This is a genomic window from Nocardioides furvisabuli (assembly GCF_021083185.1).
GTDB classification, from domain to species: domain Bacteria; phylum Actinomycetota; class Actinomycetes; order Propionibacteriales; family Nocardioidaceae; genus Nocardioides; species Nocardioides furvisabuli.
Genome location: NZ_JAIGQB010000001.1, coordinates 394,565 through 451,710, shown reverse-complemented (window position 1 = coordinate 451,710; position 57,146 = coordinate 394,565). Strand labels below are relative to the sequence as shown.

Annotated in this window: 50 protein-coding genes and 4 tRNA genes (2 of these 54 running past the window's edge); 11 read left to right on the top strand and 43 right to left on the bottom strand. The window is 71.3% G+C overall.

The window, feature by feature from the left end:
• The 15 genes from K4G59_RS02125 to rplJ form a co-directional block, all read right to left on the bottom strand.
• On the bottom strand, positions 1-1,946 hold the 5' portion of the coding sequence (locus K4G59_RS02125; protein WP_231248923.1) for a DNA-directed RNA polymerase subunit beta'. It extends 1,900 nt beyond the left edge of the window; only the first 1,946 of its 3,846 coding nucleotides appear in the window; it begins with the start codon at positions 1,944-1,946; its stop codon lies off the left edge, out of view.
• Between the two features lie 88 nt (positions 1,947-2,034).
• The gene (gene rpoB, locus K4G59_RS02120; RefSeq protein WP_231248921.1) at positions 2,035-5,616 is read right to left on the bottom strand and encodes a DNA-directed RNA polymerase subunit beta; all 3,582 of its coding nucleotides are present in this window, start codon (positions 5,614-5,616) and stop codon (positions 2,035-2,037) included.
• Between the two features lie 232 nt (positions 5,617-5,848).
• Positions 5,849-6,634 (bottom strand): J domain-containing protein, encoded by a 786-nt coding sequence (locus tag K4G59_RS02115; protein ID WP_231248918.1) that lies wholly within the window; start codon positions 6,632-6,634, stop codon positions 5,849-5,851.
• Positions 6,631-7,329 carry a hypothetical protein gene (locus K4G59_RS02110; protein WP_231248917.1) on the bottom strand — a complete coding sequence of 233 codons (699 nt, stop codon included), beginning with the start codon at positions 7,327-7,329 and terminating at the stop codon, positions 6,631-6,633. Before K4G59_RS02110 ends, K4G59_RS02115 begins: the two co-directional genes overlap by 4 nt.
• Positions 7,330-7,380: 51 nt before the next feature.
• Positions 7,381-8,694 carry an MCE family protein gene (locus tag K4G59_RS02105; protein ID WP_231248916.1) on the bottom strand — a complete coding sequence of 438 codons (1,314 nt, stop codon included), beginning with the start codon at positions 8,692-8,694 and terminating at the stop codon, positions 7,381-7,383.
• A complete protein-coding gene (locus K4G59_RS02100; protein ID WP_231248915.1) occupies positions 8,691-10,130 on the bottom strand; it encodes an MCE family protein in 1,440 nt (479 codons plus the stop codon). Before K4G59_RS02100 ends, K4G59_RS02105 begins: the two co-directional genes overlap by 4 nt.
• Positions 10,127-11,272, bottom strand: a complete 1,146-nt coding sequence (locus K4G59_RS02095) for an MCE family protein (RefSeq protein ID WP_231248914.1) — start codon at positions 11,270-11,272, stop codon at positions 10,127-10,129. Before K4G59_RS02095 ends, K4G59_RS02100 begins: the two co-directional genes overlap by 4 nt.
• Positions 11,273-11,275: 3 nt before the next feature.
• Positions 11,276-12,238 carry an MCE family protein gene (locus K4G59_RS02090; RefSeq protein WP_231248913.1) on the bottom strand — a complete coding sequence of 321 codons (963 nt, stop codon included), beginning with the start codon at positions 12,236-12,238 and terminating at the stop codon, positions 11,276-11,278.
• Entirely contained in the window at positions 12,235-13,272 is a 1,038-nt protein-coding gene (locus K4G59_RS02085) for an MCE family protein (protein WP_231248912.1), read from the bottom strand. Before K4G59_RS02085 ends, K4G59_RS02090 begins: the two co-directional genes overlap by 4 nt.
• On the bottom strand, positions 13,269-14,543 hold the full coding sequence (locus K4G59_RS02080; protein WP_231248911.1) for an MCE family protein: 1,275 nt from the start codon (positions 14,541-14,543) through the stop codon (positions 13,269-13,271). Before K4G59_RS02080 ends, K4G59_RS02085 begins: the two co-directional genes overlap by 4 nt.
• A gap of 5 nt (positions 14,544-14,548) precedes the next feature.
• A complete protein-coding gene (locus tag K4G59_RS02075; protein ID WP_231248909.1) occupies positions 14,549-15,373 on the bottom strand; it encodes an MlaE family ABC transporter permease in 825 nt (274 codons plus the stop codon).
• A gap of 1 nt (position 15,374) precedes the next feature.
• Positions 15,375-16,148 carry an MlaE family ABC transporter permease gene (locus K4G59_RS02070; protein ID WP_231249261.1) on the bottom strand — a complete coding sequence of 258 codons (774 nt, stop codon included), beginning with the start codon at positions 16,146-16,148 and terminating at the stop codon, positions 15,375-15,377.
• Positions 16,149-16,174: 26 nt separating this feature from the next.
• The gene (locus K4G59_RS02065) at positions 16,175-17,131 is read right to left on the bottom strand and encodes an ABC transporter ATP-binding protein (protein WP_231248907.1); all 957 of its coding nucleotides are present in this window, start codon (positions 17,129-17,131) and stop codon (positions 16,175-16,177) included.
• Positions 17,132-17,346: 215 nt separating this feature from the next.
• Positions 17,347-17,733, bottom strand: coding sequence for a 50S ribosomal protein L7/L12 (rplL, locus tag K4G59_RS02060; protein ID WP_231248905.1), 387 nt, complete (start codon positions 17,731-17,733; stop codon positions 17,347-17,349).
• 77 nt (positions 17,734-17,810) lie between these two features.
• Entirely contained in the window at positions 17,811-18,476 is a 666-nt protein-coding gene (gene rplJ / locus K4G59_RS02055; protein ID WP_231248904.1) for a 50S ribosomal protein L10, read from the bottom strand.
• A 288-nt stretch (positions 18,477-18,764) separates the two neighbouring features.
• On the opposite strand from rplJ, the gene K4G59_RS02050 reads away from it, so the two are divergent.
• Positions 18,765-19,754 (top strand): DnaB-like helicase C-terminal domain-containing protein, encoded by a 990-nt coding sequence (locus K4G59_RS02050; RefSeq protein ID WP_231248902.1) that lies wholly within the window; start codon positions 18,765-18,767, stop codon positions 19,752-19,754.
• Positions 19,755-19,776: 22 nt separating this feature from the next.
• Here K4G59_RS02050 and K4G59_RS02045 read toward each other — a convergent pair whose 3' ends face one another.
• The 6 genes from K4G59_RS02045 to K4G59_RS02020 form a co-directional block, all read right to left on the bottom strand.
• On the bottom strand, positions 19,777-20,646 hold the full coding sequence (locus tag K4G59_RS02045) for an SCO4651 family lipoprotein (RefSeq protein ID WP_231248900.1): 870 nt from the start codon (positions 20,644-20,646) through the stop codon (positions 19,777-19,779).
• Between the two features lie 188 nt (positions 20,647-20,834).
• Entirely contained in the window at positions 20,835-21,557 is a 723-nt protein-coding gene (gene rplA, locus K4G59_RS02040) for a 50S ribosomal protein L1 (protein WP_231248898.1), read from the bottom strand.
• Between the two features lie 62 nt (positions 21,558-21,619).
• Positions 21,620-22,048 carry a 50S ribosomal protein L11 gene (gene rplK, locus K4G59_RS02035; RefSeq protein WP_207083919.1) on the bottom strand — a complete coding sequence of 143 codons (429 nt, stop codon included), beginning with the start codon at positions 22,046-22,048 and terminating at the stop codon, positions 21,620-21,622.
• A 117-nt stretch (positions 22,049-22,165) separates the two neighbouring features.
• Positions 22,166-22,996: a transcription termination/antitermination protein NusG gene (gene nusG / locus K4G59_RS02030; protein ID WP_231248896.1), complete on the bottom strand. Its 831-nt coding sequence runs from the start codon at positions 22,994-22,996 to the stop codon at positions 22,166-22,168.
• Between the two features lie 109 nt (positions 22,997-23,105).
• Complete coding sequence (gene secE / locus K4G59_RS02025) at positions 23,106-23,360, bottom strand: preprotein translocase subunit SecE (RefSeq protein ID WP_231248890.1); 255 nt, start codon at positions 23,358-23,360, stop codon at positions 23,106-23,108.
• Between the two features lie 41 nt (positions 23,361-23,401).
• A tRNA-Trp gene (locus K4G59_RS02020) sits at positions 23,402-23,474 on the bottom strand.
• A gap of 126 nt (positions 23,475-23,600) precedes the next feature.
• Here K4G59_RS02020 and K4G59_RS02015 point away from each other — a divergent pair.
• Positions 23,601-24,632 (top strand): adenosine deaminase, encoded by a 1,032-nt coding sequence (locus K4G59_RS02015; RefSeq protein WP_231248888.1) that lies wholly within the window; start codon positions 23,601-23,603, stop codon positions 24,630-24,632.
• Positions 24,633-24,639: 7 nt separating this feature from the next.
• Here the strand turns inward: K4G59_RS02015 and K4G59_RS02010 are convergent, their stop codons facing one another.
• The 10 genes from K4G59_RS02010 to K4G59_RS01965 all read right to left on the bottom strand — a co-directional run bounded on the left by K4G59_RS02010 (position 24,640) and on the right by K4G59_RS01965 (position 32,428).
• Positions 24,640-25,692, bottom strand: a complete 1,053-nt coding sequence (locus K4G59_RS02010; protein ID WP_231248886.1) for a UDP-N-acetylmuramate dehydrogenase — start codon at positions 25,690-25,692, stop codon at positions 24,640-24,642.
• The gene (locus tag K4G59_RS02005) at positions 25,685-26,089 is read right to left on the bottom strand and encodes a MaoC/PaaZ C-terminal domain-containing protein (RefSeq protein ID WP_231248884.1); all 405 of its coding nucleotides are present in this window, start codon (positions 26,087-26,089) and stop codon (positions 25,685-25,687) included. Before K4G59_RS02005 ends, K4G59_RS02010 begins: the two co-directional genes overlap by 8 nt.
• Positions 26,086-26,493: an FAS1-like dehydratase domain-containing protein gene (locus tag K4G59_RS02000; protein ID WP_231248882.1), complete on the bottom strand. Its 408-nt coding sequence runs from the start codon at positions 26,491-26,493 to the stop codon at positions 26,086-26,088. The genes K4G59_RS02005 and K4G59_RS02000 overlap by 4 nt, the downstream gene beginning before the upstream one ends.
• Positions 26,494-26,560: 67 nt before the next feature.
• Complete coding sequence (gene rpmG, locus K4G59_RS01995) at positions 26,561-26,731, bottom strand: 50S ribosomal protein L33 (RefSeq protein WP_056602159.1); 171 nt, start codon at positions 26,729-26,731, stop codon at positions 26,561-26,563.
• Between the two features lie 52 nt (positions 26,732-26,783).
• Positions 26,784-26,860: transfer RNA gene (locus tag K4G59_RS01990), tRNA-Met, on the bottom strand.
• A 36-nt stretch (positions 26,861-26,896) separates the two neighbouring features.
• A tRNA-Thr gene (locus K4G59_RS01985) sits at positions 26,897-26,969 on the bottom strand.
• Between the two features lie 58 nt (positions 26,970-27,027).
• On the bottom strand, positions 27,028-28,434 hold the full coding sequence (locus tag K4G59_RS01980) for an amidase (protein ID WP_231248881.1): 1,407 nt from the start codon (positions 28,432-28,434) through the stop codon (positions 27,028-27,030).
• A 9-nt stretch (positions 28,435-28,443) separates the two neighbouring features.
• A complete protein-coding gene (locus K4G59_RS01975) occupies positions 28,444-29,028 on the bottom strand; it encodes a DNA-3-methyladenine glycosylase I (RefSeq protein ID WP_231248880.1) in 585 nt (194 codons plus the stop codon).
• A gap of 5 nt (positions 29,029-29,033) precedes the next feature.
• Positions 29,034-29,975 (bottom strand): pirin family protein, encoded by a 942-nt coding sequence (locus K4G59_RS01970; protein ID WP_231248878.1) that lies wholly within the window; start codon positions 29,973-29,975, stop codon positions 29,034-29,036.
• Between the two features lie 44 nt (positions 29,976-30,019).
• Positions 30,020-32,428, bottom strand: a complete 2,409-nt coding sequence (locus tag K4G59_RS01965; RefSeq protein ID WP_308189322.1) for an FdhF/YdeP family oxidoreductase — start codon at positions 32,426-32,428, stop codon at positions 30,020-30,022.
• A 96-nt stretch (positions 32,429-32,524) separates the two neighbouring features.
• Here K4G59_RS01965 and nemA point away from each other — a divergent pair, with 96 nt between their 5' ends.
• From nemA to K4G59_RS01950, 3 genes are all read left to right on the top strand, one after another.
• A complete protein-coding gene (nemA, locus tag K4G59_RS01960; RefSeq protein WP_308189321.1) occupies positions 32,525-33,619 on the top strand; it encodes an N-ethylmaleimide reductase in 1,095 nt (364 codons plus the stop codon).
• A gap of 67 nt (positions 33,620-33,686) precedes the next feature.
• Positions 33,687-35,570: an ABC transporter ATP-binding protein gene (locus K4G59_RS01955; RefSeq protein ID WP_231248876.1), complete on the top strand. Its 1,884-nt coding sequence runs from the start codon at positions 33,687-33,689 to the stop codon at positions 35,568-35,570.
• The gene (locus K4G59_RS01950; RefSeq protein ID WP_231248874.1) at positions 35,567-37,492 is read left to right on the top strand and encodes an ABC transporter ATP-binding protein; all 1,926 of its coding nucleotides are present in this window, start codon (positions 35,567-35,569) and stop codon (positions 37,490-37,492) included. Before K4G59_RS01955 ends, K4G59_RS01950 begins: the two co-directional genes overlap by 4 nt.
• Before the next feature lie 140 nt (positions 37,493-37,632).
• Here the strand turns inward: K4G59_RS01950 and K4G59_RS01945 are convergent, their stop codons facing one another.
• Genes K4G59_RS01945 through K4G59_RS01930 form a run of 4 tightly spaced genes read right to left on the bottom strand, consistent with a single transcriptional unit; the run spans position 37,633 to position 43,364 of the window.
• Positions 37,633-38,862 carry a multidrug effflux MFS transporter gene (locus K4G59_RS01945; RefSeq protein ID WP_231248873.1) on the bottom strand — a complete coding sequence of 410 codons (1,230 nt, stop codon included), beginning with the start codon at positions 38,860-38,862 and terminating at the stop codon, positions 37,633-37,635.
• Complete coding sequence (locus K4G59_RS01940) at positions 38,859-40,691, bottom strand: glycoside hydrolase family 15 protein (RefSeq protein ID WP_231248871.1); 1,833 nt, start codon at positions 40,689-40,691, stop codon at positions 38,859-38,861. Before K4G59_RS01940 ends, K4G59_RS01945 begins: the two co-directional genes overlap by 4 nt.
• A complete protein-coding gene (gene zwf / locus K4G59_RS01935) occupies positions 40,681-42,105 on the bottom strand; it encodes a glucose-6-phosphate dehydrogenase (protein ID WP_231248869.1) in 1,425 nt (474 codons plus the stop codon). Before zwf ends, K4G59_RS01940 begins: the two co-directional genes overlap by 11 nt.
• Before the next feature lie 38 nt (positions 42,106-42,143).
• Positions 42,144-43,364, bottom strand: a complete 1,221-nt coding sequence (locus tag K4G59_RS01930) for a homogentisate 1,2-dioxygenase (protein ID WP_231248868.1) — start codon at positions 43,362-43,364, stop codon at positions 42,144-42,146.
• A 66-nt stretch (positions 43,365-43,430) separates the two neighbouring features.
• On the opposite strand from K4G59_RS01930, the gene K4G59_RS01925 reads away from it, so the two are divergent.
• The 5 genes from K4G59_RS01925 (at position 43,431) to K4G59_RS01905 (ending at position 48,431) form a co-directional block, all read left to right on the top strand.
• Positions 43,431-44,300 (top strand): hypothetical protein, encoded by an 870-nt coding sequence (locus K4G59_RS01925; RefSeq protein ID WP_231248861.1) that lies wholly within the window; start codon positions 43,431-43,433, stop codon positions 44,298-44,300.
• Entirely contained in the window at positions 44,297-45,517 is a 1,221-nt protein-coding gene (gene fahA, locus K4G59_RS01920; RefSeq protein WP_231248859.1) for a fumarylacetoacetase, read from the top strand. Before K4G59_RS01925 ends, fahA begins: the two co-directional genes overlap by 4 nt.
• 51 nt (positions 45,518-45,568) lie before the next feature.
• Positions 45,569-46,750 (top strand): glycosyltransferase, encoded by a 1,182-nt coding sequence (locus K4G59_RS01915; protein WP_231248857.1) that lies wholly within the window; start codon positions 45,569-45,571, stop codon positions 46,748-46,750.
• A gap of 83 nt (positions 46,751-46,833) precedes the next feature.
• Entirely contained in the window at positions 46,834-47,742 is a 909-nt protein-coding gene (locus tag K4G59_RS01910) for a metallophosphoesterase (RefSeq protein ID WP_231248856.1), read from the top strand.
• 8 nt (positions 47,743-47,750) lie between these two features.
• On the top strand, positions 47,751-48,431 hold the full coding sequence (locus K4G59_RS01905; protein ID WP_231248854.1) for a histidine phosphatase family protein: 681 nt from the start codon (positions 47,751-47,753) through the stop codon (positions 48,429-48,431).
• On the opposite strand, the gene K4G59_RS01900 is transcribed toward K4G59_RS01905, so the two are convergent.
• The 4 genes from K4G59_RS01900 to K4G59_RS01885 form a co-directional block, all read right to left on the bottom strand.
• Positions 48,428-49,768 carry an MFS transporter gene (locus K4G59_RS01900; RefSeq protein WP_231248852.1) on the bottom strand — a complete coding sequence of 447 codons (1,341 nt, stop codon included), beginning with the start codon at positions 49,766-49,768 and terminating at the stop codon, positions 48,428-48,430. The two genes, K4G59_RS01905 and K4G59_RS01900, sit on opposite strands and share 4 nt — an antisense overlap.
• The gene (locus tag K4G59_RS01895) at positions 49,765-50,721 is read right to left on the bottom strand and encodes a carbohydrate kinase family protein (RefSeq protein ID WP_231248850.1); all 957 of its coding nucleotides are present in this window, start codon (positions 50,719-50,721) and stop codon (positions 49,765-49,767) included. Before K4G59_RS01895 ends, K4G59_RS01900 begins: the two co-directional genes overlap by 4 nt.
• A gap of 7 nt (positions 50,722-50,728) precedes the next feature.
• Positions 50,729-51,958, bottom strand: coding sequence for an AGE family epimerase/isomerase (locus K4G59_RS01890; RefSeq protein ID WP_231248848.1), 1,230 nt, complete (start codon positions 51,956-51,958; stop codon positions 50,729-50,731).
• A 63-nt stretch (positions 51,959-52,021) separates the two neighbouring features.
• A tRNA-Tyr gene (locus K4G59_RS01885) sits at positions 52,022-52,103 on the bottom strand.
• 82 nt (positions 52,104-52,185) lie between these two features.
• Here K4G59_RS01885 and K4G59_RS01880 point away from each other — a divergent pair.
• Positions 52,186-52,677, top strand: coding sequence for a YajQ family cyclic di-GMP-binding protein (locus tag K4G59_RS01880; RefSeq protein WP_207083894.1), 492 nt, complete (start codon positions 52,186-52,188; stop codon positions 52,675-52,677).
• A gap of 67 nt (positions 52,678-52,744) precedes the next feature.
• On the opposite strand, the gene K4G59_RS01875 is transcribed toward K4G59_RS01880, so the two are convergent.
• From K4G59_RS01875 to K4G59_RS01860, 4 genes are all read right to left on the bottom strand, one after another.
• A complete protein-coding gene (locus K4G59_RS01875; protein WP_231248846.1) occupies positions 52,745-54,397 on the bottom strand; it encodes a PhnE/PtxC family ABC transporter permease in 1,653 nt (550 codons plus the stop codon).
• Positions 54,398-54,516: 119 nt separating this feature from the next.
• Complete coding sequence (locus K4G59_RS01870; RefSeq protein ID WP_231248844.1) at positions 54,517-55,260, bottom strand: phosphonate ABC transporter ATP-binding protein; 744 nt, start codon at positions 55,258-55,260, stop codon at positions 54,517-54,519.
• Positions 55,257-56,225: a putative selenate ABC transporter substrate-binding protein gene (locus tag K4G59_RS01865; protein WP_231248837.1), complete on the bottom strand. Its 969-nt coding sequence runs from the start codon at positions 56,223-56,225 to the stop codon at positions 55,257-55,259. The genes K4G59_RS01870 and K4G59_RS01865 overlap by 4 nt, the downstream gene beginning before the upstream one ends.
• Positions 56,222-57,146 carry the 3' portion of an Rv1678 family membrane protein gene (locus tag K4G59_RS01860; RefSeq protein WP_231248835.1) on the bottom strand. Its footprint extends 8 nt past the window's final position, so the window shows 925 of its 933 coding nt (coding positions 9-933); its start codon lies beyond the right edge, outside the window; it ends in the stop codon at positions 56,222-56,224. Before K4G59_RS01860 ends, K4G59_RS01865 begins: the two co-directional genes overlap by 4 nt.

Here is a 57,146-nt window from a genome sequence, read left to right as displayed (position 1 = left end):
AGGATCGCGGTCCGCTCCTCCCAGTCGGCACCCATCTCGAGGTCGAGCGGGGGGACGATGTCGGAGAGGCGGATCTTGATCTTGCTCTGCAGGCCGATCTCGCCACGGTCGTAGGCCATGATCGCCTCGGACGGCGTGGAGAAGATGCGGCCCTCGCCGACCTCTCCGTCGCGGTCCGCGGTGAGCCAGAACAGGCCGATGATCATGTCCTGCGAGGGCATGGTCACCGGACGGCCGTCCGAGGGCTTCAGGATGTTGTTGGTCGACAGCATCAGGATGCGCGCCTCGGCCTGCGCCTCCGCGGACAGCGGCAGGTGCACGGCCATCTGGTCACCGTCGAAGTCGGCGTTGAACGCGCCGCACACGAGCGGGTGGATCTGGATGGCCTTGCCCTCGATCAGCTGCGGCTCGAAGGCCTGGATGCCGAGGCGGTGCAGGGTGGGCGCACGGTTGAGCAGCACGGGGTGCTCGGTGATGACCTCTTCGAGGACGTCCCACACGACCGGGCGCGCACGCTCGACCATCCGCTTGGCGGACTTGATGTTCTGCGCGTGCGACAGGTCGACCAGGCGCTTCATCACGAACGGCTTGAACAGCTCGAGCGCCATCTGCTTGGGCAGGCCGCACTGGTGGAGCTTGAGCTGCGGGCCCGAGACGATGACCGAGCGACCCGAGTAGTCGACGCGCTTGCCGAGCAGGTTCTGACGGAAGCGACCCTGCTTGCCCTTGAGCATGTCGGACAGCGACTTCAGCGGCCGGTTGCCCGGGCCGGTGACGGGACGACCGCGACGGCCGTTGTCGAAGAGGCTGTCGACGGCCTCCTGCAGCATCCGCTTCTCGTTGTTCACGATGATCTCGGGGGCACCGAGGTCGAGGAGACGCTTGAGGCGGTTGTTGCGGTTGATGACGCGGCGGTAGAGGTCGTTCAGGTCGGAGGTGGCGAAGCGGCCACCGTCGAGCTGGACCATCGGACGCAGGTCCGGCGGGATCACCGGGACGGCGTCGAGCACCATGCCGATGGGCTGGTTGCCGGTCTTGCGGAAGGCGTCGACGACCTTGAGGCGCTTGAGCGCGCGGACCTTGCGCTGGCCCTTGCCGTTGGCGATCGTGTCGCGCAGCGACTCGACCTCGGCCTCGATGTCGAAGTCCTGGAGGCGCTTCTGGATCGCCGTGGCGCCCATGTGGCCCTCGAAGTACTTGCCGAACCAGTTCTTCATCTCGCGGTAGAGCAGCTCGTCGCCGAGCAGGTCCTGGACCTTGAGGTTCTTGAACGTGTCCCAGACCTCCTCGAGACGCGCGATCTCACGGTTGGCGCGGTCACGGAGCTGGTTCATCTCGCGGTCGGCACCGTCGCGCACCTTGCGCTTGGCGTCGGCCTTGGCACCCTCGGCCTCGAGGGTGGCGAGGTCCTCCTCGAGCTTCTTGGCACGGTCGTCCACGGAGGTGTCGCGACGCTTCTCGAGGCGCTCGCGCTCGAGCCCGACCTTGTTCTCGAGCGACTCCGAGTCGCGGTGACGCGCCTCCTCGTCGACCGAGGTGATCATGTAGGCGGCGAAGTAGATGACCTTCTCGAGGTCCTTCGGCGCCAGGTCGAGCAGGTAGCCCAGGCGCGACGGGACGCCCTTGAAGTACCAGATGTGGGTCACGGGCGCGGCGAGCTCGATGTGGCCCATCCGCTCGCGGCGGACCTTCGAGCGGGTGACCTCGACGCCACAGCGCTCGCAGATGATGCCCTTGAAGCGCACGCGCTTGTACTTGCCGCAGTAGCACTCCCAGTCCCGGGTGGGACCGAAGATCTTCTCGCAGAAGAGGCCGTCACGCTCGGGCTTGAGCGTGCGGTAGTTGATGGTCTCGGGCTTCTTGACCTCGCCGTGGCTCCACGTGCGGATCTCGTCCGCGGTGGCCAGGCCGATCTGAAGCTGGTCGAAGAAGTTAACGTCAAGCACTTGGCTGTGAGTCCTTCGTTAGTACGTGGAAAAGCTGAGCGGTGGACTGAGGGGCGGTACGCCGGCCGGAGCCGGCGTACCGACGCACTCAGACTTCTTCGACCGAGCTGGGCTCGCGACGCGACAGGTCGATCCCGAGCTCCTCGGCGGCCCGGAAGACGTCTTCCTCGGCATCCTTGAGCTCGATGGTCGAACCGTCGTGCGTGAGCACCTCGACGTTGAGGCAGAGGGACTGCATCTCCTTGACGAGCACCTTGAACGACTCGGGGATGCCCGAGTCGGGGATGTTCTCGCCCTTGACGATTGCCTCGTAGACCTTCACGCGGCCCGGGACGTCGTCGGACTTGATCGTCAGCAGCTCCTGCAGGGCGTAGGCGGCGCCGTACGCCTCCATCGCCCAGACCTCCATCTCGCCGAACCGCTGGCCGCCGAACTGGGCCTTGCCGCCCAGGGGCTGCTGCGTGATCATCGAGTAGGGGCCCGTCGAGCGCGCGTGGATCTTGTCGTCGACGAGGTGGTGGAGCTTGAGGATGTACATGTAGCCCACGGCCACCGGCTCCGGGAACGGCTCACCCGAGCGACCGTCGAAGAGGCTGGCCTTGCCGTCCTCCTTGACCATTCGCTCACCGTCGCGGTTGGGCAGGGTCGCACCGAGCAGGCCGGTGATCTCGTCCTCGCGCGCACCGTCGAACACCGGCGTCGCGACCTTGGTGCCGGGCTCGTTCTTCTCGGCGTGGATCGCGATGAGGCGGTCCTTCCACTCCGAGGATCCCTTGTCGGCGTGCAGGTCGATGTCCCAGCCCTGCTTGGCCAGCCAGCCGAGGTGGAGCTCGAGGATCTGGCCGATGTTCATACGACGCGGCACACCCAGCGGGTTGAGCACGACGTCGACCGGGGTGCCGTCCTCCATGAACGGCATGTCCTCGACCGGCAGGATCTTGGCGATGACGCCCTTGTTGCCGTGACGACCGGCGAGCTTGTCACCGACCGAGATCTTGCGCTTCTGGGCGACGTAGACGCGGACGAGCTGGTTGACGCCCGGAGGCAGGTCGTCGCCGTCCTCGCGGTCGAAGACCCGGACGCCGATGACCGTGCCGGACTCACCGTGGGGCACCTTCATCGAGGTGTCGCGCACCTCGCGCGCCTTCTCACCGAAGATCGCGCGGAGCAGGCGCTCCTCCGGGGTGAGCTCGGTCTCGCCCTTGGGCGTGACCTTGCCGACGAGGATGTCACCGGTGGTGACCTCGGCGCCGATGCGGATGATGCCGCGCTCGTCGAGGTCGGCCAGGCCCTCCTCGGAGACGTTCGGGATGTCCCGGGTGATCTCCTCGGGGCCGAGCTTGGTGTCGCGGGCGTCGACCTCGTGCTCCTCGATGTGGATCGAGGTGAGGACGTCCTCCTGCACCAGGCGCTGGCTGAGGATGATCGCGTCCTCGTAGTTGTGGCCCTGCCACGGCATGAAGGCGACGAGCAGGTTGGTGCCCAGCGCCATCTCGGCGTTGTCGGTGCACGGACCGTCGGCGATCGGCGTGCCGACCTCGAGGCGGTCCCCGGCCTTCACCAGCGGGCGCTGGTTGATGCAGGTGCCCTGGTTGGAGCGCTTGAACTTGGCCATCTTGTAGGTCTGGTAGGTGCCGTCGTCGTTCATCGTCTCGATGGAGTCGGCCGACACCTCCTTGACCACTCCGGCGTTGTCGGCCACGACCACGTCACCTGCGTCGACGGCGGCGCGGTACTCCATGCCGGTGCCGACCAGCGGGCTGTCGCTGACGACCAGCGGGACGGCCTGGCGCTGCATGTTGGCGCCCATCAGGGCACGGTTGGCGTCGTCGTGCTCGAGGAACGGGATCAGGGCCGTCGCGACCGACACCATCTGGCGCGGCGAGACGTCCATGTAGTCGACCTCGTCGGCCAGGATCGCGTCGACCTCACCCTTCTGCTGCCGGACGAGCACGCGCTCCTCGACGAAGCGCATCTTGGAGTCCAGCGGCGCGTTGGCCTGCGCGATGACGTAGCGGTCCTCGTCGTCGGCGGTGAGGTAGTCGATCTGGTCGGTGACCACGCCGCCCTCGACCTTGCGGTAGGGGGTCTCGACGAAGCCGAACGGGTTGATCCGACCGTAGGACGCGAGCGAACCGATCAGGCCGATGTTCGGGCCTTCCGGGGTCTCGATCGGGCACATGCGGCCGTAGTGCGACGGGTGGACGTCACGGACCTCCATGCCGGCACGGTCCCGCGACAGACCACCGGGACCGAGCGCCGAGAGGCGACGCTTGTGCGTCAGGCCGGCGATCGGGTTGGTCTGGTCCATGAACTGGCTGAGCTGCGAGGTGCCGAAGAACTCCTTGAGCGCCGCGACCACGGGACGGATGTTGATGAGGGACTGCGGCGTGATGGCCTCGACGTCCTGCGTCGTCATCCGCTCGCGCACCACGCGCTCCATGCGGGCCAGGCCCGTGCGGAGCTGGTTCTGGATGAGCTCGCCCACGGTGCGCATGCGGCGGTTGCCGAAGTGGTCGATGTCGTCGGCCTGGACCTTGACGGGGGCACCGTCGGGGCCCTCGACCGGGTTGCCCTCGGCGTCGACGAGGTCCGGCGAGTCAGCCTGGATGCCGGCGGCGTGCAGCTGCACGACGTAGCGGATCGCGGCCACGACGTCGTCGATGGTCAGCGTCTGCTGGTCGAACGCCTCGCGGAGACCGAGCTTCTTGTTGATCTTGTAGCGGCCGACCTTCGCCAGGTCGTAGCGCTTGGGGTTGAAGTAGTAGTTGTTGAGCAGCGTCTGCGCGGCCTCGGCCGTGGGCGGCTCGCCGGGGCGGAGCTTGCGGTAGATGTCGAGCAGCGCGAGCCGGGTGACCTCGTCGTTGACCTGCTCGGCGGTGGGGGCCTCGCCCCGCGCCTTCTTCTGCAGCTCCTCGTAGACGACCTCGTAGCGGACGCTGTCCTTCTCGAGGGTCAGCATCATCGACTCGTACTGGCCGAACTCCTCGCGGATCTGCTCGGTCGTCCAGCCCAGGGCCTTGAGCAGCACCGTGACGTTCTGCTTGCGCTTGCGGTCGAGGCGTACGCCGACCAGGTCGCGCTTGTCGATCTCGAACTCCAGCCACGCGCCGCGGCTCGGGATGAGCTTGGCGGTGAAGATGTCCTTGTCAGAGGTCTTGTCCGGGCTCGACTCGAAGTAGACGCCCGGCGAGCGCACGAGCTGCGACACCACGACACGCTCGGTGCCGTTGATGATGAAGGTGCCCTTCTTGGTCATCATGGGGAAGTCACCCATGAAGACCGTCTGGCCCTTGATCTCACCGGTCTCGTGGTTCATGAACTCGGCCGAGACGTAGAGCGGGCGGGAGTAGGTGAAGTCCTTCTCCTTGCACTCCTCCTCGGTGTACTTCTCGTCCAGGAAGACGGGGTTGTCGAAGGAGAGCATCATCGTCTCGGAGAAGTCCTCGATCGGGGAGATCTCCTCGAAGATCTCCTGCAGACCGGTCTTCTCGGAGACGTCCTCACCGGCGGCCCTGCGGGCAGCCACCTCCTCCTCCCAACGCTCTCCGCCGACCAGCCAGTCGAAGCTGCTCGTCTGGAGCGAGATGAGGGGGGGAACCTCGAGAGGTTCGGTGATCTTTGCGAAAGAGGTGCGACGGTGATTACCAGCGGTGCTGCGCGCGGCCAAGAGGTGTCCTCACAAATGATCAAGTGATCTCGGCGCCGGCCGACCACCGCAACAACCGTCCGGAAGGTGTCGGGCATCTGAGGGCAGGCGCAAGGACCCACGATAGCGCACTTGTGGACACGCCTCAAACGCGGGGTCAAGTCCCGAAGGAGAGAGCGCCACGCGTTGGCCACGACTATGAACGCCGAAGCCTCCCGGGTCAAGCAGGGCGCGCCGCGACCACCCGTACGGGTCAGCCCTGGGCGGGCGAGGTGACCAGGTCGTCGACCAGCCAGTCGCCGTCGACGCGCTGCATCGACAGGGTCACCTGGTCCTTGTAGACCACCGGATCGGCGCTCAGCCGGTTGGTGGTCGGACGGTCGACGAAGACCAGCACCTGCACCCGGTCGCCGCTCGCCCGCACGATGCCGGAGGAGACGACCGAGGCGGTCACCGTCGTCTCGGTCTGGGGTGCGTTCTCCTCCAGGACCGCGAAGAGCTTGTCGTACTCCTCGCGGTAGGAGCCGGTCATGAGCGCCTGCGCCTCCTGCTGGTCGGCCTCGAGCGTCTCGTGGTCGTAGGACAGCACCGGCACGACGGCGCGCTCGGCCGCCACCTGGGCGGCACGCGCGGCGGAGTCGTCCCCACCGTCGTCCTGCGCGGTCCACATCCACGCCGTGGTCGCGACCAGACCGGTCGCGACGACGCCGAGGCCCGCCAGCAGCCACGTGGGCACGCCGCGGGCGCGCCCGGTGGTCGAGGGAGGACGAAGTCCTGTCACGAGGCCCGCCTCCGAGTCCCTGGTCTCGTGACGGGCCCCACGGCCCTCCTCGACCAGCGGCTCGTCCGGGTGCTCGGCGTCGTACGCCGCCCGCGCGCCGGGGTCGAGCAGCACCCTGGCCGCACGGTTGAGCGCGTCGAAGCGGCGATCGCCGGGCTCGAGGTCGGCGATCTGGGTCTTCCAGGCGTCCCGCACCTCCTCGGTCGAGGCATCGCGCGGCACGTCGAGGAGGTCGTACCAGGTCGGGGTGTCGCTCACGGGGTGCCCCCCTCTCCCGGTGCCGGCGCCGTGCCGGGCGCCGGTTCCTCGCCACTGCTCACAGGGGAGAAGTCGTCGACGAGCCACTCCCCCTCGATCACCACGAGGTCGACGGTGAAGCGGAAGGGCAGCGGCTCCTGGTCGACGACCTGGGCCTCGTCCCCCTCGCCCTGCCGGTAGCTGTCGGTGAAGGCGCCGGCCACGAGGACGCGCGCCGAGTCGTCGTCGATCGAGGAGACCGCCGTGGCGAACACGTCTGCGTTGCGGGTGATGCCGCCCTGCGCCACGAGCTGCTCGGCGGTGGCGACCTCCTGGTCGAAGTCGGCGGCGAACTTGGGCGTGATGACCTCGCGCACCTGCTCGCGGTAGGCCGGCATCTGCCCGGAGTCGTCGAGCATGTCGGGGCTGTAGGTGCCGAGCCGCTTGACGAACTGGCTGGTCAGGCCCATGACCTGCTCGCGCTCCTCGGGCAGGCTCAGCGCGCCGTCGGCGCCGGAGCTGCGTCCCCCGGAGGACATCCACACCATCAGCGCGACGCAGACCACCGCGACGAGCGCGAGGACGGCGGCGAGCACCGTGCGTCGCTGCTGCGGACGGCGTGCGCCGGCGGCGGGTTCGGCGCCGGGATAGGCACCCGGTGGGACCGGCGCGGTCGCGACGTCGTCGCGACGGGCCGCATCGGGCAGCACGGACATCGGTTCCCTCCCTCGAGAACGGCAGGACCCCCTCCCGGGGTCCTGCTGGGTTCAACGAGCCGCGGTCGGCGAGGTCACGCCCCCGGCCAGCAGCGGCTCGAGGTAGAGCCACTTCCACGAGTCCTCACCGAGGGTCCCGGGCGCCGACGGGCGCCCACCGAGCAGCCGCCTGATCTCGGCCGGGTCGGAGGTCACGGCGCCCGTCTCCGGGTCGTGGGCGAAGTCCGCCTCGCCCCAGCCCGTCGCAGCCCGGGGGGCCTGGATGTTCTGCGCGCCGCGGGCGTTGGACTTCGACGCGGGCTCGGTGCAACGGGCATCCTCGTTCATCGGCGTGTTGCTCCCGTCGAGCGGCGAGCGGCGGTCGGTGCCCTCGTAGCCACCGATGCACACGTGGGGCTCCTCGGTGAGCACCATGCCGAAGTGGGCGTCGTACAGGCCGGTGCCGGGCGACCTGGACACCACGGTGAAGCCGCCCTCGACGACGTAGGGGTAGATCACCAGCAGCTGCTCGATGCCGTCGAGGTGCTTGACGACGATCTCCCCGGTCGTGACCAGGTTGTTGATCAGCTCGCCGAGCTCGACCTCGTTGGCCTCGAGGAAGGTGCGCAGCTCGTTGGCGCCGAGGGAGCCGTCGTCGATCAGCCGGCGCAGGTCCTTGTCGTTGTCGGCGATCGTGGTGGAGAACGCCGACAGGTCACGGGCGAAGCGGCGGAAGGCGCCCTCGGAGTCGATCTGACCGTTGAGCACGGTGTTGCTGTCGCGGATCAGGTCGACGGTGACGTCGAAGTTCTGCTCGGCGGCGGTGATGAACTCGCTGCTGCTGTCGAGGATGGTCTGGAGGTCCTCCCCCGCACCGTTGAAGGCGAGCCCGAACTCCGAGGTGACCGTGCGGAGGTCGTCGGTGTCGACGCTGCGCACCGTCTCGTCGAGGTGGGTGAGCAGCGTGTCGGTCTGGATCGGCGTCGCGGTCCTCCTCTGCGAGATCTCGGAGTCCTCGCGGAGGAAGGGGCCGTCGTCGCTCTGCGGCTGGAGCTCGACGTACTGCTCGCCGACCGCGGAGCGGTTGCCCACCAGGGCGTGGGCGTCGGCCGGGATGTCGTCGAACTCGTCGTCGATGTCCAGCACGATGTCGACCCCGTCATCGGTGAGGACGAGCTCGCTCACCTCGCCGACCCGCACGCCGCGGTAGGAGACCTCCGCGCCCTGGAAGGCGCCGCCGGAGTCGGCGAAGTGCGCGACGACCGTGTAGCTCTGGTCGAGCACGAGGCGGTCGAGCCGGGCGTAGCGGGCGCCGACGAAGCTCACTCCCACCAGCGTGATGAGGGCGAAGACCAGCAGCTGCACCTTGGTCCGACGGGTGATCATCGCTCCACCACCATCCCGGGCACGAGCAGGCTCACGAGTGCCGGGTCGTACATCTGGCTCAGCTGTCCCATCGTGGGTCCGCGCCGAGGGTCGGGAGGGTCGTCGTACGCCGCTGCGCGGGGCAGGCCGGGCAACGTGATCGTCGGCAGGCTCGGGACCGGGAGGGTCGGCGCGGTCGGGGTCGGCAGCGGCAGGGTCGGGGTGCCGGAGCCGCCGCACAGACCCGGGACCGGGGCCTGCTCGCAGACCGCGGCGATCACCGAGCCGGGCAGGCCCAGGCAGGCGGTGACGTCACCGCGGCGCAGGCCCTCGAGGCAGTCGTTGATCGCGTCGAGCGCGTCCTGGCACAGCCGGCTGGTGTCGGGCAGCGGGCCGTCCTGCGGCAGCTGGCTGAGCGGGATGCAGGCCTGGGTCGGCAGCGTCGTCGGGATCGTGGTCGGGATGGAGGTGAGGTCGACGTCGAGGGTGATCGACAGGTTGGTGTAGTCGCCCATGTGCAGGTTGCGCGCGACCTGCGGGTCGCGGCCGACGACCTCGTCGACGAACGGGTAGGTGAGGAAGACGTGGAAGGCGTTGGTGAAGTCGTCGCCGGAGGCCGCGAGCTGGGTGAGCACCGGGTCGAGCCGCTCGAGCGAGGTGATGGTGGCGTCCTTCGACTCCGCGATCACGTCGACCGCGACGTCGGACAGGTCGTTGAGCGCGGCGAGCATCTCGACGAGGTCGTCGCGCTGGCGGTTGATCGAGTCGAGCGCGCTGGGCAGCTCCTCGAGCGCCTCGTCGATCGTGGGCAGCTGCTTCTCCGCCGCGATCGCGAGCCGGTTGAGCGACTCGATCGCGGCGACGATGTCGGCCTTGTTGTCGTCGAGCTGGCCGGTGAAGGTGCGCAGGTTGCGCAGCACCGAGCGGGCGGAGTCCTCGCGGCCCTCGAGGGCGAGGTTGAGCTCCTGGGTGATCGTCTTGAGCTGGGCCACGCCGCCGCCGTTGAGCAGCAGGCTCAGCGCGCCGAGCACCTCCTCGACCTCCGGGTTGCGCCCGGCCCGCTCGATCGGGATGACCTCGCCGTCCTCGAGCCGGTCGGCGACGGCGCCCTCGGCGGGCGCACTGAGCTGGACGAACTTCTCGCCGAGCAGGCTGGTCTGCCGGAGCTCGGCCACGGCGTTGCCGGGCAGGTCGACGTCGCGTCGCAGCACCATCGTCACCAGCGCCTGGTAGCCCTGGAGGTCGATCTCGGTCACCTTGCCCACGCTGACGTCGTTGACCTTGACCGTCGACTGCGGCACCAGGTCGAGCACGTCGGCGAACTCCACCTTGACCGTGATCGGGTCGTCCCCGACGTCGGGCCCGCCGGGCAGCGGCAGGGAGTAGACGCTGCCGTCGCAGGCGGAGAGGAACATCGCCGTCAGGACGCCCAGCACGAGGGTCTTCACGCGGGTCATCGCTCCACCTCCACGAGTCCACCGAGGCTGGGGTCGAACACGTCGCGCGCCGGCAGCACGTCGGGCTCGCCCAAGGCGCCCGGACGGCTGCGCGAGAGCAGCTCGGTGATCGTGTCGCAGGCCCGGCCGGAGCGCTCGACCTGCCCGACGAAGCCGCACAGCAGCGCGGCGGGGTCGGCCTCGAGCTGCTCGATGCTCTGGCCGAAGTTGGCGCGGGTGTCGAGCGTGCCGGCCTGCGGGTTGTAGGTCAGGGCCAGGTTGTTCAGCGCGCCCGGGGCGACCCGGAGGATCTCGTCGAGCGCGGCGCGCTGGCGCACCAGCACCTGGGAGACCCGGTTGAGGCCGCTGATGTTGCGGCTCAACGAGTCCTTGTTCTCCTTCACGAAGCCCTTGACGGAGTTCAGCGCGACCGACAGGTTCCTCGTCGCAGCGACGAGCTCCTCGCGCTCGCCCTCCAGCATGGTCGACACGTCGGCGAGCGACTGGTTGAACTGCCGCACGGTCTGGTCGTTCTCGGCGAGCGTGGCCATGAAGCCGCCGAGGGCCTCCACCGACCCGAACAGCTCGTCGGAGTTGCCTGCGAGCGTCGCGCTGAGCTGCGAGAAGTCCTCGATCGTCCGGCGGAAGGTCGTGCCCTGGCCGCCGAAGTTGTCGGCCGTGACGGAGAGCAGGTCCGACAGCGCGCCGGTCCGGTTCGCCCCCCGCGGGCCGAGGGCCACGTTGAGGCGGTCGAGGCTCTCGTAGATCTGGTCGAGCTCCAGCGGCTCGGAGGTCTGGTCGACGCTCAGCTCGGCCCCGTCGGCCAGCACCTCCCCGGTGCCGGAGTAGGCCGGCGTCAGCTGGACGTAGCGGTCGCCGACCACCGACGGCGCGATGATGACGGCCTTGGCGTCGGCCGGCAGCTTCACCTCCTCGTCGTACGTCATGGTCACCTCGACGTCGGTGCCGGTGGGCTCGACCCGGGTCACCGTGCCGACGGGCACGCCCAGCACGCGGACGTCGCTGCCCTCGTAGACGGAGATGGTGCGCGGGAAGTGGGCGACGACCGTCCGGGCGGTGTCGCCGCCGAGGACGCTGACGGCGGCCGCGACGACGAAGCCGAGCACGACGAGGGGGACGAGGAGGCGCTTCACGAGGTCCATGGGTCAGCCCACCTGCGGGACGGGAGGGAAGTTGGAGATCCACGTGTCGAACCACGGGCCGGTGCCCAGGGTGTTGGCGAAGACGCGGTAGAAGGGCGCCATCAGCCGCAGGCTGCTGTCGAGGTTGTCCTCGTTCTTGTTCAGCACGGCGATGACGTTCTCCAGGTGCGCCAGCGCCGGCTTGAGGTCCTCGCGCGACTGACGGATCAACGTGGTCAGCTCCTTCGACAGCCGGGTGCTGGAGACGAGGAGGTCGTGGACGGCGTCGCGGCGCGCGACCAGCGCGCGGAACAGCACGTCGCTGTCCTCCATCAGCGCGATGATGTCCTCGTCGCGCTCGTCGAGGACCGTGGAGACCCGCTCGAGGTTGACCAGCAGGGTGTTGAGCTGGGTGTCCTTCTCGGCGATGTTGGCCGAGAGGCGGCTGAGGCCGCTGAGCGCGCCGCGGAACTCCTCGGGGGTGTTGCGGGTCAGGTCGGCCAGCGTGGTCAGCGACTCGGCCAGCTGGTCGGTGTCGATCTGCTCCGAGGTCGAGGCCAGTCCCTCGAACGCCTCCACCACGTCGAAGGGCGACGACGTGCGCGCGGCCGGGATCGTCGCGCCCTCGTCGAGCTGGCCACCGCCGGCGGGCTCCAGGGCGAGGAACATCGCTCCCAGGATCGTCTTGACCTTGATGGCGGCGCGGGTCTCGGGCCCGAAGTCGGCGGCGTCGTCGACCTTGAAGCTCACCCGCACCTCGTCACCGGCCAGCGCGATCTCGTCGACCTTGCCCACGCGTACGCCGGCGATCCGGACCTCGTCGTTGACCTTGAGCCCACCCGCCTCGGTGAACATCGCGTGGTAGGTGTCGCCGCCGCCGATGACCGGCAGGTCGTCGGCGCGCAGCGCGGCGACCAGCACCACCGCGAGGACGACGAGGCTGACGGCCCCGACGACGACCGGGTTGCGCTCGCGAAAAGGCTTCATCCGAGATCACACCTGTCCGAGCCGGTGTTGTACTTCACCGGGAGCGAGACGTTGTCGGGCAGGTTGACCCGCCCCTGGAACTCGCAGAGGTAGAAGTTGAAGAACGAGCCGTAGATGGCGGTGCGCCCGATCTTGTTGAGCTTGATCGGCAGCACCTGGAGCGCCCGGTCGAGCTCGGCCTTGTTCTTGTCGATGTTGCCCGCGACGGTGCGCAGCTCCTTGATGTCCTTGACCAGGGGCTCACGGATGCCGTCGATCAGCGACGCGGTCTCCACCGACAGCGTCGAGACCTCCTCCAGCGAGCCGAGGATCGCGAAGCGGTCCTTCTTCAGCCCGCCGACGAGGGTGCGGAACGACTGGATCAGGCGGGTGAGCTGCTTGTCGCGGTCGGCCACGTGGTCGAGCACGAGCGACAGGTTGTCGATCAGGTCACCGATCACCTCGTCGCGGTCGGCGAGCGTCGAGGTGACCGAGGCGGTGTGGGCCAGCAGCCCCTCGAGGGTCCCGCCCTCGCCCTGGAACACCTGGATCAGCTCGTAGGACAGCTGGTTGACGTCCTCGGGCGACAGCGCCTGGAAGAGCGGCTTGAAGCCGTTGAAGAGCACCGTCAGGTCGAGCGCCGCGCGCGTCCGGGAGACCGGGATGGTCGCACCGTCGGGCAGGCGCTGGGTGTCGCCCACCTCCTGGGTGAGCGAGATGTAGCGCTGGCCGACGAGGTTGCGGTAGCGGATGGCGGCGTTCGTGCCGCCGTTGACCGACGTGTCGTCGTCGACGGAGAACGTGACCAGCGCGCGGGAGCGGTCGATGATCTCGACCTCGTCCACGGTGCCGACCCGGACGCCGGCGACGCGGATGTCGTCGCCCTTGGTGACACCGGTGGCGTCGGTGAACTCCGCGCTGTACTCCCGCGAGGAGCCGAAGCCGAGGTTGCCGATCGTCACCACGAGCACGCTGGTGGCGAGCGAGGTCACGACCACGAAGACCAGGAGCTTGACCAGGTCGATCGACGTCTTCTTGTCCAGCAGTCCCCTCATCGCAGCGACACCTCCGCCCCGCGGGCCATGGGTCCGACGAGGAGGACCCCCAGGTCGGGTACGTCGCCCGCCGTGACGCCGAGTCCGGGGGCGAGGAGCGCCTTGAGCAGCGCCGACTCGTCGCGGCCGCCGACGAATCCGGCGGCCGTCCCCGACCAGCCGGGACCGACGCGGCTGATGCCCTTGCCGGTGGGCTCGTCGACGCCGTCGACGAAGTCGGGCTGGTGGGTGAGCGGGTTGCTCTGCGACCACGGCGGGTTGGGCAGGCGTCCGCAGTGGTAGCCGCGCTTGTCGCCGTAGACAGGAGCGTCCTGGGGGCCGTAGCCGCGCGGCTGGTTGGGCAGCGTCTCCAGCACGATGTGGAGGGTGAAGCCGCGGAACGCCTCCGCCTGGAGGTCGCCGGCACCCACGATGCCGCCGAGCAGGCAGGGGTAGCCGGGGGCGTAGCGCGCGAACACCTCGAGCTGCGCAGCCCCGAGGTCGGCGAGGCGCACCAGGTTGTCACCGTTGTCGCGGGTGAAGCGTTCGGCCACGGTCGACAGCTTGCTCACGTCGTTGAAGAGCGCCTTCAGCTTGTCCTCGCGACCCTCGAGGGTCGTGGTGGTGGTGATCGTGTTGCGGAGGATCGTCGCGACCTCGGGCAGCACGTCGGCGTAGGTGTCGGAGACCTCGGCGGTCAGGCGCAGGTCCTCGATCAGCCCGGCGACCTCGGGGTTGAAGCGGGTCAGGTAGCCGTCGAGGGTCTCGAGGCTCTCGCCGAGCTGCTCGCCGCGACCCTCGAGCGCGGTGGCGACGGCGTTCAGGGTCATGTTGAGGTCGGCGGGCTGGACCGCGCGCAGGAGCGGGTAGAGGTCGCTGAGCACCTGCTCGACCTCGGTCGAGAGGTGGGTGCGCTCGATGACGTCGCCGTCGGCGATCGGCTCCGCGTCGGACCCACCCTCGGGGACGATGAGCGAGACGAACTTCTCGCCGAAGAGCGTCTTGGGCAGGATCGAGGCCGTCACGTCGCCCGGGACCTGGGTCGTGCGGTCCTCGTAGAGGCCGAGCGTGATGTCGGCGCCGTCCGCGGTGGGCTCGTAGTCGAGCACCTCGCCCACGATGACGCCCCTGATCTTGACGTCGGCGCGCTGGGGCAGCTGGAGGCCGATGCGCGAGGCCTTCACGGTGACCTCGTCGTAGGTGCTGAACTTCTGGGTGAACACGCCGTAGGTCAGCCACACCGAGGCGAGCATCAGCACCAGGAAGACGATGCCCAGGGACTTGGTCCTCATCTGCCTCACCCCGCCAGTCGCACGGTCGTGGCCGCGCCCCAGATCGCCATGGACAGGAGCAGGTCGAGCACGTTGATCGCCACGATGCTGGTCCGCACCGCGCGACCCACCGCGACACCCACACCGGCGGGCCCGCCGGAGGCGTTGTAGCCGTGGTAGCAGTGGATGAGGATCACCGTCACCGCGAAGACGAGGACCTTGCCGAAGGACCACAGCACGTCGCCCGGTGGCAGGAACGCGTTGAAGTAGTGGTCGTAGGTGCCCGGCGACTGGCCGTAGATCTGCGTCACCACGAGCCGGCTGGCGAAGTAGGACGACAGCAGACCCACGACGTAGAGCGGGATGATCGCGATCAGCCCGCCGACGACGCGGGTGGCGACCAGGAACGGCATCGACGGGATCGCCATCACCTCGAGCGCGTCGACCTCCTCCGAGATCCGCATCGCGCCGAGCTGGGCGGTGAACCCGCAGCCCACGGTGGCGGCGAGCGCGATCCCGGCCACCAGCGGGGCGATCTCGCGGGTGTTGAAGTAGGCCGAGACGAAGCCGGCGAACGCCGCGGTGCCGAGCTGGTTGAGCGCGGCGTAGCCGGAGAGGCCGACCTGCGCACCGGTGAAGAAGGTCATCCCGATGATGACGCCGACGGTGCCGCCGATGACCGCGAGCGCACCCGTGCCGAGGGTGACCTCGGCGAGGATCCGCAGGATCTCGCGGGGATAGCGGGCGATCGACCGCGGGATCGCCCGCAGCACGCCCAGGTGGAAGGCGAGCTGGCCGCCGAGGGTGTCGAGCGAGGCCAGCGGCTTGGCGTAGACGTCCTTGAGAGCCATGTCATCCGCCCTTCGGTGGGACGACCTGGAGGTAGATCATGCTGAGGACGAAGTTGGCCACGAAGAGCAGCAGGAAGGTGATGACGACCGACTCGTTGACCGCGTCGCCGACTCCCTTCGGACCTCCCTTGGCGTTCATCCCCTTGTAGGACGCGACGATCGCGGCGATGACCCCGAAGATCAGTGCCTTGATCAGGCCGATCCACAGGTCCGGCAGCTGGGCGAGCGCCGTGAAGCTCGCGAGGTAGGCGCCGGGCGTGCCGTCCTGGAGGATCACGTTGAAGACGTAGCCGCCCGCGACCCCGACCACGCTGACCATGCCGTTGAGGAAGAACGCGACGAGCATGCACGCCAGCACCCGCGGCACCACCAGGCGCTGGATCGGGTCGATGCCGAGCACCATCATCGCGTCGAGCTCCTCACGGATCTTGCGCGCGCCGAGGTCGGCGGCGATCGCCGAGCCTCCCGCCCCGGCGATGAGCAGCGCGGTGCCGATCGGCGCTGCTTGCTGGACCACCGCGAGGACCGACGCCGAGCCGGTGAAGGACTGGGCACCGAACTGCTTGATCAGCCCGCCCACCTGGAGCGCGATGACCGCGCCGAACGGGATCGCCACGAGGGCGGTGGGCACGATCGTCACCGACGCGATGAACCACGCCTGCTGGATGAACTCCCGCAGCTGGAAGGGCCGTCGGAACAGTCCGCGGAAGACGTCGAGGGCGAAGGCGAACAGGTTGCCTGCGACGCCGACGGGCGCAAGGGCGCGCGAGGTCAGCGAGGTGGGGGCGGAGGTGGCCACGGTCAGGCTCCCGGAGCCAGGCCGGCGTTGCTGGACTCGAACGAACCGGGCGGCGGGGTCACGCCGTGCTCGCGGCACCACTCCCCCGCGGGACGCTGGCTGCGTCGCGGGATCCCGTTGGACGGGTCGAGCTGCAGCGGGATCGGCGGCAGCGGCGGCAGCTCCTGGCCGGCCTCGGCGGCGAGCTCGTCGGCGTCCTTCTCCTCCGACATGCCGATGGGGCCGACCTTCTGGGCGTTGAGGAACTGGCGCACGACGGGCTCCTCGGAGCTCAGCAGCTGCTCGCGCGGGCCGAACATCGCGAGGTGGCGGTGGTAGAGCAGGCCGATGTTGTCCGGCACCGTCCGCGCGGTGTTGATGTCGTGGGTGACGATGAGGAAGGTGGCGTCGATCTGGGCGTTGAGGTCGACGATCAGCTGGTTGAGGAACGCCGTACGCACCGGGTCGAGGCCGGAGTCCGGCTCGTCGAAGAGCACGATCTCGGGGTCGAGCACCAGCGCACGGGCCAGGCCGGCGCGCTTGCGCATGCCGCCGGAGATCTCGCCCGGGAGCTTGTCCTCGGCGCCGACCAGGCCGACGAGGTCCATCTTCTCCATGACGATCTCGCGGACCTCGGACTCGGACTTCCGCGTGTGCTCGCGCAGCGGGAAGGCGACGTTGTCGTAGAGGTTCATCGAGCCGAACATCGCGCCGTCCTGGAACAGCACGCCGAACAGCTTGCGGATCTCGTAGAGGTCGCGCTCGGAGCAGCTCGCGATGTCGGTGCCCTCGATGATGATCGAGCCCTTGTCGGGCTTGAGGAGTCCGATGAGCGTCTTGAGGAAGACCGACTTGCCGGTGCCCGACGGGCCGAGCATGACGCAGATCTCGCCGGCGGGGACGGTGAGCGTCACGTCGCCCCAGATGAGCTGCTTGCCGAACGACTTGGAGAGGTCGTTGACCTTGATCTCGACACCCATGGTTGCGCGGACCCCTTCCTCTCCCCGTCGCTACTCCTGAGTAGTCCAACGCGGCAGGGCGCGGGAGGTTACGCCCGGGTGCGACGCTCGTCACTGGCCGTGGCGCAGGACGGTGGCGGGCGTCCCGGAAGACGCCACAGGGCGGCCACCCCAGCGAAGGGGTGACCGCCCTGGGCGGTCGACGGAGGGCCCGCGAGGGCCCGTCCGTCAGTGGGTCACTTGACGGTGACGGTGGCGCCGGCGGCCTCGAGGGCCTCCTTCGCCTTGTCGGCCGCAGCCTTGTCGACCTTCTCGAGGATCGCCTTCGGGGCCGCCTCGACGAGGTCCTTGGCCTCCTTGAGACCGAGGGAGGTCAGCGCGCGGACCTCCTTGATGACGTTGATCTTCTTGTCACCAGCGGACTCGAGGACGACGTCGAACTCGTCCTGCTCGGCAGCGGCCTCGCCACCGGCGGCCGGGGCGCCCGCGGCGGGGGCAGCGGCGACGGGGGCAGCGGCGGTGACGCCGAAGGTCTCCTCGAACTCCTTGACGAACTCGGAGAGCTCGATGAGGGTCATTTCCTTGAACGCGTCGAGCAGCTCGACGGTGGACAGCTTCGCCATGGTGGCGGTTCCTTCCGATCTGAGACCCGCGCGTGCGCGCGGGTCAGGGTTTCCAGGTGGTGTACGTCGGCCCGGGGTCAGGCGTCGGTGGACTCAGCGGCCGCGTCGGCCGCCTCGTCGGTCGCCTCGGGCGCGGCGGCCTCCGCGGAAGCGGAGTCCTCCTCGACCGGGGCGTCCTCGGCAGCCGGAGCAGCCGGCGTACCGGCACCACCTGCGAGGATCGAGGGGTCCTCGGTCGCCTTCGTCTCCAGGGCGCCGGCGAGCCGGGCGACCTGGGCGAGCGGGGCGTTGAGGAGGTAGACGGCCTGGGACAGCGAGGCGAGCATGCCGCCCGCGAGCTTGCCCAGCAGCACCTCACGCGACTCGAGATCGGCCAGCTTGGCGATCTCTGCAGCGTCGAGGGACTTGCCGTCCAGGACACCGCCCTTGATGACGAGGGCGGGGTTTGCCTTGGCAAAGTCACGCAGACCCTTGGCGGCCTCGACCACGTCTCCATTGATGAAGGCGATGGCGGTCGGGCCGGTCAGCAGGTCGTCGAAGCCTTCGATTCCCACCTCGGTGGCGGCAATCTTGGCGAGCGTGTTCTTGACCACGGCGTAGTGGGCGTTCTCGCCGAGGGAGCGCCGCAGGTCCTGCAGCTGCTTCACGGTGAGACCGCGGTACTCGGTCAGCACAGCGCCGGCGGACTCGTTGAACGACTCAACGATCTCCGCAACGGCAGCAGTCTTTTCTGGCCGCGCCATGGGGTCTCCTTCCGGGGTTGACCACCGGCGTCCCGGCCCACAGACGACGAAACGCCCCGAGCACAGGCTCGAGGCGTTGGTGCGGCGCTAGCCGCTGCTCTCACCTGCGCCGGCCGTTCGCTGCTGCGAACCTTCGGTCACGGGCGAGGAGCTCGTGACCACCTGCGGTCTCTGGTTTCGAAGCCAGACAGTACGCCTCGTGGCCCGAGGCAGACAAATCGGCGCCCACTGCGGGGCAAACGACCCAATCCGCTGCCGCGACCACCCCGACGCTGGTTCCATGGTCGCGTGGATCACCAGCTCACGACCGTCGGGGCCTCACTGGCCCGGAGCGACGAACGCATGCTCACCGGCCGCAACGCCGCAGGCCGGGTCTGGAAGACCGGCTTCGTCGGTCTCGACCCGCTGATCGGCGGAGGGATGCGGGCCGGCTCGCTGGTGCTGCTCGCCGGGCCGCAGGGCCTGGGCAAGTCCACCTTCGCCCTCCAGGTGGCGCGCAACAACGCCGCGACCGGGCGTCCGGTCATCTTCTTCTCCTACGAGCACGACGCCGAGGACATCACCCAGAAGCTCATCGCGATGGAGGCCGGCGAGCTCGACGAGTCGGACCAGGTGCGGGTCAACAGCATCCGGTCGATCTTCGACGACCTGTGGGTCAGCTCGCTCGAGCACCGCCTCGAGTCCGTGCCGTGCGGCGTCCAGGCGCTCACCCGGGTCTCGCACTACAGCGAGATGCTCTTCGTGCACCGCTCGACCGGGACCCGCACCGACCTCGCCGCGATCGAGAACGCCATCGAAGCCGTGCGCGAGCTGGCGGGCACGACCCCGCTCGTGATCGTCGACTACCTGCAGAAGGTGAAGACGCAGCACCCCGACGAGGACGACAGCTCCACGGAGATCGTCGAGGGCCTCAAGGACCTCGCCATCGACATCAACGCCCCGGTGCTGGCGATCGCCGCGGCCGAGAAGGCCGCACTGCGCTCGGGCAAGCGGATGCGCGCCAGCGACCTGCGCGGCTCCAGCGCGCTGGCGTACGAGGCCGACGTCGTGCTGGTGCTGAACAACAAGTTCGACATCGTCGCGCGCCACCACCTGACCTACGACCTCAGCAACGCCGAGCGGTTCCGTGACTTCGCCGTCCTGACGGTGGAGAAGAACCGCTTCGGGCGCGACGGCGTGGTGCTGCAGTTCAGGACCCGCTTCGACCAGGGCCGCTACGTGCAGGAGGGCACCGAGGTCAAGGAGCAGCTGATCGACGAGCGCGTCTTCCGCGAGTGAGGCTCGCGGCCCGCGGAGCGGGTCAGGCGCCGGGGAAGTCCTCGGTGACCTCGCTGGCCGGCGGGGCCTCGATCTCCACGTCGGTGCCGAAGTCGGAGTAGGTGCCCTCGGTGCTCGAGGTCGTGGACTGGCCTCCGCCGACGGCGGGGACCTCGACGGTCTGGGCGAACTTGCGCGGGAGGTCGTCGGCGTCGACCCACATCTCGCTCACCAGCTCCTTGGGCAGCATGTCCGCCATCGCGGCCGGGAAGTCCATGGCCGCGAGGTACTTCGTCGGGTCCAGGGTGATCCGGTAGTGGTTGGTGGCCACGCCGTCGACGTCCTCGGCCCCGACCAGCTCGAGCTTCTTGGGCTCCTCGAGGGCCTTGAACATCACCTCGGGGTCGGTCGCCTTGCCGATCATGCCGAACAGCGAGTTCGGATCGCTCAGGTCGATCTTGACCCAGGTGTCACCGGTGCCGAGCTCGGGTGACTTCATGTACATCGCCTGGCCGAGCAGGATCAGCTCCATCTGCTGCGCACCAGTGCTCGAGGCCCTCATCTCGATGCCGTCGTCGCCGAAGCGCGCCTCGCCGGTCATGGTCTGGCCCTGTCCGGCGGCGTCGGTGACCGTCTCGAAGGTGAAGGTCTCCGCCTCACGCATCGCCTCCATCACGGCGGGATAGAAGTCCGCGGCCGACAGCTCGCCGGGGGCCTCGGTGCCGTCGCCGGACTCGTCGTCGGCGACGGACTCCTCGCCGGGCTCGTCGGCGCTGGTCGCGCCCGACTCGTCGGTGGCAGAGCTCGAGGATCCCGAACCGGAGTCGTCGCCGCTGCAGGCGGTCGTTCCCACGCCGATCGTCAGCACCAGGGCGGCGGAGCCGAGGCGGCGGGCAACGGGCGAGAGGCGCATGGTGTCTCCTGACACGGACGAGGACGAGCGGCAAGCAGGGCGCTTGGTCACTTCCTACCCGATGCTTCCACACCGAAACGCCACCGCCGTCGGGCAGGTCGGCCCGGACATGCAGATCGGCCCGGCCGCCCCGCGAGGGGCGACCGGGCCGACACGACGGTCACGGACCCATGAGGGTCCGGTGAGGGTCAGGCCTGGTCGGCCTCGTCCTCGGACGCGACGTTCTTGATGCGGTTGGGGTCGACCTGGATGCCGGGGCCCATCGTCGTGGAGACGGTGATCTTCTTGATGTAGCGACCCTTGGAGCTGGCCGGCTTGAGCCGCAGCACCTCCTCGAGGGCAGCGGCGTAGTTCTCCGCGAGCTGGGCCTCGGCGAAGGACGCCTTGCCGATGATGAAGTGCAGGTTGGCGTGGCGGTCGACGCGGAACTCGATCTTGCCGCCCTTGATGTCCGTGACGGCCTTGGCGACGTCGGGGGTCACCGTGCCCGTCTTCGGGTTCGGCATGAGGGAGCGGGGGCCGAGGACGCGACCGAGGCGCCCGACCTTGCCCATCATGTCGGGCGTGGCGACGACGGCGTCGAAGTCGAGCCAGCCGCCGGCGACCTTCTCGATGAGCTCGTCGCCACCGACGAACTCGGCGCCGGCCTCACGGGCGGCGTCGGCCTTGTCCGCGTTGGCGAAGACCAGCACGCGGGCGGTCTTGCCCGTGCCGTGGGGGAGGTTGACGGTGCCGCGGACCATCTGGTCGGCCTTGCGCGGGTCGACACCCAGGCGCATGACGACGTCGAGGGTCTCGTCGAACTTCTTCTTGGAGCCGGACTTGGCGATCTTGATGGCTGCCAGCGGGGCGTAGAGCTCGTCCTTGTCGAACGCCTCAGCCGCTGCGCGGTAGGTCTTGCTGCGCTGCATTGTCTTCTCGTTTCTGTGGTGCGAAGGATGTGGTCAGCGAGCCAGCGCGGCTCTCCCACGGATCAGTCGGTCGTGATGCCCATCGAGCGGGCGGTGCCCTCGACGATCTTCATGGCGGCGTCGATGTCGTTGGCGTTGAGGTCGGGCAGCTTGGTGGTCGCGATCTCGCGGACCTGGTCCTTGGTCAGCTTGCCGACCTTCTCCTTGTGCGGGACACCGGAGCCCTTGGAGAGACCGGCGGCCTTCTTGATGAGCTCGGCGGCCGGAGGGGTCTTGGTGATGAACTCGAACGAGCGGTCCTCGTAGATGGTGATCTCGACGGGGATCACGTTGCCGCGCATGGACTCGGTCTGGGCGTTGTAGGCCTTGCAGAAGTCCATGATGTTGACGCCGTGCGGGCCGAGCGCCGTACCGACCGGCGGGGCCGGGGTGGCCGAACCGGCCTGCAGCTGCACCTTGACGAGTGCGGCGATCTTCTTCTTGGGAGGCATAGCCTTCTCTTTCTCTCATGTGGTCATGACGAGGGCACTTCGCCCCCTGCCACGGGTTGTCGCTACTTCATTGTCAGCCCGCAGAGCGGGCGGACGCCAAATCGTCGGACTCTGGCGTCAGACCTTCTGGATCTGCGAGAAGCTGAGCTCGACCGGGGTCTCGCGGCCGAAGATCTCGACGAGGGCCTTGACGCGCTGGGACTCGGCGTTGATCTCGGTGATCGTCGCGTGGAGCGTGGCGAACGGGCCGTCGACCACCATGACCGAGTCGGACACGTCGAAATCGGCCACCTCGACCGGCTTGCGCGGGGTGGTGGAGGCGCCCTTCTCGCCGGAGGCGGCTGCCTCGGCCTCGGCGACGGCCACGACGGCGGGGGCCAGCATGTCCTCCACCTCGCTCATGCTGAGCGGGACCGGCTGGTGGCTGTGGCCCACGAAGCCGGTGACCGACGGCGTGTGGCGCACGGCCGACCAGGACTCGTCGGTGAGGTCCATGCGGACCAGGACGTAGCCGGGGAGCACGGTGCGGGTGACCATCTTGCGCTGGCCGTTCTTGATCTCCGCGACCTCTTCGGTGGGGACCACGATCTCGTGGATGTAGTCCTCCATGTTGAGGGAGATGATGCGGTTCTCGAGGTTGTGCTTGACCCGCTTCTCCATGCCGGAGTAGGTGTGCACGACGAACCAGTCGCCGGGCTTGGCCCACAGCTCACGGCGGAACGCCTCGAGCGGGTCGTTCTCGTCGGGCTCGGAGCCGGACTCGTCCTCGTCGGAGGCCTCGTCGTCGGAGGCCTCGTCGTCGGAGTCGTCCTCGGAGTCGCCCTCGGCGGGCGCCTCGTCGGTCACGTCCTCGACCTCGACGGCGTCGTCGACGGCGCCCTCCGCGGTCGCCTCGTCGAGCGACTCGACCTGGTCGTCGACCTGGTCCACGTCATTGTTCTCAGACACGTCTTCACTCCGTACGTCGTTGCTGGGGGTCCGGTGCGGGACCGGGGCCGGGCTCGTCCGGCGGGATCAGTGCGGCGGAACCGCTGCGGGACGCGCGCTGGTCAGCAGGTCACTGGGCGCCGCCACCGGTGAAGACCTCGAAGGCCAGCCTTCCGAAGGCCAGGTCGAGGACCGTCACGATGGCCATCACGACGATGACGAAGACCAGCACCACGAAGAAGTAGGTGATCAGCTGCTGCTGGGTGGGCCACACCACCTTGCGGAGCTCGGCCACCACCTGGCGCAGGAACGTGACGGGGCTGGTGCGCCCACGGTCGTCGCCGCGCGAGTCGCGCCGGTCCTGAACCGCGTTGCCGTCGGCCACGTTTCCCACCTTCATCGTTGTTGCTGTGCAGTGTTTCCTCGCAGGGCACGAGGGACTTGAACCCCCAACCTTCGGTTTTGGAGACCGATGCTCTGCCAGTTGAGCTAGTGCCCTCCGGTGGTCCCGTCCCCGCCTTGACGGGGCATGCCGCAGCATGTGGTGAAACCACCAATCGGGAAGCATACGGGGCGGGTCCAGCCTGCGTCGAACCGGCGGGGTCGCCCGCCTACGATTCGACCCATGGCGGACCAGGGGGCGCAGCAGCCGCGCGAGGTGTCACGACTTCCCAAGGCGCACCTGCACCTGCACTTCACCGGCTCGATGCGCCACGGCACGCTGCTCGAGCTCGCCGAGCGGGACGGCATCGTGCTGCCCGACTCCCTGGTGGAGGACTGGCCGCCGCTCCTCAGCGCCGCCGACGAGAAGGGCTGGTTCCGCTTCCAGCGCCTCTACGACGTGGCGCGCTCGGTGCTGCGCACGCCCGACGACGTACGCCGCCTGGTGCTCGAGGCGGCCGAGGACGACGTGCGCGACGGCGGGCGCTGGCTGGAGATCCAGGTGGACCCCAGCGGCTATGCCGCACGCTTCGGCGGCATCACCGCCTTCACCGACCTGGTGCTCGACTGCGTCCGGGACGCCTCGGGGCGCACCGGTCTGGGCATCGCGGTGGTGATCGCCGCCAACCGCACGCGCCACCCGCTCGACGCCCGCACGCTGGCACGACTGGCGGCGCAGTACGCCGGTCGCGGGGTGGTCGGCTTCGGGCTGTCCAACGACGAGCGGCGCGGGCGCACCGAGGACTTCGAGGGCGCCTTCCGGATCGCCGAGCGCGCCGGGCTGGTGCTGGTGCCGCACGGCGGCGAGCTGCGCGGCCCCGACCACGTCCGTACCTGCCTCGAGCGGCTCGGGGCGCAACGGCTCGGGCACGGCGTACGCAGCGCGGAGGACCCCGCCCTGCTCGACCGGATCGTCGAGGCCGGCGTCGCGCTCGAGGTGTGCCCGGTCTCCAACGTCTCGCTCGGTGTCTACTCCGACCTCACGTCGGTGCCGCTCCCCCAGCTCCTCGCGGCCGGCGCGACGGTCGCGCTCGGCGCCGACGACCCGCTGCTCTTCGGCTCGCGCCTGGCCGGGCAGTACGCCACGATGCGCGCCGCCCACGACCTCGACGACGCCACGCTGGCCCGCCTCGCCGAGATGTCCTTCGCGGCCTCCCGGGCGCCGTCCGACGTGCTCGAAGCCGCTCGCCGCGACATCGCGGCCTGGCTCGCCTGATCCCGCGTCAGAGGGCGCAGCCGACGGTGACCGGCTCGTTGACCAGGCGGACGCCGAAGCGGGCCTCGACGCCGTCGCGCACCTCGCGGGCCAGCGTGAGCAGCTCCTCGGTGGTGGCGCCACCGCGGTTGGTGAGGGCGAGGGTGTGCTTGGTGGACAGCGCCACCCGCTCCCCCGCGGCCTCGCTGACGTAGCCCTTGCCGAAGCCGGCGTGCTCGATGAGCCACGCCGCGCTCGACTTCGCCGTGCCGTCGGGCTGCTCCCAGCGGGGCGCGGCATCCGGCAGCGCGGCGGCCTGCTCGTGGGTGAGGAACGGATTGGTGAAGAACGACCCGGCGCTCCACGTGTCGTGGTCGGCATCGTCGAGCACCATCCCCTTGCCGGACCGCAGGGCCAGCACGGCGGCACGTACGTCGGCCAGCGGGGCGCGCTCGCCGACCTCGACACCGAGGCGGCGCGCGAGCTCGGCGTACCTCACGGGGGCGGCCAGCGCGCCGGTGCGCAGCTGGAAGGTCACCTCCAGGACGAGATAGCGGCCCGGGTCGGCCTTGAAGCGGCTGTGGCGGTAGCCGAAGGCGCAGTCGGACGCGGCGAAGGTGCGCTGGGTGCGATCGACGCGGTCCCAGGTGCGGACCCGGGAGATGGTCTGGGAGACGTCCTGGCCGTAGGCGCCGACGTTCTGGATCGGCGTCGAGCCGACCGCTCCCGGGATGCCGGACAGTGCCTCGATGCCGGACCAGCCGCGCGCGACGGCCCGGCCCACGAGCGCGTCCCAGTCCTCGCCCGCGGCGACCCTGAGCTCGACACCTCCGCACTGCGGGCCTGCGTCGACGTCGTCCGGCTCGGCGTGCACGCCCGTCGTCGCGACCTGGACGACGAGGCCGTCGAAGCCGTCGTCGGCGACGACGAGGTTCGAGCCGCCCGCCAGCACGAGGACCGGCGTCCCGGAGGCGTCGGCGTCCGCGACGGCGGTGACGAGCTCGGCCTCGGTGGTCGCGCGCACCCACGAGCGGCCGGGACCGCCGAGGCGCAACGTCGTGTGGTCGCGCAGGTCAGGCACGGATCGTGGCCTCGCGCACCACGGCCTTCGGCATCCCCAGCACCTTCTGGCCCCCGCAGGTGACCTCGAGGGCGAGGGTGACCAGTCCGTCGGCGACCGACTTCACGGTGCCGGCGACGACGACGTCCGCGCCGCCCTCGGCGGGCACGACGACGGGGCTGGTGAACTTCGCGCCGAGGTCCACGACCTCCGCACCGTCGGTCCACTCCGCGACCGCGCGGCCGACCAGGGCCAGGGTGTACATCCCGTGGGCGATGACGCCGGGCAGACCGACGCTGCGCGCCACGTCCTCGTCCTGGTGGATCGGGTTGTGGTCGCCGCTGGCCTCCGCGTAGGCGACGAGGTCGGCACGGGTGATCGTGAAGGTCTTCGTCGAGAGGCTGTCACCGGGGTTCATGCGGCACCTCCGGCGGAGTGGACGAGCGTCGCCCTGCCGGTGCAGACGACCGCGCCCGTGGCGTCGGCGATCTCGCTGGAGGTGGCGATGATGTCGGCGCCGCCGATCTGGCGCAGCCCGGTCACGGTCAGCGTGGCGGTCAGCTCGTCGCCCGGGACCAGCGGGCGGACGTACGCGAAGCGCTGCTCGCCGTGGACGATGCGGTGCAGGTCGATCTGCTCGGCGTCGAGGAAGGCCTGCATGGCGTCGAAGGCGAGCACGATCGGGAAGGTCGGCGGGACCGCGGAGCCGGCGTCGCCGGGGTGTCCCACGGCTGCGGCGAAGGCGCTCACGCGCTCGGGGGTCACGGTGAGGGGAGCCGGCGCGGGGAACTCGCGCCCCACCAGGGAGGGGTCGACGGGCATGGCACGACCCTAGAACACACAGCGACCCGCCCGAGAGTCTCGGACGGGTCGGTGGTGACGAAGAGCGTCAGCGGGTCTCGCGGTGCGCGGTGTGCGCGCGGCAGCGCGGGCAGAACTTCTTCAGCTCGATCCGGTCGGGATCGTTGCGACGGTTCTTCTTGGTGATGTAGTTGCGCTCCTTGCACTCCGTGCACGCGAGCGTGATCTTGGGGCGAACGTCAGAGCTCTTGCTGGCCATGGGAGATCCTTGGGTTGCGGGTGGTGCGGAGTGGAGCTGGATGAGAATTCGGTGGTAGCGGGGGCGGGACTCGAACCCGCGACACCACGATTATGAGCCGTGTGCTCTAACCACCTGAGCTACCCCGCCGCGGAGGTCCGACCACCCGGAGGAGGTCCGACCCAGAGCCCCTTTACGGAATCGAACCGTAGACCTTCTCCTTACCATGGAGACGCTCTGCCGACTGAGCTAAAGGGGCAACGACGGAGAACGATACACATGCGCCGTCACGATGAGAAATCGGCTCCCGAACGGCCTCAGCCCGCCTGGATCCGGGGCCATCCGACGGCCTCCTCGAGCTCGTAGGCCAGGCCCAGGAGACGGGCCTCGCGGCCCGCTCCGGCGCCCAGCATCATGCCCTGCGGCAGGCCCGCAGAGGTGGTCGCGAGGGGCAGCGAGACGGCCGGCTCACCGGTCGCGTTCTGCAGCGGCGTGAACGCGACCCAGTCCATCAGCCGGCCCATGATCTCGTCGTAGTCCTGGTCGGGACGCAGGTGCCCGACGCGCGGCGTCTCGGTGGCGAGCGTCGGCGTGAGGGTGATGTCGTACGTCGCCCGGTGGCGCGCGGCGAGGCGCTGGGAGCCACGCAGCACCGCGATCGAGAACGGCTGCTTGTGCAGGTTGCGCGCGGCGTGGCGGGCCAGGCCGAGGGTGAGGTTGTCGAGGCGCGTCGGGTCGAAGGTGGGGCCGAAGTCCTTCTTGCCCCGCCGTGCGATCACCAGCGCGAGCATCGACCAGAACCGCACGAAGTGCTCGGGGAAGCTGTCGGGGACGGGGTTGTCGACCTCCTCGACGTGGTGCCCCAGGGACTGCAGCAGCTCGGCGGTGCGCAGGGTGAGCTCGCGGACCTCCGGGCTGCAGTCGCGGCCGATGCCCCGGGTCACCACCGCGACCCGCAACCGGGCCCGGCTCGGTCGGGTGACGTCACCGACCGGCGCCAAGAGCGGGTTGCGCCAGACCTTCTCGGCCTCGCGGTAGAACGCGGCCGTGTCGCGCACGCTGCGGGTCAGCACGCCGTCGGAGACGATGCGCACGGGCATGTCGCGCATCATCCGGTCCTGCGCGAGCCGCCCCCGCGTCGGTTTGAGGCCGACGAGGCCGTTGACGGCGGCCGGGATGCGGATCGACCCGCCGCCGTCGTTGGCGTGGGCGATGGGCACTGCGCCGGCAGCGACCAGGGCGGCCGAGCCCGCGGACGACGCGCCGGCGTAGTGGTCGGGGTTCCAGGGCGAGCGCACCGGCCCGAGGCGTACGTGGTCGGCGGCGCCGGAGAAGCCGAACTCCGAGAGCTGGGTCTTGCCGAGCGGGACGAGGCCGGTGGCGAGGTACATCCGGGCGAAGTCGCCGTCGGTGCGCTGCGGCCCGGCGGTGAACGCGTCGCTGCCGTGCTGGGTGGGCATCCCGGCCACGTCGACGTTGTCCTTGACGAAGGTCGGCACCCCCGCGAAGAAGCCGCCCCGCGGGTGGCGGGCCTCCTCCCGCGCGCGGTCGTAGGCGGCGTACGCCACTGCGCCGAGAGCAGCGTCGACCTGCTGCGTGCGGGCGATGGCCGCCTCCACCACCTCGGGCACCGAGACCAGCCCGTCGCGGAGCGCCGCGACCAGCCCGGTGGCGTCGAGGTCGGTCAGGGCGTCGTCGGCGGAGAAGGCGTGCACGCGGTCCATGCGGCGAGACTAGCCAGCACAGCCGCGCCGGTGGCATCCCTCGAGGTGGTCGTCGACGAGGCCGACGGCCTCCATCAGGGCGTACATCGTGGTGGGCCCGACGTGCACGAAGCCGGCCTTCTTCAGCGCCCTGGCCAGCGCGACCGACTCCGGCGAGGTCGTGGGCACGTCGGCCGTGGTGCGCGGCGGCGGTCCGGGCTCGGGCCGGAAGGACCAGATGAAGGACTCCAGGCCGCCGTCGGCGCGCAGGGCGACGGTGGCGCGGGCGTTGGCGATGGCGGCGTCGACCTTGCGCCGGTTGCGCACGATGCCGGCGTCGGTCATCAGGCGTTCGACGTCGGCCGGCCCGAAGGTGGCGACGACGTCGGCGTCGAAGCCCGCGAAGACCTCGCGGAAGCGCGGCCGCTTGTTGAGGATGGTCAGCCACGACAGGCCGGACTGGAAGGCCTCGAGGGTGAGCCGCTCGAGGTGGGCGCTCTCCCCCGACACGCGCATCCCCCACTCGGTGTCGTGGTAGGCCGCGTTGACGGGGTCGCCGGCACCCCACGGGCAGCGCGCGACGCCGTCCGCGCCGACGACGGCCACGGCACCCATCGAGGTCAGTGCCTCAGCTTGAGGCGGACGTGGGGCATGCCGGGGGCCGGGATCGGCGGGAGGTCGAGGTCGACCACGCCGAAGCGCCCGGCGGCGACGGACGTGCCCGCGTCCACGACCTCGCCGTCGGCGGTGATCTGGTCCTGCCACTCCTCGCGGAAGCCGACGATCTCCTCGTGGGTGCGACCGATGAAGTTCCACCACATGACGATCGCCTCGCCGAACGGAGGCCCGCCGAGCAGCAGCAGGCGGGACTCCTCGAGTGCGGTGATCGTCAGGGTCGTACGCCCCTCGGCGACGTGGGCGAGGTCGCTCGGCTTGACCTCCGTGCCGTCCACCTCGACGAGGCCGACGTCGAGGAGCACGCCGTGCTCGAAGGTCGCGTCGAGCTCGACGTCGAGGCTCCGGCCGGGCGCGAGCATCAGCTCGGCGCCGAGCAGGGGCGTGTGGGTGTGGACCGGCGAGCTCGCCCCGAGGAGGGAGCCGATGAAGACCCGCGCCTCCCAGCCCGGCCCGCGCACCGGCTCGGGCGCGAAGTGCTCGAAGCCGGGGTCGCAGTGGCGGGTGGCGTCGGGCAGCGCGATCCAGAGCTGGGCGCCGTGCAGGACGGTCGTGTCCGGCGTGGAGACCTCGGTGTGGCTGATCCCCCGGCCGGCCGTCATCAGGTTGAGCTCGCCGGGGCGCACCGTCGCGAGGCTGCCGACGGAGTCGCGGTGCTCGAGCTCACCGCCGAAGAGCCAGCTCGCGGTCTGCAGGCCGGTGTGCGGGTGTGCGGGCAGCACCATCCCGCCCGTCTCGTCGACCTCGTCGGGCCCGTAGTGGTCGACGAAGCACCAGGCGCCGATCAGTGACCGATGCCGCTGCGGCAGCGTGCGTCGTACGCGCATGGCCCGGGGACCTCCGAGAGGGACCTCGCGCGGGGAGAGCACGTCGATGTGCGTGGTCATCGCCGGCCACCGTACCCGCCCCGCGTGGATCGGCGGGGGCCCGCTCAGCTCAGGTGGTGGGGTTGGTCGTCGCGGTGGGAGCCGGAGTCCTGGTCGGGCGAGCCGTGCGAGTCCGAGTGCCCCTCGCCCTCGCCCGGTCGGTCGAGCCGCACGACGATCGACTTGTAGACCGGCTGGTTGCTCTTGTCCGCCGTCGAGTCCAGCGGGACCAGCGGGTTGGCCTCGGGGTAGTAGGCCGCGACGCAGCCGCGCGGCTGGTCGTAGGGGACGACCCGGAACGACCGCGCGTAGCGCTCCACCCCGTCGCGCCACTCGCTGACCAGGTCGATCAGGTCGCCCTCGGCCAGTCCCAGGTCGCGCAGGTCGTCCGGGTTGACGAAGACGACCCGGCGCCCGCCCTTCACGCCGCGGTAGCGGTCGTCGAGGCCGTAGATGGTGGTGTTGAACTGGTCGTGCGAGCGCATCGTCTGGAGCAGGAAGCGCCCGCGCGGCACGTCGAGCACGTCGATGGGCGTCGTGGTGATCACGGCCCGGCCGCTCGGGGTCTCGAAGACGCGGTTGTCCCGCGGCGGGTGCGGCAGGACGAACCCGCCGGGCTCGTCGACCTTCTCGTCGTACGACGCGCAGCCCGGGACGACGCGCGCGATCCGGCGTCGGATCTCGGTGTAGTCCTCGCGGAACGCCGCCCACGGCACCGGCGAGTCCTCGCCCAGCGTGGCCAGGGCGAGGGAGCAGACGATGTCGACCTCGGACCGCACGTGCTCCGACGGCGGGTCGAGGGGACCGCGCGAGGCGTGCACCGCCGACATCGAGTCCTCGACCGTCACCCGCTGCACGCGGCCGCCGGTGAGGTCCTTCTCGCTGCGCCCGAGGGCGGGCAGGATCAGCGCCTCGCCGCCGTGCACGACGTGCGAGCGGTTGAGCTTGGTGGAGACGTGCACGGTCAGTGCGGCGTTGCGCATGGCCGCCTCGGTGGCCCCGGTGTCGGGGGCGGCGCCGACGAAGTTGCCGCCCATGCCGAAGAAGACCCGGATCTTGCCGTCGCGCAGCGCCTGGATGGAGCCGACCGTGTCGAGCCCGTGCTCGCGGGGCGGCTCGAAGCCGAACTCGTCGCGGATCGCGTCGAGGAAGTGGTCGGGCACCCGCTCCCAGATGCCCATGGTGCGGTCGCCCTGCACGTTAGAGTGCCCGCGCACGGGGCACACCCCCGCACCGGGCTTGCCGATGTTGCCCTGGAGGAGGGCGACGTTGACGATCTCCTTGATGGTGCCCACCGCGTTGTGATGCTGGGTGATGCCCATCGCCCAGCACGTGATGGTGGCCGGCGACTCCGCGATCATCCGGGCCGCCTCGGTGACCTGCTCGCGGGTGAGGCCCGTGGAGGCCTCGACCTTGTCCCAGTCGAGGTCGGCGACGTGCTCGACGTAGGCGTCGTAGCCGGTCGTGTACTGCTCGAGGAAGTCGTGGTCGACCGCGTCCCACTCGACCAGCAGCGCGCCGACGGCCTGGAAGAAGGCGAGGTCGCCGTTGAGCCGGATCGGCAGGTGCAGGTCGGCCAGCGCGGTGCCGACCGTCAGGCCCTTGGCGTTCTGCGGGTTCTTGAAGCGGACCAGGCCCGCCTCCTCGAGAGGGTTGACGGAGATGATGCGGGCACCGCGGGACTTCGCCTCCTCCAGCGCGGACAGCATCCGCGGGTGGTTGGTGCCGGGGTTCTGCCCGACGACCAGCAGGAGCTTGGCCTGATGGATGTCCTCGAGGCTGACCGATCCCTTGCCGATGCCGATCGTGTCCACGAGCGCGGAGCCGGACGACTCGTGGCACATGTTGGAGCAGTCGGGGAGGTTGTTGGTGCCGAGGGAGCGCGCGAAGAGCTGGTAGACGAAGGCAGCCTCGTTGGAGGTCTTGCCGGAGGTGTAGAACGTGGCCTGGTCGGGGTGGTCCAGGCGCTGGAGGTGCCCCGCGATGGTGGCGTAGGCGTCGTCCCACGAGATCGGCGTGTAGTGGGTGGCACCCGGGCGCAGGACCATCGGCTCGGTGATCCGACCCTGCTTGCCCAGCCAGAACTCGGTGCGACCGGCGAGGTCCTCCACGGAGTGGGTGGCGAAGAACTCGCGGTCGAGCACCTGGCGCGTGGCCTCCTCCGCGACGGCCTTGGCGCCGTTCTCGCAGAACTCCGCGGCGTGCCGGTGACCCGGCGCGGGGTCCGGCCACGCGCAGCCCTGGCAGTCGAAGCCGTCGACCTGGTTGAGGCGGGTCAGCGTGGACGCGGTGCGACGCAGGCCCATCTGGCCGATGGCGCGCCGCATGGCCACCGCCACGGCGGTGACGCCGGCAGCGGCGTGGGCCGTCGACTCGACCTCGACCTCCGCCTCGTCGATGTCACGGGTGGGCACCTGCCGGGCCTCGTTGCGGAGGCGGGCGGGCACGTCTCGCAGCTGGGAGAGAAGCGTCACCCGGCCCATCCTGCCTCGGGGGTGGTGCCCCGCACACCGCCCGGAGGGGTCCTGTCTGCCGGAATACCAGGGCACAGCCCCCTGTTGGCGCCTGTCGTGCCCTCCCTCCTCGATCCCCTGACTCTCGGTGCCGTGACGACGCAGAACCGCGTCCTGATGGCACCGCTCACTCGGATGCGGGCCACGGTGCCCGGCGACGTCGCCAACGACCTGATGGCCGAGCACTACGTGCAGCGGGCCAGCGCCGGCCTGCTGATCAGCGAGGGCACGCAGGTCAGCCCCGAGGGCAAGGGCTACATGGACACCCCGGGCATCCACAGCGAAGAGCAGGTCGCCGGGTGGCGTCGCGTCACCGACGCCGTCCACGAGGCCGGCGGGCTCATCGCGGCCCAGCTGTGGCACGTCGGCCGGGTCTCCCACGAGTCCTTCCACGACGGCCAGCTGCCGGTCTCGGCCAGCGCCGGCCCCTACCGCAACCGCACGACCGTGCGCGGCGAGGACGGGCGTCCGACGCGCGTGGCGTGCCCGGTGCCGCGGGCGCTGCGGACCGAGGAGGTCCCGCGCGTCGTGGAGGACTACCGCCGCGCCACCGTCAACGCCCGCCGGGCCGGCTTCGACCTCGTCGAGATCCACGGCGCGCACGGCTACCTGCTCCACCAGTTCCTCGCCGCCGACAGCAACCTGCGCACCGACTCGTACGGCGGCTCGCTGGCGAACCGCGCGCGGCTCATGCTCGAGGTCGTCGACGCCGTGGTCGACGCGTGGTCCGCGGACCGGGTCGCGATCCGCATCTCGCCGATCGGCTCCTTCAACGGCACCTCCGACCCCGAGGGCCTGGAGGCCGGCCTCCACGTGGCCCGCGAGCTGGGCCGGCGCGACCTGGCCTTCCTCCACCTCTCCGAGCCCGACTGGGCCGGCGGCCCCGAGCTCGACGACGACTACCGCCGGGCGCTGCGCGCGGCCCACCCCGGGCCCATCGTCGGTGCCGGTGGCTACGACCGCGCCAAGGCCGACCGGCTCATCGGTGCCGGGCTCGTCGACGCCGCGGCGTTCGGCCGCACCTTCATCGCCAACCCCGACCTGCCGCGCCGCCTGGCCGAGGACCTGCCGCTCAACGAGCAGCGGCCGGAGTCCTTCTACGGCGGCGACGCCGAGGGCTACACCGACTACCCGGCGTACGGCGCCGCGTGAGTCCCCGGCCACTCCCCGGTAATTGCCTCGTGCCGATCGGGTGAGAGCGCCTAGGGTCGGCCACGACATGCAGGACTACCCACCCCGGATCGCGACGTTCTTCACCGGCACCGACGACGCACCCACGCCGGACCCCGAGACCCGGTCGCCCGCGGCGTTCCTGCGATGGGTGCTCGGGCGCCAGAAGGCGCTGATCGCGCTCTCGTCGCTCTGCTACTCCCTGTGGTTCCTGCCGATGACCCTCGGCCCCTGGATCTTCGGCCGCGCCGTGGACGAGGGCATCGTCGGCGGCTCGGGGCAGGCGCTGGCCGGGTGGGCCGCGCTGCTGCTGCTCGTCGTGGTGATCGGCGGCGTCTTCGGCATCGTCTCGCACACGCTGGTGGTGCGGAGCTGGCTGGTCGCCCTCTACGGCACGCTCGAGATGGTCACCCGCAAGGTCGCGCAGATGGGCCACGTGCTGCCGCGCCGCTCCCCCACCGGCGAGGTGCTGAGCGTGGCCTCGAGCGACTCCGACGAGTTCGGCGCGCTCACCGAGATCCTGGCGCGGACCGTGGGACAGCTCGTCTCCTACCTGACCGTCGCCTTCATCGTGCTGACCCTGTCGTGGCAGCTCGGCCTGCTCACCCTGGTCGCGGCGCCCCTGCTGGTCGGCGCCGCCCTGCCGCTGCTGCGCCCGCTGCACCGACGCCAGCAGGTCGAGCGCTCGCGCACCTCCGAGCTCACCTCGCTGGCCACCGACATCGTGGCGGGCCTGAGGATCCTGCGCGGCATCGGCGGCGAGCAGACCTTCGGCGCCAACTACGCGCGCCAGTCGCAGTCGGCCCGGCAGGCCGGGGTGTCGGCCGGCATCTGGCAGGCGGCCGTCGAGGCGGTCGGCGTGCTCTTCTCCGGCCTCTTCCTGGTGAGCCTGGTGTGGCTCGGCACCCGGCAGGTGCGCGAGGGCGCCCTCAGCGTGGGTGAGCTGATCACCTTCCTGGGCTACGGCCTCTTCATGGTCGGCCCGATCCGCACCTTCTTCGAGTTCGTGCAGAAGGGCACCCGCTCGCTGGTGAGCGCCCGCAAGGCGATCGCGATCTTCGAGCAGCGTCCGCCCTGGCGCGACCCCGCGCAGCCGGTCGCCCTCGACGGCTCCGCCGCGCTGCACGACACCGCCAGCGGCCTCACGGTCCAGCCGGGTCTGCTGACCGTGGTCGTCAGCGCCGTCCCCGAGCAGAGCGCCGCCCTGGCCGACCGACTCGGGCGCTACCTGCCGGCCGACACCGAGCCGGTCCCCGCCGAGGGCGAGGAGGGCGCGCGCGGCCGGGCGGCCCGCCGGGCCCGCGCCGCCCGGGCACGCGAACGCGCACGGATCGCCGCCCTCGACGAGGAGCGGGCCGGCAACGACTGGGGCGTCACCCTCGGCGGGGTCGACCTGTCCCGCGCCGGGCTCGACGACGTACGCCACCAGGTGCTGGTCAGCGACACCGGCAGCCAGCTCTTCGCCGGCACCCTCCAGGACGCCGTCGACCCGCACGGCCGGCTCACCCGCGAGCAGGCCGAGCACGCGTTGCGCGTGGCCAACGCCGAGGACGTCTACGACGCGCTGCCCGAGGGCTGGCAGGGCCAGCTCGACGAGCGCGGCCGCGGCCTCTCCGGCGGACAGCGGCAGCGCGTGGTCCTCGCCCGCGCCGTTGCGGCCGACCCGCCGGTGCTGGTGCTCGTCGAGCCCACCTCGGCCGTCGACGCCCACACCGAGGCGCGGATCGCCGAGCGCGTCGCCGCGACCCGACGGGGTCGCACGACCGTCGTCATGACCGTGTCCCCGCTGTGGCTGCACCACGCCGACCGCGTGGTGCTGCTGCACGACGGCACCGTCGTGGCCGAGGGCGCGCACGCCGACCTCCTGGTCGGCCACGACGACTACCGCCGCGTGGTCGCCCGCGAGCTCGACGACGAGGAGGCGGTCCGATGACCACCGACCTGCTCGCCACCTCCGCCGACACGTGGCGCGACCGCAGCGTCGACCCCCCGGTGGTCCCCGACGAGCTGCGCCCGCCCGGGCACGGCAGTCCCCGCGAGCGCAACCGCGCGCTGTGGCAGCGCCACGAGCTGCGCCGCCAGCGCGCCGAGGACGTCTACGCCGCCTCGCGCAACCCGGTGCGCGGCTGGCCGGTCTCGGGCAACCGTGCGGTGCTGGCCTTCTTCGGCGACCTGATCCGCAGCCGCCGGGGCTCCTTCGCGCTGATGGTCGCCCTCAACGCGCTCGCCGCCGGCGCCGCCCTCGTGGTGCCGCGCCTGCTCGGCTCCCTGGTCAACCGCGTGCAGGCGCAGGGCGCGGCGGTGGAGGGCCTGGACGCCATCGCCCTCGCGGTCGTGGGCGTGGTGGTCCTCCAGTCGCTCCTCACCTTCGGCGCCCGGCGCACCTCGACCCACTTCGGCCAGGACCTGCTGGCCTCGGCTCGCGAGTACGTCGTCGACACGATCCTGCGGCTGCCCGTGGGACGCGTCGAGGGCGCGAGCACCGGCGACCTCGTCACCCGCGTGACCCGCGACGTCGGCACGATGGCACGCTCCGTGCAGTGGGGCGTGCCCCGGCTGCTGATCTCGCTGATGACGGTCCTGCTCTCCGTCGTGGCGATGATGCTCAACTCCGTCGTGCTCGCCCTGCCGGCGCTGCTGGTCTTCGCGCTGTGCACCCCCGCGGTGCGCACCTACCTGCGGCGCGCGCCCAAGGCGTACATCACCGAGGGGGCCACCTACTCCCGGATCAACACCACCCTCACCGAGACGGTGGAGGGTGCTCGCACTGTCGAGGCGCTGCACCTGTCCGGTGCGCGGGTGCGCGCGGGCAGCGACGACATCGAGGTCTCCGCGCAGGCCGAGCGCTACGGCACGACCCTGCGCAACGTGCTCTTCGCTGCGCTCAACGCCGCCTTCCAGCTGCCGCAGGTGGTCACGCTCGTGGTGGGCGCCTACGGCTACTCCCGCGGCTGGGTCGACCTCGGGCAGATCACCGCCGCGATGCTCTACGTCGTCGCGCTGAGCGAGCCGCTCGACGCGGTCATCGGCGAGGTCGACCGGCTCCAGGTCGGCGCCGCGTCGACCAGCCGGCTGCTCGGCATCGCCGAGGTGCCGCCCGACCGCGAGCCCGGCGACCGGCTCCCCGACGGCGTCGAGCTCACGGCCACGGACCTGCGCTTCGCCTACCGCGAGGGCCACGACGTGCTCCACGGCGTCGACCTCCACCTCGCCGTCGGCGAGCGACTGGCCGTCGTCGGTCCGAGCGGGTCGGGCAAGTCCACCCTCGGGCGCCTGCTCGCCGGCATCAACCGTCCTCGCACCGGGACCGCGCGCGTCGGCGGCGTGGACCTCGTGGACCTGCCGCTGGAGGTGCTGCGCGTCGAGGTCGCGCTCGTGACCCAGGAGCACCACGTCTTCATCGGCTCGGTGCGCGACAACATCGTGCTGGCCCGTGAGGACTCCACCGTCGACGACGTCCGCGAGGCCCTGCGGGCGGTCGGCTCGCTCGCCTGGGTCGAGCGCCTGCCCGACGGGCTCGACACGCTCATCGGCTCCGGCCGCTTCGCCCTCACCCCGGCCCAGGCCCAGCAGGTCGCGCTCGCCCGGCTGATCATCGCCGACCCCCACACGCTGGTCCTCGACGAGGCGACCTCGCTGATCGATCCGCGCACCGCGCGCACCCTCGAGGGGTCGATGAACAACCTCCTCGAGGGCCGCACCGTGGTCGCGATCGCGCACCGGCTCCACACTGCGCACGACGCCGACCGCATCGCCGTGGTGATCGATGGGCGGATCGTCGAGCTCGGCAGCCACGACGAGCTGCTCGCCCTCGACGGGGAGTACGCCGACCTCTGGCACGCCTGGACCTCCTGAGGCCCTGCCGCCCGGCGGTGGGTGAGGCAGGTTCTGGAGCCTCGGAAGCTGTCTCACTCACCGCCGACCGGTGCGGCGGTGGGTGAGGCAGCTTCTCGGCGTGCGGAACCTGTCCTGCTCACCGCCGACCGGGGTCCGCGTCAGACCGGGACGTGTGCCGCGCGCGTCGCGGAGAGGTGCCAGCGCCAGCACGCCCAGCCCAGCAGCACGCACACAGCGGCCGCCACGGCGAACCCGAGGACCGAGCGTCCGGCGTACGGCGCGAGGAGGGCTGCGCTGGCGGCGTTGAACACCAGCGTCACGAACGACCCCGCGGACATGACCGCGCCCCGACGGGTCGGGACGAGGTCGAGCATCAGCAGCTGGATGTTGGGGAAGGCCAGGCCGTTGCCGAGCGCCACGAGCGCGACCCCCGCGGCCGCCCACGGCAGCACCTCGCCCGCCGGCGTCAGCGCGACGACGATTCCCAGCAGCGCGCCCGCGCCGCTCACGACGTAGCCGACGGACACCAGCTGGGTGCTGGTCACCAGCCGGCCCAGGCGACCGCTCAGCACCGAGCCCACCACCATCGCACCGATCATGGGCACGAACAGCTTCCAGAAGTCGAGCTCGCCCTCCCCCAGCAGGTCGACGACGAAGATCGCGGCGCCGCCGATGTAGAGGAACTGCGCGCCGAAGACGAGGGTGCCGGCCCAGGCCATGCGGTGGAAGGCGGGCACGGACACGACGGCGAGGAGGCCGGCGACGACCTCACCGACCCGGAGCGGAACCCGGCGCTCGGGCGGGTGGCTCTCGGGCAGCAGCGCGATCGAGCCGGCCAGGAGGAGCAGCGCGAGCGCCGCCATGAACCAGAAGACCGTCTGCCACGGCCCGACCTGCACCAGCAGGCCGCCGACGACCGGGGCGATCGCCGGGGCCAGCCCGAAGATCACGGCGACCTGGCTCATCATGCGCTGGGCCTCGACGCCGTCGAAGAGGTCGCGGATGATCGTGCGGCTCACGATCGTCGAACCACCGGCGGCCAGTCCCTGGACCACGCGCCCGACCAGCAGCCACTCCAGCGTCGGCGCGAAGGCGCACGCCACGGACGCGACGGCGTACGCCGCGAGCGACCACACGATCACCGGCTTGCGACCGATCGCGTCGGACAGCGGTCCGTGGAAGACGCTCATCGCCGCGAAGGCCAGCATGTAGGCCGTCACGACCAGCTGGAGCTCCCCGGCCGCGACGTCGAGGGCCTGGCCCATCTGGGCGAACGCCGGGAAGGGCGTGTCGATGCTGAAGGGGCCGATCATCGACAGCAGCGCCAGGACGAACGGGATCAGCGCCAGGGTGCGGCGGGCCGGCCGGGTGGCCGGCGCGGAGGTCATGCGTCGAGGCTGCGGTCGAGGTTGATCGCTGCGCTGATCAGGCCGAGGTGGGTGAAGCCCTGGGGGAAGTTGCCCAGCTGCTCGCCGTTGAGGCCGACCTGCTCGGCGTACTGTCCGAGGTGGTTGGCGTAGGTGAACATCTTCTCCAGCGCGAGCCGGGCGTCGTCGAGGCGGCCGGCACGGGTCAGCGCCTCGACGTACCAGAACGAGCAGAGCGAGAACGTGCCCTCGCCGTCGGCGCCGCCCTCGACGCCGTCGTCGAGGGCGTCGGCGTCGTAGCGCAGCACCAGGCTGTCGGAGACGAGGCGCTCCTCGACGAGCGCGAGGGTGGAGAGGAAGCGCGGGTCGTCGGGTGCGAGCATCTTGACCATCGGCATCAGCAGCGTCCCCGCGTCGACGACGTCGCCGCCGGCGGAGGCGGTGAAGGCGCCGAGCTCGTCGTTCCAGCACTCGGTCATGACGCGCTCGTAGATCGCGTCGCGGGTGGCGGCGAGCTCGGTGAGGTCGCCCGGCAGCCCACGCCGCCGAGCGACCCGCATCATCCGCTCGACCGCGACCCAGCTCATCACCAGCGACGTGGTGTGGGTCCGCGGCTCGCCGCGGACCTCCCACATGCCCGCGTCGGGCCGGTCCCAGTTGTCCATCAGCCACGACACGATGCGGCGCAGGTCGGTCCAGGCGTCGTGGCTGATGCCGCGCCCGTGCTTGTCGAAGAGGTAGACCGAGTCGATGAGCTCGCCGTAGACGTCGAGCTGGAGCTGGTCGACCGCACCGTTGCCGACGCGCACCGGCCGCGACCCGCGGTGGCCGGCGAGGTGGTCGAGCTCGCGCTCGTGGGGGATGGCGCCGTCGAGGTCGTAGAGCACCCGCAGCGGGCCGAGCCGCTCGGTGTCGACGCCGTCGTCGGCGGCCTCGCCGAGCCGCTCGGACAGGAAGCGGACGAAGGCCGACGCCTCGTCGATGAAGCCGAGGCGGAGGAGGGCGTAGACGCTGAAGGCGGCGTCACGCACCCAGACGTAGCGGTAGTCCCAGTTGCGGGTGCCTCCGATGTGCTCGGGCAGGCTCGTGGTGGGCGCGGCGACGATGCCGCCGCTCGGCTCGTGGCACAGCAGCTTCAGGGTCAGCGCGGAGCGGTCCACCCACTCGCGCCAGCGGCCGGTGTAGGTGCTCTGCGCGAGCCAGCCGCGCCAGAACCTCGCTGTGGCGTCGAAGAGCTCGTCGACGTCGCCCTCGCCGCACCCGCGGGCCGGCTCGTTGGGGGCGAGGACCTCGAGCACGAAGAGCGCGGACTCGCCGGTCCGCAGCGCCACGTGCGCGGTGGCGGCGTGGTCGGCGACCTCCACGTCCGCGGTGCTCGAGAGCGCGAGGTGGACGTCTCCGTCGGCGAAGCGCACGACGTCGTCCTCGGTGGACAGCTCGGGCATCGTCCTCGCGTAGTCGGGACGCGGCGCCATCACCATGGTGAGCCCGACGCAGCCGCGCAGGCCGACCACGCGGCGTACGAGCCGCTGGCGGTGGTCGGGGTCGTGCGCACGCAGCACCGGCATGAAGTCCTGGACCTCCACCACGCCCTGCTCGGTCATGAAACGGGTGACGAGGATGTTGGTCTCCGGGTGGTAGTACTGCTGGCTGCGCGCCTCCTCGTCGTCCGGTGCCAGCCGCCACGAGCCGGCGTCGGGGTCGAGGATCGAGGCGAAGACGCTCGGGGCGTCGAAGCGTCCGGGGCAGAACCAGTCGATGGTGCCGTCGGTCGCCACGAGCGCCGCGGTGCGCAGGTCACCGACCAGGCCGTGGTCGGCGATCGACGGCCCGCGGCGCTCAGCCGGCATCGGGCGCGCCCCGACCGAGCCGCCACCCGCCGGGCGGCAGGTCGAGCGCCTCCGGCGGTCCCCATGACTCCTGGTCGTAGGGCAACGGGTCGGGGCGATCGTCGAGGACCGGCTGGCAGACCTTCCACAGCCGGCGCGTCTCGTCGGCGTGGGCGAAGAGGGTGTGGTCGTCGTGCAGCACGTCGAGCAGCAGCCGCTCGTAGGCCTCGAGCGGCTCGTCGTGGGGCAGCTCCTCGCCGAGGTCGAGGCGCATCGTGGCCGGGGCGAGGTCCATCTCGGGACCGGGGCGCTTGCCGAGGAGCTCGACGTGCACCTGCGCCTCGTCGGTGAGCTCGAGGACGAGCTCGTCGGGCTCGAGGCCGGAGCCGAACACCGTCGAGTCGGGCTGCCGGAAGCGCAGGGTGACGGTGCGGCGGGTCTCGGCCATCGCCTTGCCGGTGCGCAGGTGGAAGGGAACGTCGCGCCACCGGTCGTTGTCGACCCAGGCCTCGAGGGCCACGAAGGTCTCGACGGTCGAGTCCTCGTCGACGTCGTCCTCGTCGCGGTAGCCGTCGTACTGGCCCAGCACGACCCGCGCGGGGTCGAGCGGGCGTACGGCCTCGAAGACCTCGGCCCGGGCGCGGCGCACAGCGGCGGCGGACCACTCGCCCGGGTCCTCCAGCGCCACCGCACCGAGGATCTGGAACAGGTGGGTGGAGACCATGTCACGCAGCGCCCCGGTGGACTCGTAGAACGAGCCGCGGCCCTCCATCGCCAGCGTCTCGGGGACGTCGACCTGCACCGAGGCGATGCTGCGCCGGTCCCAGGCCGGCTCGAAGAGCGCGTTGGCGAAGCGCAGGGCCAGCAGGTTCTGCACGGCCTCCTTGCCGAGGAAGTGGTCGATGCGGAAGACCTGGTCCTCGTCGAAGACCTCGTGCACGTCGCGGTCGAGCTCCTCGAACGACTCGAGGTCGAGCCCGAAGGGCTTCTCGATCACCAGCCGCGCGCGCTCGGCGAGGCCCTCGCGGCCCAGCATGGCGACCATCCCGGACATGGCGGTGGGCGGCACGGAGAGGTAGACCAGGCGGCGTACGCCCTCGCCGAGGGACTCCTCGACCTCGCGCACCCGCGCGGCCAGGTCGGAGCCGTCGTCGGCGTCGGCGGTCTCGAAGGAGACGCGCTCCAGCAGGCCTCGGGCGACCGACTCGTCGAGGTCGTCGACGCTGTCGCGCAGGCCGTCGAGCACCTCGTCGCGGAACTCCTCGTCGGTGCCCGGCGAGTGGCGTCCGCTGCCGAGGACGGCGAAGTCCTGCGGCAGCCGGCCGGCCGCGGCGAGGCGGTAGAGGCCGGGGAAGAGCTTGCGCGCCGCGAGGTCGCCTCGGGCGCCGAAGAGCAGGAAGACGTAGGGCGGCAGGTCGGGCCCGGTGCTGGTCATGGCGCCACGCTACGGCCCACCCGAAGTGCGGGGACGGCTCAGGAGTTGCTGAAGACCGCCGGTCCGCCGTCCTCGCCGGACGCCGCAGGACCGCGACCGGCCCAGGTCCAGGCGTAGGCCGGGTCCTCCACGGCGATCCCGCCCTCGCCCAGCTCCAGCGGAGCGAAGGTGTCGACCATGACCGCGGACTCGTCGAAGTAGTCGGCGCCCAGGCTGGCCTCGATCGCGCTGGGCTGTGGACCGTGGGCGTGCCCGCCCGGGTGCAGGCTGATCGAGCCGAGGTTGATCCCCGAGCCCTTGCGCGCCTCGTAGTCGCCGCCGACGTAGAACATGACCTCGTCGGAGTCGACGTTGGAGTGGTAGTAGGGCACCGGGATGGCGAGGTCGTGGTAGTCGACCTTGCGGGGCAGGAAGTTGCAGATCACGAAGTTCCACCCCTCGAAGACCTGGTGCACCGGCGGCGGCTGGTGGACCTTGCCGGTGATCGGCATGTAGTCCTCGATGTTGAACGTGTAGGGGTAGAGGCAGCCGTCCCAGCCCACCACGTCGAAGGGGTGGGTGGCGTAGGTCAGCCGGGTGCCGACGACCTGACCGGCAGCGCGGTGCTTGACCAGCACCTCGACGTCGGTGCCCTCGGCCTGGTGCGTCTCGGTGGGCCCGTGGAGGTCGCGCTCGCAGTAGGGCGCGTGCTCGAGGAGCTGGCCGAAGCGCGAGAGGTAGCGCTTGGGTGGGTGGATGTGGGAGTTGGCCTCGATCGCGTAGAGGCGCGACGGCTCGGCCGGGACCCAGCGGTGGTCGGTCGCGCGCGGGATCAGGACGTAGTCGCCGGCGCGGTAGGCCACGACGCCGAAGACGGTCTCGACCGTGCCCGAGCCGGACTCGACGTAGACGCACTCGTCGCCGATGGCGTTGCGGTAGAGCGGGGACGGATCGGTGCCCGTCACGACGTAGGCGATGCGGACGTCGTTGTTGCCGAGGACCAGCCGGCGGCCCTCGACCGGGCACTGGCCGGTGGACAGGTCGTGCAGCCTCAGGTGGCGCGGCTTGAGCGGATGGTTGGGCCGGCGCGACTGGTCGGGCAGCTCCCAGACCTGGCTGTCGGTGATCGCACTCGGCACGCCGCGGCGGTAGAGCAGGGACGAGTCGGAGGAGAAGCCCTCCTCGCCCATCAGCTCCTCACGGAACAGGTGGCCGTCCTCGTCGCGCATCTGCGTGTGGCGCTGGCGCGGCAGCCGGCCGAGGGCTCGGTAGTGGGCCATGACGGTCGCTCCTGTCTTCCGATTATCGGACGCAGGCGTCCGCTATCTGGTGGCTAGAGTAGACCCGTGGCTCCTTCCTCCGCACCTGCCGATCCCGGTCCCTGGCCCGCACAGTGGCGCGGCCTCGTCGACGACGCCGCGGTCTTCCCGCCCGGTGACGTCCCCCTCCACGACGCGACGGCGTCGTGGAGCGCCCGCCGCGAGGAGTGGTACGCCGACCTCGTCGGGACCTTCGTGCTCAAGGACACCGACCTGCCGCTGGTCTGCGGCCTCGGCGCGCCGCTGTCGGTCGTGGTGACCGGCGGCGCCGGGCAGGTCGCCGGTCCCCTCGGTGCCGCCGCCCGCCTCGGCCTCGAGGTGGCCGCGCTCGAGATCGCGCTGCGCGACCCCGACGACCTCGCCGGCAACGTGCGCCGGGTGGTGGCCGCGCTGGACCACGCCCGCGACGAGGGCACGCTCGCCGACGACGTACGCGTCCACGTCGAGGTCCCCGGACCGGCGACACCCGCCTGGCTCGCCGCCGCCGACGAGGTGGCCGCGGCCGAGCTCCGGCTCAAGCTGCGGCTGGGCCACGTCGACCACGACCTGGTGCCGGACGAGGCCACCGTGGCGTCCTGGATCGACGCGGCCCTGGACCGCGAGACGTCCTTCAAGGGCACCGCCGGCCTGCACCGGGCCGTGCGCCACGACCCGGAGGGCGGCGGGATGCACGGCTTCCTCAACGTCCTGGTCGCGACCCAGGTGCTCTGGGACGGCGGTTCCGTCGCCGACGCGACCGACGCCCTGCGCCAGCGCGACGGCGAGGCTCTCGCCGCCACCGACATCGGCTCGGCGCGGCGCTGGTTCACCTCCTTCGGCTCCTGCTCGGTGACCGAGCCCCTCGACGACCTGGTCGCCCTCGACCTGATCACCCCCCACCCCGCGGAGGACTCATGACCCACCACGCCCCCACCTGGGTGCCCGGCGCCGCCGGCTCCGGCTTCGACGTCGACCACCTCCCCTACGGCGTCTTCGCGCGCTCCGGAGAGCACCCGCGCGTCGCCGTCCGGATCGGAGACCAGGTGCTCGACCTCAGCATCGTGGCGGCCGCCGACATGGTCGACACCCACGCGCTGTTCGACCAGCCCACGCTCAACCCCTTCATGGCGGCCGGGCCGACGGTGTGGGAGTCGACGCGCGCCTGGGTCACCGGGCTGCTGACCGACGAGACCGAGCGCGACCTCGTGGAGCCGGCGCTCTCGCCGGTGGACTCGGTGCGGATGCTGATGCCCTTCACCGTCGGCGACTACGTCGACTTCTACGCCTCCGAGCACCACGCCTCCAACGTCGGGCGGATGTTCCGTCCCGACGCCGAGCCGCTGCTGCCCAACTGGAAGCACCTCCCCGTCGGCTACCACGGCCGCTCCGGCACCGTCGTGGTCTCGGGCACCGACGTCGTACGTCCGTGCGGGCAGCGCAAGGCGCCCGACGCCGAGCTCCCGACCTACGGCCCGTCGGCGCGCCTCGACATCGAGGCCGAGCTCGGCTTCGTCGTCGGTGTCCCCTCCGCGATGGGTGAGCGCGTGGCGACCGCCGACTTCGCGCGCCACACCTTCGGGGTCGTGGGCCTCAACGACTGGTCGGCGCGCGACGTCCAGGCGTGGGAGTACGTCCCGCTCGGCCCGTTCCTGGGCAAGTCGTTCGCCACCTCGATCAGCGCCTGGGTCACGCCGCTCGCGGCGCTCGACGCGGCGTGGACCGAGCTGCCCGGCCAGGACGACCCGGAGGTGCTCGACTATCTTCGCGTCGAGGGTCCCGCCGGTCTCGACATCGAGGTCGAGGTGGTCCTCGACGGCGAGGTCGTCGCCCGCCCGCCGTACCGCACGATGTACTGGTCGCCCGCGCAGATGCTGGCCCACACCACCGTCAACGGCGCGAGCGTGCGCACCGGCGACCTGTGGGGCTCCGGCACCGTGTCCGGACCCGAGCGAGACCAGCGCGGGTCGCTGCTCGAGCTGAGCTGGGGCGGCAAGGAGCCCTTCACCGTCGCCGGCCGGGAGCGGACGTTCCTCGAGGACGGCGACGAGGTGACGCTGCGCTACACCGCGCCCGGCACCGGGGGCGGCCGGATCTCGCTCGGCGAGGTCACCGGCCGCATCCTCCCGGCCCGCTGACGGCAAGGCGCCGGTCGGGGTCCGTTCACCCGGCTGCGCCACCGTGCGCACATGCGCATCGCCCAGCTGGCCAACTTCGTCGGACCTGCGTCGGGGGGCATGCGCACCGCGCTGCGGGCCCTGGGCGCGGGATACGTGGAGGCCGGCTGCCGCCGCCTGCTCGTCGTACCCGGTCCCGAGGACGCCCGCACGTCCGGCCCGCTGGGCGACGTCGTCCAGCTCCGCGCACCGCGGGTCGGAGGCGGCTACCGGCTCATCGTCGAGCCGTGGCGTGTCATCGAGGTGCTCGAGGAGTGGCAGCCGACGTCGGTCGAGCTGAGCGACAAGTCGACACTGCTGCCGGTGGCGCGCTGGGCCCGGCGCAGCGGCGTCGGGTCGGTGCTGCTCTCCCACGAGCGGCTCGACGACATGCTGGCGCTTCGCACCGGTCTCGGTGCGACGTCGAAGGTGTCGGCCGGGCTGCTCAACCGGCTGCTGGTGCGCAGCGTGGACACGGTCGTGGTCACCTCGGCCTACGCCGGCGAGGAGTTCGCCGCGGTCGCAGCCGCGGCGGGCTGCCCCGTCGTACGCGTCCCGCTGGGCGTCGACCTGGACACCTTCCGCCCGCACCGGCGCGCGCGGGTCGACGGGCTGCGGCTGGTGCACGCCGGGCGGCTGTCGCGCGAGAAGAGCCCGCACCTGGCGGTCGCGACCGCCGTCGAGCTGCACAGGCGCGGGGTGCCGATGTGCCTCGACGTCTACGGCGTCGGACCGCACCTCGACGAGCTGGTCGAGCTCGCCGGCGACGCGCCCGTGCGGTTCCGGGGCTACGTCGACTCCCCCGCCCGGCTGAGCCGCGCACTGGCCCACGCCGACGTGGCGCTGAGCGTCTGCCCCGGCGAGACCTTCGGACTCGCGGTGCTCGAGGCGCTGGCCTCGGGCACGCCGGTCGTCACCGCCGAGAGGGGCGGGGCGCGCGAGCTGGTCGACGAGGCCTCCGGCGGGTGGGGCGCCCCCGAGGCGGGCGCGCTCGCGGACGCGGTGCTCGAGGTCGCGGCCCGCCCCGTGGCGCGACGCCGGGCCGCGGCCCGCACGCGCGCGGAGCGCTACCCCTGGTCGGCCACGGTCGGCTCCCTGCTCGACGTCCACTCGTCGGTGGCGATGCCGTCGAGCCGCTCGCGGGCCCGGCGGGTGGCGAGCAGCAGCGCCGCGACCGCAGCCACCACGAGCGACCCGATCACGATCGCCAGGTAGGCGCCGTGCAGTGACGAGTCCATCGGCGCCACCAGCCCGCCCACCAGCGCGGTCGCCCTTCTGCGCGGTCCTAGGCTGAGGCCGTGAAGCAGCTGGGCCAGTACGCCGCACCGCGCCACGTCGTCGCGCACCTCTCCGACCCGCACCTCATCGGGGGCGGCGCGTTGCACCACGGCGCGGTCGACAACGATGCCCATCTCCGCCTCGCCCTCGACCGGCTCGCGGCCGTGAGCCCGGCTCCCCGGGCCCTCGTCCTCACCGGCGACCTGGCCGACCGCGCCGAGCCCGAGGCCTACGCGACGCTGCGCTCGATCGTCGAGCCGGCCGCGGCCGCGATGGGCGCGGTCGTGGTGTGGACGATGGGCAACCACGACGAGCGCGCGCCCTTCGCGCGCGGTCTCCTCGACTCCGACGACGACGGCCCGCAGGACCGGGTGCACGAGGTCGACGGGCTGCGCATCGTCGCCCTCGACACGAGCGTCCCGGGCCACCACCACGGCGACCTCACCCCCGGGCAGCTCGCGTGGCTCGCCGACGTGCTGGCCACTCCGGCCGAGCACGGCACCCTGCTCGCGATGCACCATCCTCCGCTGCCGCTGCCCATGCTGCGCGCCGCCGAGCTGGTCGAGCTGCACGACCAGCAGGCGCTGGCCGAGGTCATCACCGGCACCGACGTGCGCGGGATCCTGGCCGGGCACCTGCACCTGTCGACGTGGTCGACCTTCGCAGGCGTACCGGTGTCGGTGGCCTCGGCCACCTGCTACACCAGCGACCCGGCTCCGGTGGACCGCTTCGTGTCGGGCGTCGACGCCCACCAGGCCTTCACCATGGTGCACGCCTACGACGACCGCCTGGTGCACACGCTCGTCCCGCTCGAGCGCGGCACCGAGGTGAGCCACCTCGGCTCCGACGTCGCCGAGGCGCTCGAGGGCGTGCCGCTGGAGCAGGCCCGCGAGCTCGCCTCGTCCAAGACCTCCCGCTCCGACAGCTAGGACCTCCTGTGCGACTCCTCCTGATGCGCCACGGCCAGACCCACGCCAACGTCTCCGGCGAGCTCGACACCACCCATCCCGGGGTGGACCTCACCGACCTGGGGCGCGCCCAGGCTGCGGCCGCCGCCAAGGCGCTGGCCGACGAGCACCTCGACGCGGTCTACGTCTCCAGCCGCGTGCGTACGCACCAGACCGCGGCGCCGACCGCCGAGGACCGTGGCCTGGACCTGACCGTGCTCGACGGGCTGGAGGAGATCGCGGCGGGCGACTTCGAGATGCGCAGCGACCACGACGCGGTCGCGGGCTACGTCGGCACCGTCGCGACGTGGCTCGAGGGCGACCTCACGCACCGGATGCCCGGCGGGGAGACGGGGGAGGAGTTCCTGGCCCGCTTCGACGCCGCGGTGAGCAGGATCGTCGACGCCGGCCACCGCTCCGCGCTCGTGGTCAGCCACGGCGCCGCGCTCCGCACGTGGGTCTCGACCCGGATGGACCCGCACCCTGACGCCCCATCCGTGCACCAGCCGCTGCACAACACCGCGCTGATCGTCCTCGACGGCGACCACGAGTCGGGCTGGCGGATGGTGTCGTGGCAGGGGCACCCGGTCGGCGGGGACTACCTGGAGGACCCGTCTGCCGAGGACCCGACCGGCGACCTGGACTCCGACGACGACGGCGAGATCGGCTAGACGCCCTCGGTCCCGATCCCCGGGTGCACGAAGGCCCGGCCTGCCCTCAGCTGCTCGACCGAGCCCGGGTGGACCCGGGCGAGGTGGGCGAGTCCGCGTCGGCGGTAGCGCAGGGTCTGCACGATGCCGAAGGCCCAGAAGACGTACTGCACCGACATCGCCAGCTTGAAGTCATCGAGCGTGTAGGACTCCATGCCGCCCGGTGCCGACAGGTCGAGCACGACGCCGATGAGCGCCATCGTCAGCAGCGAGGCGGTGAAGCCGCCGACGTTGACCAGGCCGTTGGCCCGCCCGGTCTCGTGCGGTGCGGTGAAGGACCGCGCCAGGTCGAAGCCGACCATCGAAGCGGGTCCCCCGCTGGCGGTCGCGAAGGCCATCACGACCACGACCCAGCCGGGCGCGACGCCGGGCCAGAGCAGGACCGCGGTCCACGGCACGACCATCGCGATGACGATGCCGACCACGATCCACGAGCGGTAGTAGGGCAGTCGCGCCACCAGCCGCGCGGTGACCAGCCCGCTCACGACCGCCCACGCCGTCATCGCCATCAGCAGGGTGCTCGCCCCGCTCGTCGACCAGCCCAGGCCCTGGACGAGGAAGGGGTAGCCCCACAGCAGCGCGAAGACCGTGGCGGAGAACTGCGAGACGAAGTGCGACCACATGCCGAGCCGGGTGCCCGGGTTGCCCCACACCGTCCGCACCGACAGCGCGAGCGCGCGGAGCTTGATGGTGACGACGTCGCCGCGGCGGTAGGGCGAGTCCTTGACGAGCGCGAGCACCGCGACCAGCAGCACCACGCCGATGCTCGACGTCAGCGCGAAGGCGCCGGTCCAGCCGAGCTCGTGGAGGAGGTACGACAGGGGGCCGGCCGCTGCGATCGCGCCGAGCTGGCCGGACAGGCCGGTGAGCTGGGTGACCATCGGGCCCTGGCGGACCAGGAACCACGCGGTGACCAGGCGGATCACGCTGACGAAGACCATCGCGTCCCCCGCGCCGACCACGGCGCGGGCGGTCACCGCGGCGGGGAAGGACTCCACGAAGGCGAAGCCGAGCTGACCCGCGGTCATCAGCACCAGGCCGGTGACGAGCAGCGCCCGCGAGCCGTAGCGGTCCAGCAGGACGCCGACCGGCACCTGCATGCCGGCGTAGACGACGAGCTGGAGGACGGTGAACGTCGCCAGGCTGGTGGCGTTGATGTCGAAGCGGTCTGCGGCGATGATCCCGGCGACGCCGAGCGAGCTGCGGTGGAAGACGGCCAGGACGTAGACCGCGAGGGCGACCAGCCAGATGACCCAGGCGCGGCGGCGGCCGATGTCGTGGATCTGCTCCCGCGTCACTCCTCGTCCGCTTCGGGAGTCGTGCCCAGAGCGGTGGCGAGCTCCGCGCGCGACGGCGGGTCGGCCCCGGGGCGCGAGACGTTGATGGCGGCGCCGACAGCGGCGGTCGTCACGACGCCCAGCACGTCGCGGTCCGACAGCGCGCGCAGTGCAGCGGCCGCGTCGGCACCGTGCACACCGAGGGCGATGAGGGCGTCGACCAGCACCCCGCTGAAGGTGTCGCCGGCGCCCACGGTGTCGGCCACGCGGACCGGGACCCCGGGCACCTCGAGCGTCGTGCCGTCGTGGCGTACGGCGATCGCGCCCTCTCCGCCGCGGGTGACCACGACCAGCCCCGGACCCGCCGCCGCCCAACGCGTGGCGGTGGCGACGGGGTCGTGGCCCGGGTGCAACCAGTCGAGGTCCTCGTCGCTGACCTTGACCAGGTCGGCCAGCGCGACGAGCTCCTCGACCCGGGCGAGGGGGCCGGCGCGGTCCGGCGTGATGGCCGGGCGGGCGTTGGGGTCGAGGGAGACCAGTGCGCGGCCGCGGCGGGCGCGCACCGCGGCGAGGACGGCGTCGGCGCCGGGGTCGAGCACGGTCGCGATCGAGCCGACGTGCAGGACGTCGCAGGCCTCCTCGGGGACGGCCGAGAGCTCCCAGTCGAGGTCGAAGACGTAGCTCGCGGCACCCGAGGCATCGAGGGTGACCTCGGCGCTCGACGTGCGGCCGCTGCCGGTGGGCTGCGCGAGCACGGTGACGTTGCTGGCCTCGAGCCAGGTGCGGACCAGCGCCCCGCGCGCGTCGTCGCCGAGCAGGGTGACGAGTCGTACGTCGCGCTCGAGCCGGCCGAGGGCGATGGCGACGTTGGCAGGGCTTCCGCCGGGCAGGTCGCGGGGCGTGCCCGCGGCGTCGGGGACCACGTCGATGAGCGCCTCGCCGACGACGAGAATGCGCGGCTGGGCGTCCGTCATGGACCCATCATGCCGGTGCCTGCCCGGGTGCCGACAGGGCCACCGCCCGGGCGAGACCGGGCGCGAGCGGGAGTCGCGGGAGGAGGGTGGCCTGGACGGCGTGGTAGAGGTCGGGCTTGCCCGCCCACACCGACGCCTGCGGGCGGTTGGAGGGGTCGAGCTCGTGGTGCCACGACCCACGGTCGGTGTCGCGGACGTGCTCGACGACGTAGCGCCACCAGGCGGCGTACAGCCGGGCGTAGCGCTCCTCGCCGGTGCGGCGGTGCAGCGCGGCCGCAGCGGCGATGCCCTCCGCGGCCACCCAGTGCATCCGTTGCCGCACGACCGGGGTGCCGTCCCAGTCGGTGGTGTAGACGAAACCGCGTGCTCCGTCGACGTCCCAGCCGTCGCCCACGGCGCGGTCGAAGAGCCGGCGCGAGGTGGCGAGCAGCCCGGCCGGTGCGCGGTCGCCGAGCGAGGCCTCGACGTGCAGCAGCAGCCGCGACCACTCCAGACCGTGGCCGATGGTCGCGCCGTAGGGCTTGAACGGGTCGTCGGGCCGGTCGCGGTTGAGCCCGAGGTCGGGCGTCCAGTCGGGGTCGAAGTGCTCGGGCAGGCGGGCGTCGTGTGCTGCTGCGAGACCCACGACGTACGCCGCGACGCGGCCCACCCGCTCGTGCCAGCGCGGATCGCCGGTCGCGTCGCCGGCCGCGAGCATCGCCTCCACCGAGTGCATGGCGGCGTTGAGCCCGCGGTAGGGCGCGGGGGTCGTCCACGCGCGGTCCCACTCGTCGATCACCAGACCGGTCGACTCGTCCCAGAAGTGCTGCTCGAGGACGTCGAGCGCCTCGGCGAGGAGGTCGTCGGCGCCGGGCAGGCCGGCCACGACCGCCGTCGAGCCCGCGAGCACCACGAAGGCGTGGTCGTAGCAGGACTTGGACGTGCCGACCGGCGTCCCGGTGGCGTCGACCGCGGTGAACCACCCCCCGTGCTGGGCGTCGCGCAGCGTCGTACGCAGCCCGTCGAGCGCGGCCGCCGCGATGTCGGTGCAGCCGTCGACATCGAGCAGGGCACCCAGCCCGAACACGTGGACGGTGCGGCTGGTGATCCACGTGTGCACCGGTCGCGACAGGTCCGGACGGCCCTCGTCGTCGAGCCAGGCGGCTCCGCCCAGGGGATGGCCGACGTGGCGCCCGAAGTCGAGGAGGCGACGACCTTCGGCGTCGAGCCACGCCGTGTCGGGAGGGGCGATGTCCATGCGGTGAGTCAAATGCACGAGACCCCCGCCTGTCGACGGGGGTCTCGCCCTGGACTCGTCCAGTGGCAGGTAGAGGATTCGAACCTCTGTAGGCGTTGCCGGCTGATTTACAGTCAGCTCCCTTTGGCCGCTCGGGCAACCTGCCGGGCCGTGCGGAACAATAGCAAGGCACGGACTTCACTACGAATCGCCGGGGCGCCGCCACGGGGCCCCACTAGGAGGCACACATGGCTGACTCGAGCTTCGACATCGTGAGCAAGCTGGACCGCCAGGAGGTCGACAACGCCCTGAGCCAGGCAGCCCGCGAGATCGCCACCCGCTTCGACTTCAAGGGCACCGGTGCGAGCATCGAGTGGAAGGGCGAGAAGGCGATCGAGATCACCGCCTCCGCCGACGACCGCGCGAGCGCCGTGCTCAGCGTCTTCCAGGACAAGCTCATCAAGCGCAACCAGAGCCTGAAGATCCTCGACACCTCGGAGCCCCGCCAGTCCGGCCAGGTCTCGAAGATCGACATCGCGCTCAAGGAGGGCATCACCTCCGAGGACGCCAAGAAGATCTCCAAGCTCATCCGCGACGAGGGCCCCAAGGGCGTCAAGGCGCAGGTGCAGGGCGAGGAGCTGCGGGTGTCGTCGAAGAAGCGCGACGACCTCCAGGCCGTCCAGCAGCTGGTGAAGTCGCAGGACTACGACTTCGCGGTGCAGTTCACCAACTACCGCTGAGGGCGGCGGCGCGGGCTCGCACCGGCTCCCTGCCGGGGGTGCGGTGGTGGGCCACCGTGCGGCTTCGTCATGCCCGGATCGCGCGCCTCAGCCGACGGCTGGCCACCTCGCTGGCGACGCTGACCGCGAACGACGCGATCAGCAGCGTCATCACGACCGGGAAGCGGAAGAAGTTCAGGTTCTCCGCCAGCAGGCGGCCGAGCCCGGCGGCGCCGACGATGCCGACGACCGCCGTCTCACGCACGCAGATCTCGAACCGGTAGAGCGTGAAGGTCACCAGCTGCTGCGCCGAGGCGGGAACGACGGCAGCGACCGTGGCGACCGCGCCGGGCACGCCGGTGCGCACGAGCGCCTCGCGCGGTGCCGGGCTCACGCTCTCCCACGACTCGGCGACGAGCCGGCCCAGCACCCCGCCGGTGTAGACGCCGAGGGCGAGCGCTCCGGGGAGCACGCCGGGGAAGAGCGCGAGCAGCGCGATCACCGCCCACACCGTCGGTGGGACCGACCTCAGCACCAGCAGGACGATCCGGGCCACCAGCCAGGAGATCCACCGCAGGGACCGCATGGCGAGTCCCCCCGGTGGACCGGTGCCGCGGCGGACAGCGACGGCCCACGGCGAGACGACCAGGGTGATGAGGACGGCGATCGCCATCGCCAGCACCGCCATGGCCAGTGTGTCCAGGACCGCCGCCGTCACCTCGCCCGCCCCTCCCCTGGGGAGTGCCGGCGGGACCAGGTCGTCGAGGAGGCGGCCGGCCAGCATGCGGGTGCGTTCGCTGGTGAGGCCCGAGAGCGACACCCCGGATGCGAACCAGGCGACGACGAGCCCGGGCGCTGCGGCGATCGCCGACCAACGCGCCCACCTCGAGCCGGGCCGACGCCCGCCCGTGCCTGCAGCGCCTCCAGCGTCACCGGCGGACCACTCCGAACAGCTGGCCACGGCCATGTCGGTGCGGAGCCGCCCGCTCCACGCATCGACGACCGCCGACAACACGATCACCGCCGCGACCAGCGTCCAGACCTCGTCCCAGTTGCGCGAGCTGAGACTGACGACCAACTCCTGACCCAGCCCACCCACGCCGACCGCGCCCAGCAGCACGGTCGACCGCACCGCGCACTCGAAGCGGTAGAAGGCGTACGACAGCATCAGCGGTCCGGCCGGAGGCAGCAGCGCGAACGCGACGGCTGGCGCAGCCGGCGCACCAGCGTCGCGCAGTGCCCGGAGGGCGCGGGTCGGCAGCGCGTCGAAGGTGTCCCCGAAGACCTGCGCGGTCTGCGCCCCGAAGGGCAGGGCGATCGCCAGCACCGCGACCAGCGGATCCAGACCGAGCACGCTCACCAGCAGCAGCGCCCAGACCAGCTCGTGGATCGACCGGATCGCCACCAACGCCCCGCGCAGCCCGGTCCGCACGGTGCGCACCGGCCACGGCGGACGGCGTGCCCAGGCGACGTCGCTGAGCACCAGCCCGCCGAGCAGGCCGATCACCAGCGCCCCTGCCGTGCCGAGTGCGGCGAAGGCGAGCGTGGTGACAGCGGCGTCGACCACCACCTCCAGGAACTCGCCGTCCAGGCGAGGACTCCATGCCTTGCCGAGCAGGTCGCCGATGAGCGGCACGCCACCCCTGTTGACGATGTCACCGCCCTGGGGCAGGGCGCGCTGGAGCGCCCAGGTGAGAGGGAGGAGAACGATCAGCGCTCCCGCTCCCCGGCGCAACGCCACCTGCCGTCCCGTCACCCGACACGACGACGGGGGTCTACCTGCCCGGTCGGGACCGGCGGTCGGGTCCCGATCGTGGCGTGCGACCTCGACGAGGTCAGTCATGGCGGCTCATGGGCGACTCAGGCCCGCGCGTAGAGCTCGTCGAGGAGGTGACTCGCGAGGTCGGCGATGGGGGTGTCGAACACGAGTCGGCCCTCTCGCAACCCGATGGCCCGTGTGCAGTGGTCGCGCGCCAGCTGGGGTTGGTGGAGCGTCACCACCAGGGTGCCGCGCGAGTCCGTCGCCCGACCCAGCAGCCCCAGCACCTCGGCGGCTCGGGTCGGGTCGAGGCTCGCGACCGGCTCGTCGGCCAGGACCAGGTCGGGTCGCTGGATCAGCAGCCGGGCGATCGCGACTCGTTGTCGCTCACCCCCGGAGAGCCGTTCGGTGCGTTCGTGCACCGCCCAGCCGAGCCCGACCGCCTCCAGTGCGCCGAGCGCGCGCTCGTCGGGATGCGGCCAGACCAGCGAGGCGAGCGCGCGCGGCGTACCCCATTCGGCGAGCCGCCCCGCATTGACGTTGTGCAGGACCCGCACCTGCTCGATGAGGTCCAGTCCCTGCGAGACGGTCCCGACTCGGCGCTGCAACCCCCGTCGGGTGCGCGCCGGCAGCCCGGCGGTGGCAGCACCGAAGAGCTCCACGCTGCCTTCCGACGGCTGGAGCGAGCCGTTGAGCAGCGCGAGCAGGGTCGACTTGCCGGCGCCGCTCGCCCCGAGCACCGCGACGCGCTCACCCGCCCGGATCGTGAGGTCGACGCCGGTCAGCGCGGTGCTGGCGCCGAAGCTGCGTCCGGCGCCCTCGAGGCGTACGACGTGCTCGTTCACGCGAGCAGGTCCAGCTCCTCGGCGACATCGCGGATCTGGTCGTAGTTGGAGTTCTCGGTGGGGACGAAGGACTCGGCGCCGAAGAGGTCGAGGATCGCGGCGTCGTCCGGCACCGACGGATCGAGTCCGAAGAGCAGGTCCTTGACCTTGTCGAGGGTGCCCGCACCGTAGACCTCGTCCACGTCAGGCCGGGCCAGCCAGTGGTAGTCGTAGTAGGGAGGGGTCCGGAACAGCACGACCACGTCGGAGAGGTCGACCTCGCCCGCGTCCACGGTGGCGGTGTAGACCTGCTCGTTGACCGCCCCCACCTCGAAGCTGCCGGACGCCACGGCCTCGATGGTCGCGTCGTGGGAGCCGGAGAAGCCGGGCTGGCCCTTCAGGTCGTCGATCGACAGGCCCGCCTGGTCCATGAAGTACTGCGGCATCAGGCGGCCCGACGTCGAGGTCTCGGAACCGAACGTGAGCGAGTGACCGGCGAGCCTGCTCAACCCGTCGACATCGTCGAAGGGTGACAGGCCGGACTTCCGGGTCGCGATGAAGAGGCTGGTGAACTCCGCGTCGATGTTGCGCTGGGCGAACGCGGTGGCGCCTGCCACGCGCTGGGCGGCCTGGACCCCCGTGAGTCCACCCATCCAGGCGATCGCGAGGTCGCCGACCTCGAAGCCGCGCACGACAGCGGGATACTCCGTCACAGGCGTGTAGGTGACCTCGAGCCCGGTGGCCTCGGCGAAGCGTGCTGCCACGTCGCCGTAGAGACGGTTCAGCACCTCGGGATCCTGGTCCGGGATCGCCGAGATCGGGAGCGGGCCGGCGTTCGACGCGGTGTCACCGCCGGCTCCGCTCGGTGAGGAGTCGTCGTTGCCGCAGGCGGCCAGGAGCACCAGGCCGGAGGCGCCGACGAACAGCCCGCGGCGACTCGTGGCCAGGCGGGTGATGGAGGTGGACGTCGCGATGGTGCGCGTCATGGCTGGTCGCTCTCTGGTCGGGATGTGGGGGCGGCGCCGGAAGGGGTGGCGGTGTGCGACGGGGCTCGTCCCACGAGGAGGGCGACGACGGCCACGGACAGGAAGAAGGCAGCCGATGTCGGGTTGCCGCCGAGGATCGGGTCGGTGAACCCGAGCTGGGCGTGCAACGACGCTGCGGCCAGCAGGCCGAGGGCAGCGGCCACGAGGAGCAAGGTCCGGGACATGGCTGCACGCACCCCCAGCAGGAGCAGTACGCCGATGGTGACGAGCACCAGGGAGCCGACGAGGTTGTAGGCCCCCAGCGACAGCGAGGGATCGCTGTCGCCGAGGAGCGGACCGCGGGCCGCGACCGGGTCATCGAGCGACCTGACGAGCGAGACGCCCCCGGTCACGATCGCCAACCCCGCCCACACCTGGCCCAGGGTGCGGCCCGAGGTGTGGCCCGATCGGACGCCGTCCGTGCCGAGGACCCGTCCGGCGACAGCGAAGACCAGCACGAGGTGGGCACCGATCATGAGGAAGTAGGACCACGGCCACTCGTGGGGGGCGTACGCCACGGAGAGCCCGATGGCCAGCGACTGGCCGAGCCCGATGAGCGCCGCGAGGCGGACGTGGGTGCCGGTCAGCAGCATCACGGCGAGGGCGGTCTCCGCGATCAGCACGACCCAGCCGAAGACCGGGAACACGGGCAGGATCAGGTTGTCGGTGACCCAGGCGTAGGGGGCGAGGACCGGGTAGTCGACGGCGTACTTCGTGAACTTGTAGAGCCCGTTGCCCGCGTCCTCGCCGAAGTCGGGCGCCCGCTTCCACGACACGTTGTAGAGCCACATGAGCCCCAGCAGGATGCGCAGGACGGCGACGGCGATGGACTGTGCCCGGGCGTTGTCGGCCGGGGTGGGATCCAGTGCCCAGCCCAGCGGG

Coding starts and splice junctions, on each gene's coding strand:
- K4G59_RS02110 (WP_231248917.1), bottom strand. CDS start 7,329: ATGTCCGTGCTGCCCGATGCGGCCCGTCGCGACGACGTCGCGACCGCG.
- K4G59_RS02105 (WP_231248916.1), bottom strand. CDS start 8,694: ATGATCACCCGTCGGACCAAGGTGCAGCTGCTGGTCTTCGCCCTCATC.
- K4G59_RS02100 (WP_231248915.1), bottom strand. CDS start 10,130: ATGACCCGCGTGAAGACCCTCGTGCTGGGCGTCCTGACGGCGATGTTC.
- K4G59_RS02095 (WP_231248914.1), bottom strand. CDS start 11,272: ATGGACCTCGTGAAGCGCCTCCTCGTCCCCCTCGTCGTGCTCGGCTTC.
- K4G59_RS02090 (WP_231248913.1), bottom strand. CDS start 12,238: ATGAAGCCTTTTCGCGAGCGCAACCCGGTCGTCGTCGGGGCCGTCAGC.
- K4G59_RS02085 (WP_231248912.1), bottom strand. CDS start 13,272: ATGAGGGGACTGCTGGACAAGAAGACGTCGATCGACCTGGTCAAGCTC.
- K4G59_RS02080 (WP_231248911.1), bottom strand. CDS start 14,543: ATGAGGACCAAGTCCCTGGGCATCGTCTTCCTGGTGCTGATGCTCGCC.
- K4G59_RS02075 (WP_231248909.1), bottom strand. CDS start 15,373: ATGGCTCTCAAGGACGTCTACGCCAAGCCGCTGGCCTCGCTCGACACC.
- K4G59_RS02065 (WP_231248907.1), bottom strand. CDS start 17,131: ATGGGTGTCGAGATCAAGGTCAACGACCTCTCCAAGTCGTTCGGCAAG.
- rplL (WP_231248905.1), bottom strand. CDS start 17,733: ATGGCGAAGCTGTCCACCGTCGAGCTGCTCGACGCGTTCAAGGAAATG.
- rplJ (WP_231248904.1), bottom strand. CDS start 18,476: ATGGCGCGGCCAGAAAAGACTGCTGCCGTTGCGGAGATCGTTGAGTCG.
- K4G59_RS02045 (WP_231248900.1), bottom strand. CDS start 20,646: ATGCGCCTCTCGCCCGTTGCCCGCCGCCTCGGCTCCGCCGCCCTGGTG.
- rplA (WP_231248898.1), bottom strand. CDS start 21,557: ATGCAGCGCAGCAAGACCTACCGCGCAGCGGCTGAGGCGTTCGACAAG.
- rplK (WP_207083919.1), bottom strand. CDS start 22,048: ATGCCTCCCAAGAAGAAGATCGCCGCACTCGTCAAGGTGCAGCTGCAG.
- K4G59_RS02015 (WP_231248888.1), top strand. CDS start 23,601: ATGGCGGACCAGGGGGCGCAGCAGCCGCGCGAGGTGTCACGACTTCCC.
- K4G59_RS02005 (WP_231248884.1), bottom strand. CDS start 26,089: ATGAACCCCGGTGACAGCCTCTCGACGAAGACCTTCACGATCACCCGT.
- K4G59_RS02000 (WP_231248882.1), bottom strand. CDS start 26,493: ATGCCCGTCGACCCCTCCCTGGTGGGGCGCGAGTTCCCCGCGCCGGCT.
- rpmG (WP_056602159.1), bottom strand. CDS start 26,731: ATGGCCAGCAAGAGCTCTGACGTTCGCCCCAAGATCACGCTCGCGTGC.
- K4G59_RS01980 (WP_231248881.1), bottom strand. CDS start 28,434: ATGGACCGCGTGCACGCCTTCTCCGCCGACGACGCCCTGACCGACCTC.
- K4G59_RS01975 (WP_231248880.1), bottom strand. CDS start 29,028: ATGGGTGCCGTGGCCGTCGTCGGCGCGGACGGCGTCGCGCGCTGCCCG.
- K4G59_RS01970 (WP_231248878.1), bottom strand. CDS start 29,975: ATGACCACGCACATCGACGTGCTCTCCCCGCGCGAGGTCCCTCTCGGA.
- K4G59_RS01955 (WP_231248876.1), top strand. CDS start 33,687: ATGCAGGACTACCCACCCCGGATCGCGACGTTCTTCACCGGCACCGAC.
- K4G59_RS01950 (WP_231248874.1), top strand. CDS start 35,567: ATGACCACCGACCTGCTCGCCACCTCCGCCGACACGTGGCGCGACCGC.
- K4G59_RS01945 (WP_231248873.1), bottom strand. CDS start 38,862: ATGACCTCCGCGCCGGCCACCCGGCCGGCCCGCCGCACCCTGGCGCTG.
- K4G59_RS01940 (WP_231248871.1), bottom strand. CDS start 40,691: ATGCCGGCTGAGCGCCGCGGGCCGTCGATCGCCGACCACGGCCTGGTC.
- zwf (WP_231248869.1), bottom strand. CDS start 42,105: ATGACCAGCACCGGGCCCGACCTGCCGCCCTACGTCTTCCTGCTCTTC.
- K4G59_RS01930 (WP_231248868.1), bottom strand. CDS start 43,364: ATGGCCCACTACCGAGCCCTCGGCCGGCTGCCGCGCCAGCGCCACACG.
- fahA (WP_231248859.1), top strand. CDS start 44,297: ATGACCCACCACGCCCCCACCTGGGTGCCCGGCGCCGCCGGCTCCGGC.
- K4G59_RS01915 (WP_231248857.1), top strand. CDS start 45,569: ATGCGCATCGCCCAGCTGGCCAACTTCGTCGGACCTGCGTCGGGGGGC.
- K4G59_RS01895 (WP_231248850.1), bottom strand. CDS start 50,721: ATGACGGACGCCCAGCCGCGCATTCTCGTCGTCGGCGAGGCGCTCATC.
- K4G59_RS01890 (WP_231248848.1), bottom strand. CDS start 51,958: ATGGACATCGCCCCTCCCGACACGGCGTGGCTCGACGCCGAAGGTCGT.
- K4G59_RS01880 (WP_207083894.1), top strand. CDS start 52,186: ATGGCTGACTCGAGCTTCGACATCGTGAGCAAGCTGGACCGCCAGGAG.
- K4G59_RS01865 (WP_231248837.1), bottom strand. CDS start 56,225: ATGACGCGCACCATCGCGACGTCCACCTCCATCACCCGCCTGGCCACG.